57 protein-coding genes and 2 tRNA genes (2 of these 59 running past the window's edge) are annotated in these 54005 nt (G+C 60.4%); 31 read left to right on the top strand and 28 right to left on the bottom strand.

Going from position 1 to position 54005, the window contains the following annotated elements:
- Together ACN0X0_RS03105 and ACN0X0_RS03100 are read left to right on the top strand one after the other, a co-directional pair.
- A protein-coding gene (locus tag ACN0X0_RS03105; protein WP_417277967.1) for an acetyl-CoA carboxylase biotin carboxylase subunit crosses the window boundary here: on the top strand, nt 1-250 show its 3' end. The gene continues 1748 nt to the left of window position 1, outside the view; 250 of the gene's 1998 nt are visible here — the last part of the coding sequence; its start codon lies beyond the left edge, outside the window; the stop codon is at nt 248-250.
- Nucleotides 251-371: 121 nt separating this feature from the next.
- The gene (locus ACN0X0_RS03100; protein WP_417277966.1) at nt 372-1619 is read left to right on the top strand and encodes a type VI secretion protein ImpB; all 1248 of its coding nucleotides are present in this window, start codon (nt 372-374) and stop codon (nt 1617-1619) included.
- A 1-nt stretch (nt 1620) separates the two neighbouring features.
- On the opposite strand, the gene ACN0X0_RS03095 is transcribed toward ACN0X0_RS03100, so the two are convergent.
- Nucleotides 1621-2094, bottom strand: a complete 474-nt coding sequence (locus tag ACN0X0_RS03095; protein WP_417277965.1) for a DUF4174 domain-containing protein — start codon at nt 2092-2094, stop codon at nt 1621-1623.
- Nucleotides 2095-2199: 105 nt separating this feature from the next.
- Here ACN0X0_RS03095 and scpA point away from each other — a divergent pair, with 105 nt between their 5' ends.
- Nucleotides 2200-4323, top strand: a complete 2124-nt coding sequence (scpA, locus tag ACN0X0_RS03090) for a methylmalonyl-CoA mutase (protein WP_417277964.1) — start codon at nt 2200-2202, stop codon at nt 4321-4323.
- A gap of 75 nt (nt 4324-4398) precedes the next feature.
- On the opposite strand, the gene nhaA is transcribed toward scpA, so the two are convergent.
- Entirely contained in the window at nt 4399-5619 is a 1221-nt protein-coding gene (gene nhaA, locus ACN0X0_RS03085) for a Na+/H+ antiporter NhaA (protein ID WP_417277963.1), read from the bottom strand.
- A gap of 91 nt (nt 5620-5710) precedes the next feature.
- On the opposite strand from nhaA, the gene ACN0X0_RS03080 reads away from it, so the two are divergent.
- From ACN0X0_RS03080 to ACN0X0_RS03060, 5 genes are read left to right on the top strand one after another with little or no spacing between them, the layout of a single operon-like run.
- On the top strand, nt 5711-6343 hold the full coding sequence (locus ACN0X0_RS03080; protein ID WP_417277962.1) for a VOC family protein: 633 nt from the start codon (nt 5711-5713) through the stop codon (nt 6341-6343).
- Nucleotides 6340-6843 (top strand): GNAT family N-acetyltransferase, encoded by a 504-nt coding sequence (locus ACN0X0_RS03075; RefSeq protein ID WP_417262807.1) that lies wholly within the window; start codon nt 6340-6342, stop codon nt 6841-6843. Before ACN0X0_RS03080 ends, ACN0X0_RS03075 begins: the two co-directional genes overlap by 4 nt.
- A gap of 52 nt (nt 6844-6895) precedes the next feature.
- A complete protein-coding gene (locus tag ACN0X0_RS03070; protein WP_417277961.1) occupies nt 6896-7579 on the top strand; it encodes a TerB family tellurite resistance protein in 684 nt (227 codons plus the stop codon).
- Complete coding sequence (locus ACN0X0_RS03065) at nt 7579-8637, top strand: endonuclease/exonuclease/phosphatase family protein (RefSeq protein WP_417278222.1); 1059 nt, start codon at nt 7579-7581, stop codon at nt 8635-8637. Before ACN0X0_RS03070 ends, ACN0X0_RS03065 begins: the two co-directional genes overlap by 1 nt.
- A gap of 22 nt (nt 8638-8659) precedes the next feature.
- Entirely contained in the window at nt 8660-8962 is a 303-nt protein-coding gene (locus ACN0X0_RS03060) for an AAA+ family ATPase (protein ID WP_417277960.1), read from the top strand.
- 3 nt (nt 8963-8965) lie between these two features.
- Here the strand turns inward: ACN0X0_RS03060 and ACN0X0_RS03055 are convergent, their stop codons facing one another.
- The 3 genes from ACN0X0_RS03055 to ACN0X0_RS03045 all read right to left on the bottom strand — a co-directional run bounded on the left by ACN0X0_RS03055 (nt 8966) and on the right by ACN0X0_RS03045 (nt 12414).
- Nucleotides 8966-10546, bottom strand: a complete 1581-nt coding sequence (locus tag ACN0X0_RS03055; RefSeq protein ID WP_417277959.1) for a Ppx/GppA family phosphatase — start codon at nt 10544-10546, stop codon at nt 8966-8968.
- 99 nt (nt 10547-10645) lie between these two features.
- A complete protein-coding gene (locus ACN0X0_RS03050; protein WP_417277958.1) occupies nt 10646-11329 on the bottom strand; it encodes a chromosomal replication initiator DnaA in 684 nt (227 codons plus the stop codon).
- A 2-nt stretch (nt 11330-11331) separates the two neighbouring features.
- Nucleotides 11332-12414, bottom strand: a complete 1083-nt coding sequence (locus ACN0X0_RS03045; protein ID WP_417277957.1) for an AI-2E family transporter — start codon at nt 12412-12414, stop codon at nt 11332-11334.
- A 170-nt stretch (nt 12415-12584) separates the two neighbouring features.
- Here ACN0X0_RS03045 and proS point away from each other — a divergent pair, with 170 nt between their 5' ends.
- From proS to ACN0X0_RS03025, 4 genes are all read left to right on the top strand, one after another.
- Nucleotides 12585-13922 (top strand): proline--tRNA ligase, encoded by a 1338-nt coding sequence (proS, locus tag ACN0X0_RS03040; RefSeq protein ID WP_417277956.1) that lies wholly within the window; start codon nt 12585-12587, stop codon nt 13920-13922.
- 141 nt (nt 13923-14063) lie between these two features.
- Nucleotides 14064-14570 (top strand): DUF2937 family protein, encoded by a 507-nt coding sequence (locus ACN0X0_RS03035; RefSeq protein ID WP_417262813.1) that lies wholly within the window; start codon nt 14064-14066, stop codon nt 14568-14570.
- 112 nt (nt 14571-14682) lie between these two features.
- Nucleotides 14683-15978: a lipoprotein-releasing ABC transporter permease subunit gene (locus ACN0X0_RS03030; protein WP_417277955.1), complete on the top strand. Its 1296-nt coding sequence runs from the start codon at nt 14683-14685 to the stop codon at nt 15976-15978.
- Nucleotides 15971-16669, top strand: coding sequence for an ABC transporter ATP-binding protein (locus tag ACN0X0_RS03025; RefSeq protein WP_417277954.1), 699 nt, complete (start codon nt 15971-15973; stop codon nt 16667-16669). Before ACN0X0_RS03030 ends, ACN0X0_RS03025 begins: the two co-directional genes overlap by 8 nt.
- Here ACN0X0_RS03025 and ACN0X0_RS03020 read toward each other — a convergent pair.
- The 4 genes from ACN0X0_RS03020 to parE all read right to left on the bottom strand — a co-directional run bounded on the left by ACN0X0_RS03020 (nt 16666) and on the right by parE (nt 20749).
- Nucleotides 16666-17526, bottom strand: a complete 861-nt coding sequence (locus ACN0X0_RS03020; RefSeq protein ID WP_417277953.1) for a phosphotransferase — start codon at nt 17524-17526, stop codon at nt 16666-16668. The two genes, ACN0X0_RS03025 and ACN0X0_RS03020, sit on opposite strands and share 4 nt — an antisense overlap.
- A 61-nt stretch (nt 17527-17587) precedes the next feature.
- Complete coding sequence (locus ACN0X0_RS03015) at nt 17588-18010, bottom strand: hypothetical protein (RefSeq protein WP_417277952.1); 423 nt, start codon at nt 18008-18010, stop codon at nt 17588-17590.
- A 113-nt stretch (nt 18011-18123) separates the two neighbouring features.
- Nucleotides 18124-18753, bottom strand: coding sequence for a HEPN domain-containing protein (locus ACN0X0_RS03010; protein ID WP_417277951.1), 630 nt, complete (start codon nt 18751-18753; stop codon nt 18124-18126).
- Between the two features lie 40 nt (nt 18754-18793).
- Entirely contained in the window at nt 18794-20749 is a 1956-nt protein-coding gene (gene parE / locus ACN0X0_RS03005) for a DNA topoisomerase IV subunit B (RefSeq protein WP_417277950.1), read from the bottom strand.
- 192 nt (nt 20750-20941) lie between these two features.
- On the opposite strand from parE, the gene ppk2 reads away from it, so the two are divergent.
- Nucleotides 20942-21934 carry a polyphosphate kinase 2 gene (gene ppk2 / locus ACN0X0_RS03000; protein ID WP_417277949.1) on the top strand — a complete coding sequence of 331 codons (993 nt, stop codon included), beginning with the start codon at nt 20942-20944 and terminating at the stop codon, nt 21932-21934.
- A 68-nt stretch (nt 21935-22002) separates the two neighbouring features.
- Here the strand turns inward: ppk2 and queC are convergent, their stop codons facing one another.
- Together queC and ACN0X0_RS02990 are read right to left on the bottom strand one after the other, a co-directional pair.
- Complete coding sequence (queC, locus tag ACN0X0_RS02995) at nt 22003-22695, bottom strand: 7-cyano-7-deazaguanine synthase QueC (RefSeq protein ID WP_417277948.1); 693 nt, start codon at nt 22693-22695, stop codon at nt 22003-22005.
- 82 nt (nt 22696-22777) lie between these two features.
- Nucleotides 22778-23722 carry an isopenicillin N synthase family dioxygenase gene (locus tag ACN0X0_RS02990; protein ID WP_417277947.1) on the bottom strand — a complete coding sequence of 315 codons (945 nt, stop codon included), beginning with the start codon at nt 23720-23722 and terminating at the stop codon, nt 22778-22780.
- 159 nt (nt 23723-23881) lie between these two features.
- Here ACN0X0_RS02990 and ACN0X0_RS02985 point away from each other — a divergent pair, with 159 nt between their 5' ends.
- Entirely contained in the window at nt 23882-24346 is a 465-nt protein-coding gene (locus ACN0X0_RS02985) for a GNAT family N-acetyltransferase (RefSeq protein WP_417277946.1), read from the top strand.
- Between the two features lie 9 nt (nt 24347-24355).
- On the opposite strand, the gene ACN0X0_RS02980 is transcribed toward ACN0X0_RS02985, so the two are convergent.
- Nucleotides 24356-24799 carry a DUF983 domain-containing protein gene (locus ACN0X0_RS02980; RefSeq protein WP_417262825.1) on the bottom strand — a complete coding sequence of 148 codons (444 nt, stop codon included), beginning with the start codon at nt 24797-24799 and terminating at the stop codon, nt 24356-24358.
- Between the two features lie 306 nt (nt 24800-25105).
- Between ACN0X0_RS02980 and ACN0X0_RS02975 the strand changes: the two genes are divergently transcribed.
- From ACN0X0_RS02975 to ACN0X0_RS02960, 4 genes are all read left to right on the top strand, one after another.
- On the top strand, nt 25106-25855 hold the full coding sequence (locus ACN0X0_RS02975; protein ID WP_417277945.1) for an EF-hand domain-containing protein: 750 nt from the start codon (nt 25106-25108) through the stop codon (nt 25853-25855).
- A gap of 91 nt (nt 25856-25946) precedes the next feature.
- Nucleotides 25947-26537: an RNA polymerase sigma factor gene (locus ACN0X0_RS02970; RefSeq protein WP_417278221.1), complete on the top strand. Its 591-nt coding sequence runs from the start codon at nt 25947-25949 to the stop codon at nt 26535-26537.
- The gene (locus ACN0X0_RS02965) at nt 26524-26979 is read left to right on the top strand and encodes a hypothetical protein (RefSeq protein WP_417262827.1); all 456 of its coding nucleotides are present in this window, start codon (nt 26524-26526) and stop codon (nt 26977-26979) included. The genes ACN0X0_RS02970 and ACN0X0_RS02965 overlap by 14 nt, the downstream gene beginning before the upstream one ends.
- A gap of 3 nt (nt 26980-26982) precedes the next feature.
- Complete coding sequence (locus ACN0X0_RS02960) at nt 26983-27567, top strand: periplasmic heavy metal sensor (protein ID WP_417277944.1); 585 nt, start codon at nt 26983-26985, stop codon at nt 27565-27567.
- 49 nt (nt 27568-27616) lie between these two features.
- On the opposite strand, the gene ACN0X0_RS02955 is transcribed toward ACN0X0_RS02960, so the two are convergent.
- Both ACN0X0_RS02955 and ACN0X0_RS02950 read right to left on the bottom strand, forming a co-directional pair.
- On the bottom strand, nt 27617-28114 hold the full coding sequence (locus ACN0X0_RS02955; protein WP_417277943.1) for a hypothetical protein: 498 nt from the start codon (nt 28112-28114) through the stop codon (nt 27617-27619).
- A 79-nt stretch (nt 28115-28193) separates the two neighbouring features.
- Nucleotides 28194-29570, bottom strand: coding sequence for a diguanylate cyclase domain-containing protein (locus ACN0X0_RS02950; RefSeq protein WP_417277942.1), 1377 nt, complete (start codon nt 29568-29570; stop codon nt 28194-28196).
- Between the two features lie 204 nt (nt 29571-29774).
- Here ACN0X0_RS02950 and ACN0X0_RS02945 point away from each other — a divergent pair, with 204 nt between their 5' ends.
- The 5 genes from ACN0X0_RS02945 (at nt 29775) to ACN0X0_RS02925 (ending at nt 32731) form a co-directional block, all read left to right on the top strand.
- A complete protein-coding gene (locus tag ACN0X0_RS02945) occupies nt 29775-30053 on the top strand; it encodes a DUF3572 domain-containing protein (protein WP_417277941.1) in 279 nt (92 codons plus the stop codon).
- A gap of 9 nt (nt 30054-30062) precedes the next feature.
- Nucleotides 30063-30773: an HAD family hydrolase gene (locus ACN0X0_RS02940; protein WP_417277940.1), complete on the top strand. Its 711-nt coding sequence runs from the start codon at nt 30063-30065 to the stop codon at nt 30771-30773.
- Nucleotides 30774-30914: 141 nt separating this feature from the next.
- The gene (locus tag ACN0X0_RS02935; RefSeq protein WP_226549731.1) at nt 30915-31514 is read left to right on the top strand and encodes a heme NO-binding domain-containing protein; all 600 of its coding nucleotides are present in this window, start codon (nt 30915-30917) and stop codon (nt 31512-31514) included.
- Complete coding sequence (locus tag ACN0X0_RS02930) at nt 31511-32548, top strand: diguanylate cyclase domain-containing protein (RefSeq protein ID WP_417277939.1); 1038 nt, start codon at nt 31511-31513, stop codon at nt 32546-32548. Before ACN0X0_RS02935 ends, ACN0X0_RS02930 begins: the two co-directional genes overlap by 4 nt.
- Nucleotides 32549-32656: 108 nt before the next feature.
- Nucleotides 32657-32731: transfer RNA gene (locus ACN0X0_RS02925), tRNA-Glu, on the top strand.
- An 84-nt stretch (nt 32732-32815) separates the two neighbouring features.
- Here ACN0X0_RS02925 and ACN0X0_RS02920 read toward each other — a convergent pair.
- The 5 genes from ACN0X0_RS02920 to ACN0X0_RS02900 are packed head-to-tail and all read right to left on the bottom strand — an operon-like array spanning nt 32816 to nt 37220.
- Nucleotides 32816-33214, bottom strand: coding sequence for a DUF2177 family protein (locus ACN0X0_RS02920; RefSeq protein WP_417277938.1), 399 nt, complete (start codon nt 33212-33214; stop codon nt 32816-32818).
- Nucleotides 33215-33246: 32 nt separating this feature from the next.
- A complete protein-coding gene (locus tag ACN0X0_RS02915; protein ID WP_417277937.1) occupies nt 33247-33987 on the bottom strand; it encodes an SDR family NAD(P)-dependent oxidoreductase in 741 nt (246 codons plus the stop codon).
- The gene (locus tag ACN0X0_RS02910; RefSeq protein ID WP_417277936.1) at nt 33980-35134 is read right to left on the bottom strand and encodes a class I SAM-dependent methyltransferase; all 1155 of its coding nucleotides are present in this window, start codon (nt 35132-35134) and stop codon (nt 33980-33982) included. The genes ACN0X0_RS02915 and ACN0X0_RS02910 overlap by 8 nt, the downstream gene beginning before the upstream one ends.
- A complete protein-coding gene (locus ACN0X0_RS02905; RefSeq protein WP_417277935.1) occupies nt 35134-35898 on the bottom strand; it encodes a DUF1365 domain-containing protein in 765 nt (254 codons plus the stop codon). The genes ACN0X0_RS02910 and ACN0X0_RS02905 overlap by 1 nt, the downstream gene beginning before the upstream one ends.
- A complete protein-coding gene (locus ACN0X0_RS02900) occupies nt 35895-37220 on the bottom strand; it encodes an NAD(P)/FAD-dependent oxidoreductase (protein WP_417277934.1) in 1326 nt (441 codons plus the stop codon). Before ACN0X0_RS02900 ends, ACN0X0_RS02905 begins: the two co-directional genes overlap by 4 nt.
- Nucleotides 37221-37441: 221 nt before the next feature.
- Here ACN0X0_RS02900 and ACN0X0_RS02895 point away from each other — a divergent pair, with 221 nt between their 5' ends.
- Both ACN0X0_RS02895 and ACN0X0_RS02890 read left to right on the top strand, forming a co-directional pair.
- Nucleotides 37442-38035 carry a sigma-70 family RNA polymerase sigma factor gene (locus tag ACN0X0_RS02895; protein WP_417277933.1) on the top strand — a complete coding sequence of 198 codons (594 nt, stop codon included), beginning with the start codon at nt 37442-37444 and terminating at the stop codon, nt 38033-38035.
- The gene (locus ACN0X0_RS02890) at nt 38028-38663 is read left to right on the top strand and encodes a ChrR family anti-sigma-E factor (RefSeq protein ID WP_417277932.1); all 636 of its coding nucleotides are present in this window, start codon (nt 38028-38030) and stop codon (nt 38661-38663) included. Before ACN0X0_RS02895 ends, ACN0X0_RS02890 begins: the two co-directional genes overlap by 8 nt.
- Nucleotides 38664-38766: 103 nt before the next feature.
- Here the strand turns inward: ACN0X0_RS02890 and ACN0X0_RS02885 are convergent.
- The 6 genes from ACN0X0_RS02885 to ACN0X0_RS02860 all read right to left on the bottom strand — a co-directional run bounded on the left by ACN0X0_RS02885 (nt 38767) and on the right by ACN0X0_RS02860 (nt 44304).
- Nucleotides 38767-38841, bottom strand: a tRNA-Glu gene (locus ACN0X0_RS02885).
- Between the two features lie 125 nt (nt 38842-38966).
- Nucleotides 38967-40712 carry a single-stranded-DNA-specific exonuclease RecJ gene (gene recJ, locus ACN0X0_RS02880; RefSeq protein ID WP_417277931.1) on the bottom strand — a complete coding sequence of 582 codons (1746 nt, stop codon included), beginning with the start codon at nt 40710-40712 and terminating at the stop codon, nt 38967-38969.
- Complete coding sequence (locus ACN0X0_RS02875; protein WP_417277930.1) at nt 40705-41253, bottom strand: cysteine hydrolase family protein; 549 nt, start codon at nt 41251-41253, stop codon at nt 40705-40707. Before ACN0X0_RS02875 ends, recJ begins: the two co-directional genes overlap by 8 nt.
- 83 nt (nt 41254-41336) lie before the next feature.
- The gene (gene glpX / locus ACN0X0_RS02870; RefSeq protein WP_226549760.1) at nt 41337-42299 is read right to left on the bottom strand and encodes a class II fructose-bisphosphatase; all 963 of its coding nucleotides are present in this window, start codon (nt 42297-42299) and stop codon (nt 41337-41339) included.
- Nucleotides 42300-42530: 231 nt separating this feature from the next.
- Complete coding sequence (locus tag ACN0X0_RS02865; RefSeq protein WP_417277929.1) at nt 42531-43841, bottom strand: homoserine dehydrogenase; 1311 nt, start codon at nt 43839-43841, stop codon at nt 42531-42533.
- A 124-nt stretch (nt 43842-43965) separates the two neighbouring features.
- A complete protein-coding gene (locus ACN0X0_RS02860; RefSeq protein WP_417277928.1) occupies nt 43966-44304 on the bottom strand; it encodes a hypothetical protein in 339 nt (112 codons plus the stop codon).
- 127 nt (nt 44305-44431) lie between these two features.
- Here ACN0X0_RS02860 and ACN0X0_RS02855 point away from each other — a divergent pair, with 127 nt between their 5' ends.
- Nucleotides 44432-44935, top strand: coding sequence for a hypothetical protein (locus ACN0X0_RS02855; protein WP_417263547.1), 504 nt, complete (start codon nt 44432-44434; stop codon nt 44933-44935).
- Between the two features lie 85 nt (nt 44936-45020).
- Here the strand turns inward: ACN0X0_RS02855 and ACN0X0_RS02850 are convergent, their stop codons facing one another.
- From ACN0X0_RS02850 to ACN0X0_RS02840, 3 genes are read right to left on the bottom strand one after another with little or no spacing between them, the layout of a single operon-like run.
- Nucleotides 45021-45698: a TadE/TadG family type IV pilus assembly protein gene (locus ACN0X0_RS02850; protein WP_417277927.1), complete on the bottom strand. Its 678-nt coding sequence runs from the start codon at nt 45696-45698 to the stop codon at nt 45021-45023.
- Nucleotides 45699-45708: 10 nt separating this feature from the next.
- Nucleotides 45709-46254, bottom strand: coding sequence for a TadE/TadG family type IV pilus assembly protein (locus ACN0X0_RS02845; protein WP_417277926.1), 546 nt, complete (start codon nt 46252-46254; stop codon nt 45709-45711).
- On the bottom strand, nt 46251-47924 hold the full coding sequence (locus ACN0X0_RS02840; RefSeq protein ID WP_417277925.1) for a pilus assembly protein TadG-related protein: 1674 nt from the start codon (nt 47922-47924) through the stop codon (nt 46251-46253). Before ACN0X0_RS02840 ends, ACN0X0_RS02845 begins: the two co-directional genes overlap by 4 nt.
- Nucleotides 47925-48298: 374 nt before the next feature.
- On the opposite strand from ACN0X0_RS02840, the gene dnaG reads away from it, so the two are divergent.
- From dnaG to ACN0X0_RS02815, 5 genes are all read left to right on the top strand, one after another.
- On the top strand, nt 48299-50284 hold the full coding sequence (gene dnaG / locus ACN0X0_RS02835) for a DNA primase (RefSeq protein ID WP_417263551.1): 1986 nt from the start codon (nt 48299-48301) through the stop codon (nt 50282-50284).
- A 312-nt stretch (nt 50285-50596) separates the two neighbouring features.
- On the top strand, nt 50597-52585 hold the full coding sequence (gene rpoD, locus ACN0X0_RS02830) for an RNA polymerase sigma factor RpoD (protein WP_417277924.1): 1989 nt from the start codon (nt 50597-50599) through the stop codon (nt 52583-52585).
- A gap of 48 nt (nt 52586-52633) precedes the next feature.
- A complete protein-coding gene (locus tag ACN0X0_RS02825) occupies nt 52634-53062 on the top strand; it encodes a hypothetical protein (RefSeq protein WP_417277923.1) in 429 nt (142 codons plus the stop codon).
- Nucleotides 53063-53318: 256 nt separating this feature from the next.
- The gene (locus ACN0X0_RS02820) at nt 53319-53621 is read left to right on the top strand and encodes an HlyU family transcriptional regulator (RefSeq protein ID WP_417277922.1); all 303 of its coding nucleotides are present in this window, start codon (nt 53319-53321) and stop codon (nt 53619-53621) included.
- Nucleotides 53614-54005: the start of a Stf0 family sulfotransferase gene (locus ACN0X0_RS02815; protein ID WP_417277921.1), read on the top strand. The gene runs 403 nt beyond the window's last position; only the first 392 of its 795 coding nucleotides appear in the window; the start codon lies at nt 53614-53616; its stop codon lies off the right edge, out of view. The genes ACN0X0_RS02820 and ACN0X0_RS02815 overlap by 8 nt, the downstream gene beginning before the upstream one ends.

The raw sequence follows: 54005 nt of genomic DNA, 5'->3' as shown, positions 1-54005 counted from the left end.
GTCGAAATTCATGATCGAGAAACTGCCGCCGGACACCTCGAAACTTTTGCTCTGCCCGATGCCGGGTCTGATCGTAAAGGTCAATGTCGAAGTGGGCGACGAGATTCAAGAAGGTCAGGCGCTTTGCACCGTCGAAGCGATGAAAATGGAAAACATCCTGCGCGCAGAGCGCAAAGGCGTGGTCTCCAAAATCAACGCTGGCCCCGGTGACAGCCTGGCCGTCGACGAAGTGATCATGGAGTTCGAATAACCCATGACGGCCGGGCGGGCATATGTGAGGGGGAGAGACGCGGAGGCTGGACAAATGTTCTCATTTTGTTCTAGTTTGGGCGTATCTTCCCATTCCCGTCTGCCCCTTTGTCTGCCCGGTCATGTCCCAGCTTTCGCACCTGCGCGTTTCGACGCTTTTCTTCGATATGAACAGCTACTACGCCTCCGTGGCGCAGGCCGAAGAGCCTGCGCTGATGGGGCGTCCCGTGGGTGTTTTGACGACGGATGCGCCGAACGCCGCCTGTATCGCGGCGAGTGCCGAGGCGAAAAGGCGCGGTGTGCGCATGGGCACGCGCCAAGACGAGGCCCGCAGGCTCTGTCCGGGGATCGTCTTTCGTCCGGTGAAACACGACGTCTGCGTCGACTATCACCATGCGATTTTGCAGGCGGTCGAAACGGTTATTCCCGTGCATCGGGTCTGGTCGATCGACGAATGTTCCTGCCTGTTGATGGGCTCGGAACAGGAGCTGCCGCGCGCGTTAGAGATCGGGCGGGCGCTTCAACAGGCGGTGTTGGCGATCAATCCGGCGCTGCGCTGTTCGGTGGGGCTGGCGCCCACGCGGCTTTTGGCAAAAATCGCTGCCGAGCTGGAAAAACCCATGGGGCTCAATTGGTTGGTGCCCGAGGTTTTGCCGGATCGGATCGCGCATCTGGCGCTGGACGACCTGCCGGGTGTGTCCTGGCGGATGAAAGCGCGGCTGGAGGCGGCGGGCATCCACGACGTGACGACGCTCTATGGCATCGCGCCGAAACGCGCCCGCGCGCTTTGGGGCAATGTCACGGGCGAACGGTTTATTCGCGAGTTGCGCGGCGAGACGGTGGTCTGGCCGGAAACCAAACGCGGCATGATCGGGCACGGGCAGGTTTTGACGGGACCGAATGCCACGCCAGAGGGCGCGCGTCTGGTCACACGGCGTCTGTTGGTCAAAGCCGCCGCGCGCCTGCGTCGCGAGGGCTATTTCGCCCGCAGCCTGTCGATCAGCGTCAAGAATGGCGAGAAGATCGAGGGCCGGCGTCGGCATTATCGCGACAGCACGCTTCGCGCGACTCAGGACACGTTTTTTCTTTTGGAGGTCTTGGCCGGGCTCTGGGCCGATCTGCCCCCGACGCCGCGCCCGAAGGCCGTCTCTGTGACGCTGGGCGGGCTGATCAAGGAGGCGCGCGTGATGGACGATCTCTTTGCGCCACAGGCAGACCGCGCGCCGCTTTGTCTGGCCATCGACCGGCTCAACCAGCGCTTTGGTCAGGATACGGTGCGCTACGGCCTCTTGCCGCCGCATCACGTTGCCTACACCGGCGCCAAAATCGCCTTTGGCCGCATTCCCCTGCGCGAGGATTTCGCGGAGTAAGTTACCGCCCGCTTTCCAGCTCTTGCTGTCTGAGCGGTGTTTTGTCGATGGCGCGGGTGATCTCGCGGACGTTCCAAGGTGCGGGTTTGCGGAGCATGACACGGCCGTCCTTGTCCACAATCACCAGCGCAAAGCCACGCGGGCGCAGTGCCGTGCGGATCGGCGAGCGGGCGTCCGGGTCGGTGTCGGTCAGAACCACCACGTCGCGTTCCCAAAGTGCGTCAGGGCGGTTTTCCAGCAAAGCGATCTGGTCGCTGAAAGAGGGGTCCAGCGGGCTGTCGGCAAAGATTACCAGCACACGCGCGGCCCATTTGAAATCGGAAAGCTCGGTGTCGCCCGCCTCTTGGATCAGAGGGGCCGGCGCTTCGGCGACGGTCTCCGGTTCGGGCGGGGTGTCCTGTGCAAAGGCTACAGTCGGCGCCAAGGGTGACGTGAGAAAAAGCGCAATAAGTGCTGTGACATAGAGATGTTTCATCGGTCCTCCCGCGGGTCTCCTTTATATAGGACGATGAGAGGGCCAAACCAAGGTTGAACGTAGCACTTCAAGGTGTTGCGCAAAGAATATGGAGAGGAGCCGGATATGACGGACAGGAAAAAGTGGGAAGAACTTGCCACGAAGGAACTCAGGGGCAAGCCGCTTGAGAGCCTTGAGTGGGACACGCTTGAAGGCATCAAGGTCAAGCCGCTCTATGCCGAGGACGATCTTGCGGGCATGGACCATCTCGGCAACACGCCGGGGATTGAGCCCTTTACGCGCGGTGTGAAGGCGACGATGTATGCGGGCCGTCCCTGGACCATCCGCCAATACGCGGGCTTCTCGACTGCCGAGGAATCGAACGCCTTTTACCGCAAGGCGCTGGCCGCCGGTCAGCAAGGTGTCTCGGTCGCTTTCGATCTGGCAACGCACCGCGGCTACGATTCCGATCACCCGCGCGTGGTGGGCGATGTCGGCAAGGCCGGTGTGGCGATTGACTCCGTTGAAGACATGAAAATCCTCTTCGACGGCATTCCTTTGGACAAGGTCTCCGTCTCGATGACGATGAACGGCGCAGTCATTCCGATCCTCGCAAGTTTCATCGTGACGGGCGAAGAGCAGGGCCATGACCGCGCGCTTCTGGCCGGGACCATTCAGAACGACATTCTGAAAGAGTTCATGGTGCGCAACACCTATATCTACCCGCCGGAACCCTCGATGAAGATCATCGCGGACATCATCGAATTCACCGCCAACGAGATGCCGAAATTCAACTCGATCTCGATCTCCGGCTACCACATGCAGGAAGCGGGTGCGAACCTCGTGCAGGAGCTCGCCTTCACGCTGGCCGATGGGCGCGAATATGTGCGCACCGCGATCAACGCGGGGATGGATGTCGATAAATTCGCGGGCCGCCTGTCGTTCTTCTTCGCGATTGGCATGAACTTCTTTATGGAGGCCGCGAAGCTGCGCGCCGCGCGCTATCTCTGGACCCGCGTGATGGACGAGTTCGAACCGAAGCTCGAAAAGTCCAAGATGCTCCGCACCCACTGCCAGACCTCGGGCGTGAGCTTGCAGGAACAAGACCCCTATAACAACGTCATCCGCACCGCCTATGAGGCGATGTCGGCGGCTCTGGGCGGCACGCAGTCCTTGCACACCAACGCGCTCGACGAGGCCATCGCGCTTCCGACCGAGTTCTCCGCGCGCATCGCCCGGAACACGCAGCTGATCCTTCAGGAAGAAACCGGGATCACCAATGTGGTCGATCCGCTGGCGGGGTCTTACTACGTTGAAAGCCTCACCAAGGAACTGGCCGACAAGGCCTGGGCCCTGATGGAGGAAATCGAAGAGATGGGCGGCATGACCAAGGCCGTCAACTCCGGCATGCCGAAGCTGCGGATCGAAGAGACCGCCGCGAAACGTCAGGCCAATATCGACCGGGGCGAAGAGGTCATCGTCGGCGTCAACAAATACCGCAAGGACAAGGAAGACCCGATCGACATTCTCGACGTGGACAACGTGGCCGTGCGCAACAGCCAGATCGCCCGCCTCGACAAGATCAAAGCCACCCGCGATGCCACCAAGGTCGAGGAAACCCTCGGCGCCTTGGAAGCGGCGGCGAAATCCGGCGAGGGCAACCTCCTGTCGCTGGCGGTCGAGGCCGCCCGTGCGCGTGCAACCGTAGGGGAGATTTCGATGGCCATGGAAAAAGCATTCGGACGTCACCGCGCCGAGGTGAAAACGCTGGCGGGGGTCTACGGCGCCGCTTACGAGGGCGACGAGGGCTTTGCCCAGATCCAGAAAGACGTCGAAACCTTTGCCGAGAAAGCCGGGCGTCGCCCGCGCATGCTCGTCGTCAAGATGGGGCAAGACGGCCACGACCGAGGCGCGAAAGTCATCGCCACCGCCTTTGCCGACATCGGTTTTGACGTGGACGTAGGTCCGCTGTTCCAGACGCCGGAAGAGGCCGCGCAAGACGCCATCGACAACGATGTGCATATCGTCGGCATCTCGTCGCAGGCGGCGGGGCACAAGACGCTCGCGCCGAAGCTGATCGAAGCGCTGAAAGAGCAGGGCGCCGAGGACATCATCGTGATCTGTGGCGGGGTGATCCCGCAGCAGGATTACGAATTCCTCTACAACGCGGGCGTCAAAGCGATCTTTGGGCCAGGGACGAATATCCCGGCGGCGGCGCGTCAGATCCTCGATCTGATCTCGACAGACTGATCTGAGATTTTGATCTGCAATGAAGAAGGGCCGGGGGATTGCCCCTCCGGCCCTTTTGCTTTGTCTGTGAGGCGTTTACTGCGCCGGTTCCTGAACCTCAGGCGCGGTCACTTCAGCCTCTTGCAACGCGGCTTTTTCGTCCTCAGCGGGTGCGAGTTTCAGCACCACAAAGCCGATGATCGCGGAGATCACGGAGCCGGACAGAACGCCGATACGCACTTCGTTCATGTGGAAGGCATCGTCAAAAGACAGCCCGCCGATGAAGAGCGACATTGTGAACCCGATGCCCGCGAGAGCTGCGACGCCGTAGATGTGGAACCAGGTTGCACCAAAGGGTTTCTGTGCGATGCCCATCTTGACCAAAAGCCAGGTCATGCCGAACACGCCGACCTGCTTGCCGACGATGAGGCCCAAGGCGATGCCCAGAGGCAGCGGCGAGAACACGTCTGCAAGGGTGACGCCCGTGAGCACCACGCCCGCGTTGGCGAAGGCAAAGATCGGCACGATCAGAAAGAACACATAGGGCGACAGCGCATGTTCGAGTGAATGCAGCGGAGACTTGCCCCATTTGTCTTTGATCGGGATGAAGAAGGCGGTGATCACACCCGCGAGCGTCGCGTGGACACCGGATTTCAACACCAGAACCCAAAGCACCGTGCCCAAAAGGATGATCGGTGCGATGCGGTGAATGCCCGCACGGTTGAGGTAGAACATGATCGCCAGCGGAATGACCGACAGGAACAGGTAGTCCAGATGCAGATCAGCGGTGTAGAAAAACGCGATGATCAGGATCGCACCCAAGTCATCGAGGATCGCCAGCGTCAGCAAGAAAACTTTGAGCGAAGAGGGCACGCGGTCGCCCACAAGCGCCAGAATACCCAGCGCAAAGGCGATGTCGGTCGCCGCCGGAATGGCCCAGCCGCCATGCGTTTCAGGCGAGGAAATATTAAGCGCGAAATAGACCAGAGCGGGGACAAGCATGCCGCCGACGGCCGCCATGCCCGGCAGAACCACGTCACGCGGGTTCTTGAGCTTGCCTTCCATCAGCTCATGTTTGAGCTCAAGCCCCACGAGGAGGAAGAACACGGCCATCAATCCATCATTGATCCACAAGATCAAAGGCTTGGAGAGGCCGTTTTCGCCGAGCTGAACGGTGAAATACGATGACAGGGCGCCATCGTAATAGGGATAAAGCGAGGAATTGGCCACGAACATGGCAGCAACGGCGGCCACCATGAGCACGATACCGCCTGAAATCTCACTGTCGAAGAACTGTTCCAATTTGCGCAGGAGCATTGTCTTTTTCTGGTCTTTCCTGAAAGTTGATTTAAAGGTGCGTTATATGGAAATGGGGCCTTTTTAAAAGGTTTCAATAAGGACAAGGGCAATGACCTATCAGATTGATCATTTGGTGATTTCCGCAGGCGATCTGGAACAGGGGCGCGATTGGGCAGAGGCTCTTTTGGGGGTTCCCTTCGGGCCGCGTGGAGAACACAAGGATATGGCGACGGAAAACCGTCTGGTGGCGATGACACGCCCGGATGGGGAAAAGGCCTATCTCGAAGTGATCGCGCCCGATCCGAAGGCGCAACGCCCGGATTTTTCACGGTGGTTCGATTTGGACAATTTTGGCGGGACGCCGAAACTCACGAACTGGGTCGTGGCCTGTGCCGATCTGGAAGAAGCCTGGGAGCGTGCTCCAGCCGACGTCGGTCGGATCATGTCGTTTCAACGCGGTGACTATGCCTGGCGGATGATCGTGCCGGAAAGCGGCATTTTGCCCTTTGATAATTGCTTCCCGGCGCTGATCGAATGGCACTCGCACCATCCGGCACCGAAGCTGCTCGACCCGGGGTTGGCCTTTCGCAGGCTGAAGATTTCACACCCCGATGCAGAGGGGCTGCGTGCCGCTCTTGCACCTTTTGTCGAGGCGATGGAGAATGTTCGAATTGTACAAGCCCAAACGCCCGGTCTGACCGCCGAGATTGGCACACCCTCTGGGGAGATTTGGATCGCATGACTGAGAAACCCTACTTGCGCGACGCGACACCTGCCGATGCTGCCGCGCTCAAAGCCATCATGGCGCCGGTCATAGCTGGCTCGACGGCGTCTTTTTCGTCGGAAGAACGCAACGAGACTGCCTGGGCCGAGATGGTCTCCGATCGCCTGAGCCGGGGCCGCGCTTTTTATGTCGCCGAACATCAGGGCGAGGTGGTGGGCTACGCGACCTACGACCAATTCCGTCCCGGCAACAATGGTTACCGCTTTACGATGGAGCACTCGGTTTACCTCAACGACGCGGCGCAGGGCTTTGGTCTTGGGCGGACACTCATGCTGATGGTCGAACAACATGCGCGCGAGGCGGGGCATCATTCGATGATCGCGGCGATTGATGCCGATAACGCGGGGTCCATCGCCTTTCACAAGGCCTTGGGCTACGCCGAGGCCGGGCGCATCCCACAGGCCGGGTTCAAATTCGACCGCTGGCTGGATGTGTTGTTTTTGCAAAAATTCCTTTGAGAACACAGATTTGTCGCGGGACTTGTGACGCCAAAATAGGTAAACTCGCGGCATGTCGATCTGGTCCAAAATCCTCGAGGCGCTCAAGGCGCTGCGTGCGGGCGAAAGCCTGGCCTCTGTGTTCGAGCAGTTCCGCTCGGACCCGGATCGGCGCGTGGGCTTTGCCATCGCGGTGATCGCCCTGGGTGCGAAAATGGCCAAGGCGGACGGTCAGGTGACCCGCGACGAGGTCACGGCATTCCGCGAAGTGTTTCAGATCGCGCCTGAGGACGAGGCCGCCGCCGCCCGTGTGTTCAACCTTGCCCGCCAAGACGTGGCGGGGTTCGAGGATTACGCCAAGAGCGTGAAAAAGATGTATGGCACGGAATGCCGCCCGCTGATGGACATCATGGACGGGCTGTTTCACATCGCCATGGCCGATGGCGAATATCACCCCGGCGAGGACGCGTTTCTGATCCGTGTGGCAGAGATTTTCGACATCGAAGACCGCGCCTTTCGGGTGCTGCGCGCGCGCTACGTGCCCGATGCGGTGCGCGATCCCTATGACGTTCTGGGGGTTGAGCCCTCGGCCTCGCTTGCGGAGATCAAATCGGCCTATCGGGCGCTTGTCCGCGAGACCCACCCCGACCGGATGATCGCGCGCGGCGTGCCTGAAGAGGCGGTGCAACTGGCCTCTGATCGGCTCGTCGAGATCAACGCCGCCTGGGAGGAAATCTCAGCGGAGCGCGCGGCGTGATCCGCATTGCGACCTATAATGTCGAATGGTTCGACAATCTTTTCGACCGCATGGGCCGCCCGCAGGCCGATGACAAATGGTCCGCCCGGCACAATGTGACCCGCGAGATGCAGCTTGAATCCCTTGGCATCGTGTTCAACGCGATGGATGCCGACGCGATCATGGTGATCGAGGCGCCGGACACCAATCGCAAACGCGACACGCGCCGCGCGCTTGAGCAATTCGCCGATTGGGCGGGGCTGCGGGCGATGGCGGTCGAGATCGGCTATATCAACGAGACGCAGCAAGAGATTGCGCTGATGTACGACCCGCTGGTGCTGCGTGCGCGGCATGATCCGGTCGGGGCACCTGCGGACCTGGGCGATGACTTCGAGCCGCCCGCTTTCAATTCGATCTATCGGCTGGACCTGGACACGGACCGGGACCGCGAAGAGGTGCGGTTCTCAAAACCGCCCCTTGAGCTGGCGATGGAGGTGCGTGAGACCGGCTTTGCCTTTCGCATGATTGGTGTGCACGTGAAATCCAAGGCCCCGCATGGCGCGCGCAACCGCGATGACGTGATCCGCATTTCCATCGAGAACCGGCGCAAGCAATTGGCGCAATGCATCTGGCTGCGGGAACGCGTGGAGGGACATCTGAAAGCGGGCGAGCCTTTGATCGTGCTGGGTGATTTCAACGACGGGCCGGGGCTTGATGAATATGAAAAGCTGTTCGGGCGCTCGGGCGTCGAGATCGTCATGGGCCGCGAAGACCCGGATGTGCCGCCCGAAATGCGGCTGTCCGATCCCCATGCGACCGAGGCGCTCACGCGGCGCGGCAATCAGGGGCGAACCTCTGCGCGGTTCTATATCGACGAGGAAAAACGCTATCTCTCGGCGCTTTTGGACTATGTGATGGTCTCGCAGGATTTGAAACAGGGCGCGCGCTGGCGCATCTGGCATCCGTTCGACGATCCGGTCTGTTTCAACACGCCGGAATTGAAAGAGGCGTTGCTCAAGGCGTCGGATCATTTCCCGGTGACGGTCGATCTCGACCTGTCTGAGATGCGGCAGGGGTGAAAACCGGCGGGGGAGGCCTTATATGTTCCGTATGAGACAGACGATCCTGATCCCGATGCTCTTTCTTGCGGCACCTGTGCTGGCCGAGGATACGCCCTCTGATCCTGCGGAGGGATGGAACCTATTGCGCGAAGGCTCGAAACTGTTGCTCGAACATCTCTTCGAGGACATGGGGCCCGCGCTTGAGGAGCTTGAGGGCTATGTCGATGATCTCAATGCCTATGAGGCGCCGGTGATCCTGCCCAATGGCGACATCCTGATCCGGCGCAAACCGGAGGTCACGCCGGAAGAGCCGAGCATCCCCGATGAGGGCATCGATCTCTAAGGGTCAGTAACGGAGGTGACGCACGTCGGTCTTGGCGCCCAGACTATTGGCAAGCGACTGGAAGCGCGCGTTGGTGACTTCACCGAACAGGTCTTCGGCCTCGGGGCGCAAGGACAGGACCAGCTCTTTCTTTTTCGGGAAATAGGCGATTTTGGCTAAATCCGTCGGCACGTCCACGGCGAACATCGCGCCAAAGCGCATCGCCTTGCCCAGCACCTCGGCATCGCGGATTTCCTTGTCCGACAGCATCTCGATCAGATTGGCAAAGGGCGTGTTGTCACGCGAGTTTTTGTAGCGGTGCAGCAGAGCAAGGCCTAAGAAAATCCGTTCCTTATGGGTCAATCCACCCAAGTTGGCCCGCGTCGCATTGTCGAAACAGACCTCGGCGCGGTAGTCGGGATGCGCGCGCCAAGTCACGTCGTGCAACAGACAGGCGGCGCGGATCAGCCGCATCTTTTCATATTGCCGCGCCTTGAAAATCGGCTCGATGAAGGCGTGAAGCTGCTTGCCAAAGCCGGGCAGGCGGGCGTCTTTCATCTCAGAGAAGCGGCAGGCCTCGATCAGCGGATCGCGGGCGCGCACGCTTTGCGGCATTTGCTCGTAAAGCATGCCTTCGCGGATGCCATAGGAGGAGACGCAAATTTCTTTTGGATGAAAGGTCCGCACCAGTTGGCGGAGCACTTCGGAAGCAATCGGCACCAAAGACATCCGGCTCGATGAGGTGCCGGTTTTGGAGCGCAGCTCATCCATATCGCTTTTGCGAATGAATTTGATCGTGTCAGTCACAGAACGGCTCGACATCCGATATTCGTGCAGCACGTGCAGCGGGTAATTGCGCCGCTCCATATCGATCCGGGCAATCGCGCGCCAGGAGCCACCCACAAGGTAGATGCGCGGATGCGCGGTGCCCATGGTCTCGGCCAGCTCTTTCATGATCGGTGCAATGTGATCCTTGAGACCCTGACGTCCGCCTTTGAGGCCCTGAAGCTTGAGCGGCCCCAAGGGCGAGGTCACGCGTTTGCCGACTTCGCCATTGCGGACCATGGCCAGCTCCATCGAAGAACCGCCAATGTCGCAGACCAGGCCATCCGCCTCGGGCCAGCCCAAAAGCACGCCCTGCGCCGAGAGCCGCGCCTCTTCCTCGCCGTCGATGACCCACAGGCTGAGGCCGGTCTCCCGCTCTATTTCCTCCCGAAAAGCGGGACCGTCCTCAGCCTCCCGCACCGCAGCGGTCGCAACCGCCGTCAGTGGGGGAATGCCCATACCTTGTGCCAGTTTCTGAAACCGGCGGATCGCGGACATGGCGCGGACCTTGCCCTCCGGGTTGAGCCGCCCGGTTTCACGCAGGCCAGCACCCAGCCCGCACATGATTTTCTCGTTGTAGAAATAAGCCGGGCTGCGCGCCGCGCCGTCAAACACCACCAAACGCACGGAGTTCGACCCCACGTCAACCACGCCGACCCGCGACAAAGCACGGGCCTCTTCGTCGAGAAACAGGGGGCGGCCAAACACGCCCCAGTCTTGTGTCTCGGCTTCTGCGATTGCGCCTTGGTGTTCCGTCGCATCTTGCGAAAGATCGGTCATGACGGTGCCTATCTCGTTGGTCTTAAACGACAGTGCCAAATGGCTTCGACTTCGTAAATCGCATGGATTTTGGGCAAAATCCAGCGTCTTTTGGGGCGCTTACGTGTCGGCGGGAAATAGGCTCTGGGCCAGACCGCGCGAAATCGGCTTGCCGGCCCGTAGCGCTTCGCGATCGAGTGTCTCGACCATCTGGCGCACGGCACCTGCGGAACGTTCCATGCGTTTCACGAGCCAAGGGATCAGCGCCACAGGGACGGTGATTTGCCGGTCCTCGAATTGTTTGACCAGCATGGCCATGAGCAACATGTCATCGGGCGGATCGATCCGGGTCACCGTCGTGCCCTGCATCCGAGACGCCAGATCGGGCAGGCTAAACGCCCAATGATTGGGGGCGGTGCGCGCCGTGACCAAGAGCCGACCGCCTTCGGCCAAGGTCAGGTTGTGCAGGTGAAATAGTGCGTTTTCCGCCGCTTGCGGATCGGCCAGCTCCGGCATGCGGTCGGCGTCCTCGACCACCACGGAGCGCTGGGTCGCCAGAGCAGGAATATCGGCCTCGCTCAACTCGGCGACAGGGACGATCACGCCCTCATGCTCGGCGGCAAAGACATGCGCCATATGGGTCTTGCCCGACCCGGGAGACCCAATGAGGACCAGTTTGCCCGAGGGCCAAGTGGCCACGGAATCGAGGGTCGCGATGGCCATGGCATTGGAGGGCGCGACGAAAAACGTATCGCGCCCAAGCACCTCGCGGGTGGGAAGATCGAGAATAAGCTGCTCGGCCATGGTCAGACGTCTTCTGCCTCTGGGTCCTCATCGGCGCTGAGGCCACGATAAAGCCGACTGTCGTGATATTGGTGGATGCCAAAGCGCGCCACGACACCGAGGGCGGCGGCCACCGGCACGGCGATCAACATGCCGACAAAGCCGAACAAAGTGCCAAAGGCGGAGAGCGCAAAGATCAGCCACACGGGATGCAGCCCGATGGAGGAACCGACGAGATTCGGGGTCAGGATATTGCCCTCGACGAATTGGCCGATGGCGAAGATCGCGACCACGGCGGCGATCCATTGCCATTCGCCCCAGAACTGGAACAGCGCAAGGCCGATGGACAAAAGCCCGCCGACGATGGCCCCGACATAGGGAATAAAGGTCAAGGCGCCTGCCACAGCCCCCGCGACGAGGCCGAATTTGAGCCCCACAAGCATGAGACCGGCGGCGTAAAACGTGCCGAGGATAAGGCAAACGGTGCCTTGACCGCGGATGAAAGAGGCCAAAGTGCGGTCGATGTCGGAGGCGAGGCGGCGGATGACCGGCGCGTGATCGCGCGGCAAAAGCCCGTCGATCTTGGCAACCATCCGGTCCCAATCCATCAGGAGATAAAAGGTGATCACCGGCACCAGAACCAACAGCATTACGACGTTGAAGAGGCTCATCGCAGAGGCCAGCGCGGTCGAGAGCAACTCTCCGCCCTTGGATTGGATCGTCTCGCCAATCTTGACCAGGGTCTGACGCAGCTGGCTGCCTTCATCGAGGAGGGTGGGGAATTTCTCAGTCAGGAAATTCTGGAGATTGTTGATCAATTCGGGCGCGATATTGACCAGATCCGTCGTCTGATTGATCAGCGTCGGAATGACCAGAAGCGCAATGAGGACAAAAAGCACCGCCGCGACCAAGGTGATCACCACCGTGGCGGCGATGCGGCTAAAGCCCCAGCTCTCCAACTTGTCGGCGACCGGGTCGAGCATATAGGCCACGGCCATACTGAGCACAAAAGGCAGAATGACATTGCCCAAAAGCCACAACAACGCGAGGAACACCGCCGCAGCGACCCCCCAATATTTCATCTGATCGCGGACAGGTAATGCCATGACGCCCCTTTGCCTTTTCTTCCATATCGCGCGTGCTGACATGGGTTTCAAGGGGAAGAGGGCGCAACCGCAGCGCTGATTTGCCAGAGGCCGAAAACTTGCGCAGTCTTGTTTGTGCTCTGGCGATCGCTTAGACCGTTGCAAACACTGATCACTTGAGGGCTCCGCCTATGCGTCTGTCGCGCTATTTTCTTCCGGTTTTGAAAGAAACCCCGTCCGAGGCACAAATCGTGTCGCACCGTCTGATGCTGCGCGCCGGCATGATCCGCCAGCAATCTGCGGGCATCTATTCCTGGCTGCCGCTGGGCTATAAGGTGCTCAAGAACATTGAGCGGATCGTGCATGAAGAACAACAGCGCGCGGGCCACATTCCGGTCTTGATGCCGACGATGCAATCGGCGGACCTGTGGCGTGAAAGCGGTCGCTATGATGCCTATGGCGACGAGATGCTGCGGATCACGGACCGGCATGGTCGCGATATGCTGTTTGGACCGACCAACGAAGAGATGATCACCGACATCTTCCGCGGCTATGTGAAGTCCTACAAAGACCTGCCGCTGACGCTCTATCAAATCCAGTGGAAATTCCGCGACGAAATCCGTCCGCGTTTCGGCGTGATGCGGGGCCGCGAATTCTTTATGAAAGACGGCTACACCTTTGATTTGTCGATGGAAGATTCGCTTCATGCCTACAATCGTCACCTCGTGAGCTACCTGCGCACCTATGAGCGCATGGGGCTTCAGGCGATCCCGATGCGTGCGGACGGTGGCCCGATTGGCGGCGATTACACCCACGAATTCCTCGTACTGGCCGAAACCGGCGAATCCGAGGTCTTTTACGACAGCGAGATCACCGATCTGAAATTCGGCGACCGTGAGATCGACTTCGACAGCGTCGAGCAATGTCAGGCCGTGCTCGAAGAATTCACCTCGCGCTACGCCCGCACCGATGAGACCCACGACGAAGCGATCTTTGCCGAGGTTCCCGAAGAGCGCCGCCGCACCGCGCGCGGCATCGAGGTCGGTCAGATTTTCTACTTCGGCACGAAATATTCCGAATCCATGGGCGCGACCGTCCAAGGCCCGGATGGCAAACCTGTGCCCGTGCACATGGGGTCGCATGGCATTGGCGTGTCGCGTCTCTTGGGCGCCATCATTGAGGCCAGCCATGACGACAAAGGCATCATCTGGCCGGAGGGCGTGACGCCCTTCCACGTCGGCATCGTCAACCTGAAACAGGGCGACGAAGAGGCCGATGCCGCCTGTGAGGCGCTCTATAAGTCCTTCGAAACGCTGGGCCTTGAGGCGCTTTATGATGATCGCAACGAACGTGCGGGCGGCAAATTTGCCACCATGGACCTGATCGGTCTGCCGTGGCGCATCACCGTCGGGCCGCGCGGTCTCAAGAACGGCGTGGTCGAAGTGACCTGCCGCAAGACCGGCGAGAGCGAAGAGATGACGCCGGAGCTGGCGGTCGAGAAAATCGTGAAAATCTACGCGGGCGTGTAATTCACGCCATCGGCGAGTTTTCGCGAGACTTTGAAAAAACGGGGGCGGGGCATTTGTGTCTCGCCCCCGAATCCTTTTAGCCTACTTGCCATAGAATTTCCGCGTCAGACGGAAACCGCAGCAGACGGATGAGAGGCAAATATGTTGAGAGCACTCGCCCTTTCGGGCGGCCTGTTGGGGGCCGCCGTTGTGTCCCAGTTTCCTGAGTTCACCCAGCAATACACACAACGCTTAGGCGGTCAGGTCGAGGCCCTGCAAACGGTCATCGCCGATTTTGACGCCTCCGCCACTCGCGCAGAGATGACCCGCGAAGAGGCGTTGGCCTCGATGGGTGGCTCGGTGTTCCTTGAGAACCGCCGCCGCGACATGCGCAACACCATCGACCGCCACGCGCGCCTGTCGGAGGACCTGTCGGTGCTCAAAGAGGCCACGCCTCTGGAGCGTCTGACCATGCCGCAACGCGTCGCCGACACGGTTCTGGCGCGCGCCACCTATGACGACTTCCGCCCCGCTTTGCCCCTGACGCTTGAGGGCGGAATTTCCGCGCTTGTCGGCTATCTGGGCGGCTGGCTGGCGGTCAGTGGCGTGTTGGCGCTTTTGGCCTGGCCGTTCCGTCGGCGCAAATCGCAGGCCGGTCTCACGTTTTAATCCGCGTTCCTCACGCGGCTTTCATCGCAAGAGGCCGCGTATAGGGCAGGGCAGCGCTTGACCTTTCTGCGGCCAAAGGGTTTGGTCTGGCAAAGTTTTCAGGAGCCTTTTCGTGAACGCGGCCAGAACGACCAAGCCCTTTTCCCGCTTTGAGTGGAAAATCGCATTTGCCTACCTGCGCGCGCGGCGCGACGAGGGAGGCGTTTCCGTGATGACATGGATTTCGCTGATCGGCATCACGCTCGCGGTGGCGGCCCTGATCATCACGCTTGCCGTACGCACCGGATTTCGCGCCGAATTTGTCGATACGATCCTGGGTTCCAACGCCCATGTGACCGTCTATTCCTCGATCTACGTGACCGAAGAGGGCAACACCTCGCGCGCGCTCACCGATTATGACGGCTGGGCCGAAAAACTCCGCGCCGTGCCGGGCGTCACCCGCGCAGCACCTCTGGTGCGTGGTCAGGTCATGGTGTCGTCCCGTGGCACCAATGCGGGCGTCGAGGTCTATGGCATTTCGCCCGAGGACCTGATGACCATCCCGCGTGTTGCCATCGAGCCCGATCAACATTGGGGTGATGTCTCACGGTTCTCGGAAGGCATCGCGATCGGCTCCGGCGTGGCGCGCGATCTGGGTGTCACGGTGGGCGATAAGATCAAGCTGATCTCCCCCGACGGCGCCAAAACCGCCTTTGGCACAAGCCCGCGCGTCTCCTCCTTCGAGGTCGTCTATGTCTTCTCCGCCGGGCGCTATGATATTGATAAGACACGCGCTTACTTGCCTTTCGCCGAGGCGCAGAAGTTCTTTAACCGCGAGGGTGCGGCCGATGAGATCGAGGTCATGATCGAGCATCCCGAAGCGGTCGACGACATGGCGATCCCTCTGCTGCAAGCGGTCGGAGAGCACGGCATGGTCTGGACTTGGCGCGATGCTTCGGGGTCCTTCCTGCGCGCCTTGGATATCGAGGACAACGTGATGTTCGTGATCCTCTCGGTGCTGGTGCTGATCGCCGCGATGAACATCGTGTCGGGCCTCATCATGTTGGTGAAAAACAAGGGCCGCGACATCGGTATCCTGCGCACCATTGGTCTCACAGAGGGCTCCATCCTGCGCATCTTCTTCATCTGCGGGGCCATTACGGGCGTCTTGGGCACTCTTTTGGGCGTCCTCCTCGGGTCGCTGTTTGCGATCTACATCGACCAGGTGCTGAGCTTTGTGAACTGGCTCAATGGCGGTGGGGCTTGGGATCCGTCGATCCGTGGCATCTATGAACTGCCCGCGGAACTGCGTGCTGTCGACATTCTCAAAGCCGTGTCTTTGTCCTTGGGCCTCTCTTTCATCGTGACCATTTTCCCGGCCCGCCGCGCGGCCCGCATGAACCCCGTGGAGGCGCTGCGCTATGAATGATCAAACCGCGCGTGAGATGTTGTCGCTGAAAGGCGTCGCCAAGACCTACAACGCCGGCAAGCCCAACGAAGTGGATGTGCTGCGTGGCATCGATCTGACCGTCTCGCGGGGCGAGATCGTGGGCCTCATCGCGCCGTCTGGCGCCGGGAAATCCACGCTTTTGCACATCGCGGGGCTTTTGGACCTGCCCGACAGCGGATCGGTCAAAATCGCCGGCCAAGACATGACGGGCTTGGGCGACAAGCCCCGCACCGCCATGCGCCGCGCGGGCGTCGGATTTATCTATCAGTTCCACCACCTGCTGCCGGAGTTTACCGCGCTCGATAATGTCATCCTGCCCCAGCTCGCCAATGCCGTGCCGGAGGCCGAGGCCTCGGAGCGCGCGATGGGATTGCTGGAAAAAGTCGGCGTCGGCAAACGCGCCCAGCACCGGCCTTCGGCGCTTTCGGGCGGCGAGCAGCAACGCGTCGCCTTCTGTCGCGCTTTGGCCAACAGGCCGGGGCTGTTGCTGGCGGATGAACCCACCGGAAACCTCGACCCGGAGACCTCCGCTTTGGTGTTTGACGTGTTGATGGGCTTGGTGCGCGACGAGGGGCTTTCTTCGGCGCTGATCGCCACGCACAACCTTGAATTGGCGGCGAAAATGGACCGTGTGGTGCGGCTCGATGCCGGGCAGGTTGTGCCGGTCTAAAGGCTTAAAAACCGCGCGCGTTCATGGGCATAACCGATCCCGCCACTCGCATGGATTTTCTGCGCCAGCGCCAACCCGTAAAACAGGTCGAAACTTTGCCGGGCTTCGTCTTCCGGCAGAAGTGACAACAGCGGTGCGGTGATCGCCTCGGTTAGCCCGGCCTCGCTATGTTCACTCACGCCTCTAGAAAAGCGGGTGATATCCTCGATCAATGGGATGTCGCGGTGGCCCGAGAGGTCAATCGCGGTGGGGCCATCGGGGCTCAGGATCAGGTTTCCGGGCCAATAGTCGCCATGTCCCGCCGCGATGGTCAGGGTCTCGGGCGCATGGGCCAACAGGGTCCGCGTGCGCTCGACCACATCTTGTGCGGGCCCCCCCCCGGCGCAGCTGTCGAGTTTCTTTGTGAAGCGTGCCATGGGAAAGGGGCGTTGCGCGCGGGTGGTGCGCGTGGCCTCGGAGAGCCAGAGCCGCCCGGCCTCAATGACCTCCGCCATCCGCCCCTCGCGCAGATGCTCCAACCCGCTCGGACCCTCGACAAAAGAGATCACGAAGAGCCCGGCTTTCGGGGCGATATGCAGCACGTCGGGGACATGCGCCGGCCTGCCTTCGAGTGCCTCGGCGAGCTGTTTGAGCGCGCCGGTCTGGCCACTCACCGCACGGGCTTTCTGCGCGTGCCAGATCAACTTTACAATCGCTGGGCGACCGTCCCATGTGAGCCGAAACACGGCGCGTTGGTGATAGGTTTGAAAGGCCTCGATCCCGCTTGCCCGCGCGCCCAAGTGGGGCCGCTCTTCGAAGAGGTCCAAAAGCCGCCGATGCGCGGCCACCAGATCGAGCGTGTCAAAAGAGCGGGCCATGGCGGGACTATGGCGAGCGCGGGGGAGGGCGTCAATCTGCCCCGCGATCCGCCGCGTCGGATCAGTTGTTGACGATGTTGTTATAAATCCCCATCGCGGTGATGACGATGGCCGCGTCGCGGGCGATTTTATAGATCGTATCGCCGGAAATGGCGTAGCGGTCGCGGCCCGGATCGGGCAGGCCATAGCGCCCGTAATCGCGCAGAATGGTGTAGCCGTCGGGCAGGCGGTCGCCTTTGGCGAAGCCTTTGTTTTGGGCGCAATTCTTGGCTATGCCGGGGGGCAGGGAGGTGCGCTTGCCCTCACGGATTTGCTTTTCAATCCCGGGCGGAAGATCGCAGCCCGCCGGGATGTGCACCCGCACGTGACCTGCGTTGCCATTGCCATGCCCGTTGCCGTGCTTGACCTTGTTCGGATTGGCAAAGGCCGGGCTCGCCGCCAAAAGCGTGAGAGCGAAGAGGGTTGTGGTTTTCAAGCGGGTCATATGCGCCTCTGAATTTGTTTTCAGAGAGTATAACGCGGGGGCCGAGGGAAGGGTTCCCCTGAGGTCTGGGATGGGCGGAAGGGTGCCGAGGGGGTGGAAATTTGCACTAAGGTTTAGTCTGTCGCGGAGACCAGTGCCGGAAGATCGGAGTGTTTGATCCATTCATTGATGATCTGTTCCGCTGTCTCCACGAACAGTTTTACTTCGCCAATCCTTGCTTCAATGTCGTCAATGTTTATGGCTCGGGGTTTACCATGCGAATTGAGATGGGCGGAGTGGACGATGGCATTTCTAATATCAACGAGCTTGTCAATTCGGGTGCCGAGATTTGTTCTCGCCGCTTTCTTGTGGACGCGGCCAGAGAGGCCTTTGAGGTCAATTGCCGCGAAGAGATTGTCTATAGCCTTGGTGCGATTGGTGGTTTTTTCTGAAAGTGATTTCGTGATCAGCGATCTTACGCGGCGAAAAGGTCGCTTCATGACAGCGATTTCCAAGGCAACTTTTGTATTCAGGCCACCTCTTTCCAACATTTCAAGTAAAGATTTGTTCGGCTCATTTTTGCTTAGATAGCTCGCTAAAACATCGCTAAATTTAGAGGTGAAGTAGTGGTCATACGCGGCAACGGCGAGCACTGCAGCAGCTCTCGAAATGTCATCGCAATGATCTTCATTTGTCTTTGCTAGTTCCACAAGCAAAGTTGATCTTGTGATGGAGCTCTCGAAATAATTGTATGGCTTAGACATTTTCTATCCCCTTCTCGAAAGTAATACTTTCGAGAACTCCCTACACATCCAATTCCTCAACAAACCGCGCATTCTCCTGAATATACTGGAACCGCAACTCTGGCTTTTTGCCCATCAAACGCTCCACCAGATCGGCGGTTTCGCCCGGTTCGTCTTCGTCAATCGTCACCCGGATCAGCTTGCGCGTGGCCGGGTCCATCGTCGTCTCTTTCAAATCCTTGGCGTCCATTTCGCCAAGACCTTTAAACCGAGAGACGTCGATTTTGCCTTTGCCGCCAAGGCCTTTCTCCAACCACATGTCGCGCTCTGCCTCATCCAAACAGTAGACGCGCTTGGCGCCCTGCGTCAGGCGGTAGAGCGGCGGGCAGGCGAGGTAGAGGTGGCCTTGATCGATGAGGGGGCGCATCTGGGTGTAGAAGAAGGTCATCAAGAGGGACGCGATATGCGCGCCGTCGACGTCCGCGTCGGTCATGATGATCACGCGTTCGTAGCGCAAGTCATCGACGTTAAACCGCGTGCCCATGCCGACGCCAAGGGCTTCGCAGAGGTCCGAGATTTCTTGGTTCGACGTGAGCTTGTTCGACGCCGCGCCCAGCACGTTCAGGATTTTACCTTTCAAGGGCAGCAAAGCCTGCGTTTCGCGTTTGCGGGCACCTTTGGCGGAACCACCCGCAGAGTCGCCCTCGACGATGAACAGCTCGGTGTTCGAGCGGTCTTTCGAGGTACAGTCGGTGAGTTTGCCCGGAAGGCGCAGTTTCTTGGTCGCGGATTTGCGCTGGGTCTCTTTTTCCTGACGGCGGCGCATGCGTTCTTCGGCGCGGAGCACCAGAAAATCGAGGATGGATCCGGCGGATTTCGTGTCGGCGGCCAGCCAGTTGTCGAAGTGATCGCGCACCGAGTTTTCGACCAGACGCGCGGCTTCGGTGGTGGCCAGACGGTCCTTGGTCTGACCGACAAACTCAGGGTCGGAGATAAAGCAGGAGACGAGGGCACAGCCGCCGGTCAGGAGGTCATCGCGGGTGATGTCCTTGGCCTTGCGGTTGCCGACCAGCTCGCCGTAGGCCTTCACGCCCTTGAGGATCGCGGCCCAAAAGCCCGCCTCATGGGTGCCGCCCTCAGGCGTCGGCACGGTGTTACAATAGGACTGGAGGAAGCCATCGCGGGACGGCGTCCAGTTGATCGCCCATTCGACCTTGCCCGGCACGCCAAACCGGGGCCCGAATTCGACCGTGCCCGCAAAGGGGCGTTCGGAATAGGTGGAGGCGGTGCCCAGCGTCTCGGACAGATAATCCGCCAGGCCGCCGGGGAAGTGAAAGGTGGCCTCAGTGGGCGTCTCGCCATCGTCGATCTCTGACTTCCAGCGGATTTCAACGCCGGAAAAGAGATAGGCTTTGGAGCGCGCCAGCGTGAAGAGGCGTTTGGGCTTGAAACGATGCGAGCCGAAGATTTGTTCATCGGCATGGAATTTCACCGAGGTGCCGCGCCGGTTGGGAGCGGCGCCGATCTTTTCGACCGAGCCTTGCGGGATGCCACGGGAAAAGCTTTGCTCGAACAGCTCTTTGTTCTTGGCGACCTGCACGACCATCAGATCGGACAAAGCGTTCACCACCGAAGAGCCAACACCGTGCAACCCGCCGGATGTCTGGTACGCCTTGCCGGAGAACTTGCCGCCCGCGTGAAGCGTACAGAGAATGACTTCGAGCGCGGATTTGCCGGGAAACTTCGGGTGCGGGTCAATCGGGATGCCGCGCCCGTTGTCGGTGACGGTGATGGAATAATCCGCGTGCAGGATCAATTCGATCCGGTTGGCATGGCCCGCGACCGCTTCGTCCATAGAGTTGTCGAGAATCTCGGCCACGAGGTGATGCAGCGCGCGCTCGTCCGTGCCGCCGATATACATGCCGGGGCGTTTGCGCACGGGCTCAAGCCCCTCCAGCACCTCGATGGAAGATGCATCATACTCGTCAGGGCCACTGGCCAGCAGGTCGTCGGACATATTGCGCTCGATTCTCGGACTGTTCTCGTTTGGTCAAGGATTAGACCATTCGGGCGGCAAAGGCGCAAGCGATAGAGGGGGCGGCAGATAAACCTTGCCTCAGATCAAGGAAACGCAAAGGGTTTTCATGTAACAGGGAGGTGACAAGCGCAGAGTTTGCCTCGCGTTGCCCACCGATGGAGATATGCCCGCATGACGACGCCTTTGAAACCTGCCGCCAATACCCCCGCTGTTGCCGCACCCGTGGCGGACACTGCGCCTGCGCCGGTTGCGTCCTCTGAGGCGGCGGTGCATGGCGGGCCGAAAAGCTTTCCTACCGTGAACCCTGACAAGATCCGTGCAGCTTTCGAGAGTGGCAAATACCCCTATCGCAAAAAGATGACCCGCATGGAATATGAGCGCACCAAAGTGGCGCTTCAGGCGGAGCTGTTGAAAGCGCAGCTTTGGGCGCAAAAGACCGGCGACAAATTCGTTTTGCTCTTTGAGGGCCGCGATGCAGCGGGCAAGGGCGGCACGATCAAGCGCTTTATGGAGCATTTGAACCCGCGACATGCGCGTGTCGTGGCGCTCAACAAACCGACCGACGAGGAGCGCGGGCAGTGGTTCTTTCAGCGCTATGTCGAACACCTGCCGACCAGCGGCGAATTCGTGCTCTATGACCGGTCCTGGTACAACCGCGCGGGCGTCGAGCGGGTGATGGGGTTCTGTAGTCCCAACGATTATCTGGAATTCATGCGCCAGACGCCGGAATTCGAACGGATGCTGACGCGTTCGGGCATCAAACTGTATAAATACTGGTTCTCGGTGACCCAGGCCGAACAGCAACGCCGGTTCAAGGCGCGCGAAACCGATCCTCTGAAACAGTGGAAGCTGTCGCCCATCGACAAGGCCTCTCTGGACAAATGGGACGATTATACCGAGGCGAAAGAGGCGATGTTCTTTTATACGGACACGGCGGATGCGCCCTGGACGATCATCAAATCGAACGACAAGAAACGCGCCCGGATCGAATGTATGAAGCATTTCCTGATGACGCTCGACTATCCCGACAAGGACGAAGAGCTGATCGGCGAGCCCGATCCGCTGATCGTCGGTCACGCGGGCCATGTGGTGCACAGGGCCGAACATATTCTCGGCACGGCGCTCCACCCGGAGGCGCGGCGCGGCAAGAACGGCAAGGTGTGAGGCTCTCTTCGCAAGACGTTTGCGAGGTGGTGGGAAGCCCCGTCTTTGAGGCGGGGCTTTTCGGCTTTTTAGGTGCGTGAGGTGGCCGCTTTCCAGAACTCGGGGTCGTCGTAGCTGGTTGGGTCCGCGACGCCCGCAAGGTGAAAGGCCTCGCGTCGCTCGACACAGGTGCCACAGCGCCCACAGTGCTGCGCGCCGCCTTTGTAGCAGGACCAGGTGTCGGCGAAAGGCGTGCCAGCGGCGGCGCCTGCGGTGACGATATCGGCCTTGCTTTGATGCACGAACGGCGTCGAGAGGTGGACGTCGGCATAGCCGTCGAGGGCGGCCTTTTGCATCGCCTCGAAGGCCTCGGTGAAGGCGGGTCGACAGTCCGGGTAGATGAAATGATCGCCGCCATGGACAGCGGTGGCGACCGCCTCATCCCCCGCAGCGGCAGCAATCCCGAAGGCGATGGTCAACATGATGGCATTGCGATTGGGCACGACGGTGATTTTCATCGTCTCCTCGGCGTAATGCCCGTCTGGCACGTCGATGTCATCGGTGAGCGCCGAGCCGGTGAGCGCGGCCCCGATTGTGTGCATGTCGATGATCTGATGCGGGACTTTGAGGCGTTCGGCGGCAAGCGCCGCGAACTCCATTTCCTTGGCGTGGCGTTGGCCGTAATCGAAAGAGACCAGACGCGAGAGACTGCCAGAGGCGGCCAGCACATAGGCGAGCGACACGGAATCCAATCCGCCGGAGCAGATGACGAGGGTTTTCATGGGTTTTGTCCTTGTTTTGTAACCGGGTAGGCTGCGACCGGTGGTTCTGTTGTGCGTGTTTGGGCGCCTGCGCGCAAGGCGCTTAGCCGTTGGCGGCGGCGAATTTGCTCATCAAGTAGGGGCCTGAGGTCACCGTCTCGGAGGCAGGGCCCGACAGAGGTTTGACCTCCGCATGCCAGTTCGGCTGATGGAAATAGGCAATCGACATGCGCCGACGGGTGGCCCAATTGGGCGGCGTGACAACCCGGTGCAGCGTCGAGGTCCAGCGTCCTCCAGTCCAGAGCGTCATGAGATCGCCGATGTTGATCACAAAGGCGCCGTCAATCGGCGGCACACCTTTCCACTCATTTTCTGGCGTCAAAATCTCCAACCCCTCGGAGCCGGGCTCGGGCAAGAGGATCGTCAGCGAGCCATAGTCGGTGTGGGCACCGGCGCGGAGTTGTTTCTCCTCGGGGGCTTTGTCTTGTGCCGGGTAATTCAGCGCCCGCATGCCGGAGATCGGCGTGGTGATATAGGGCGCGAAATGATCGTCAGGCAGAGTCAACGCGACGGCAAAGACCTCCATGATCCGGGCGGCTAGCGCCTCCATCTCGGCGTAATATCCGCGCCAGGCCTCCTTGAAGCCGGGCAGGGCCGGGAAGGGCGTGGGGGCATAGCAAAAGGCCAAGGCGTCCGGGTCGGTCTCGCCCGGCGGGATCGCGGCGGGGCCACCGTTGAAGCTTTCCTTGAGATCGGGCGGCGTGTCTTCGCCGCGTGATTTGGCCAAGGCCTCAGTGCCCGGGCCGAGATAGCCATAGGGGCCGCCGGGAGGCGGGGCGACGGCGTGTTTTTCCTCGGGCGATTGCTCGAAAAAGGCGCGGGCCTGCGACCAAAGCGCGTCGATCACCTCTTGCGGCACACCGTGGCCGGTGACGGCGAGAAAGCCGGTTTCCCGGCAGATGCGATCCACTTCGGCACCGATGGCCGCGCGCCCCTCGGCATCGGCGGATTGGAAGTCGGAGAGATCGAGAAGCGGAAAATCGGTCATGTGGAGGGCTTTCTTTTAAGTGCAGACCGATCTGAAAAGCCCGGGCCTCGACTGTCAATCTTGTGTCCCGCACAGGGCCGTTGCAGGCCCTATATTTGTGCAGCTCTGGCCCCATGCTCTGGTCTTGTCACGGGCCCGCGCGCATGGATGAGTGAGCGCATGACGGAAGATGTGGACATCCTCTTGCGCCGGGCCGAGGGCCAGGACGCCGCCGCGATCACCGATCTGGTGGCTGCGGCCTTCGCGTCATACACGCCCCTGATCGGCAAACCGCCCGCGCCCGCGCTCTATGACTATGCGCCGCTGATCGAGACGGGGCGTGTGCGTGTGGCGGTTTTCGGCGCGCAGATCCTTGGCGTGATCTATACCTATGCGGAGGACGACGGTGGCGTCATGCTCGATGTGCTGGCGGTCTCAGAGGCGGCGCGGGGGCGGGGGATCGCCATGCGGCTCATTCTGGAGGCCGAAGCCCGTGCCCGCAGAGACGGCGCGGCGGTGATGCGGGTCTATACCAATGCGGTGATGTCGGGGCCTCAGCGGCTCTATCCCAAACTTGGCTACACCGAGACCCATCGTGGCAAAAGCGATGGCTACGACCGGATTCATTACGAGAAACGGCTTTAGCTGGCGTCCTTAAGTCTCGTCGCCGCCAAAGCCATGCATCCGCTTGGCCCATTGAAATGCGACGATCATGCCTTTGAACCGTGGCAACAAATAAAGCGACAGCAAGACCGTGCCGGTGGCAAAAATTGCAATGAGCGTCAGAGGGTCGGGGCGGAATTCGATGAAAACCCAGCCCAAAAGCGGCGCCATCAGGTGGCCGACGATCAAAATGGTCAAATAGGCCGGGCCGTCGTCCGCCCGGTGGTGATGCAAAGCCTCGCCGCAGACAGGACATTCATCGCGCACCTTGAGATAGCTTTTCAGCATTGGCCCCCCGCCACAGGCCGGACAGCGGCGTTTCCAGCCGCGCAACAAGGCCGGGCGCAGCTCGCGCAGGCCATCGCCAGCGGGATTGTCAGCGGGGCTGAACCTGGCGGCGGTCTCGTTTGGCAAATGTGTCTGTGTCTCTGTCATATGCGATGCGCCTCTTTCGTGCGGGAGATGGCGTAATACGTTTCGTCCTTTTTGTAGGGGGCGCAAATTGTCCTTGCGGCGCGATGTCGCGCAGCTGTCAGCCCTGACGGGCCTCTCCTCCTCCATTGGCACACCATGGCCAAGGATCACGGCTCTGTGAAGGGATTTCTTTGAGGGCCTGCGACGGAACCCCCGATCTGGCGCGTTTAGAGTGCATAGAAAGCGCGGGAGGAGCGGTCACAGACCGACGTCACAGACCAGTGTCACAGACCGGCCGCGCCAAACAGACCAGAAAGAGGGAATACTATGAAACGTAAAACGCTGATCTCCGCTGTCGCTCTTGTTGCGGTTCTGGGAGGCACCTTTGGCGCCTATGCTGCGGGCTATGGATCGCAGGGCTTGGGGCCGCAGGAGCGCGGCATGAGAGGCCAGATGCAACAGATGGGCGGCGGCATGTCGCCGTTCGGGCCGAATTTCGATTTTGCGACGGTGGATGCCGATGAAAACGGCAAGATCACCCAAGACGAGATCGACGCCTTCCGCGCTGCGCAATTTGCCGAGGTGGACGCCAACGGCGATGGCACAGTGGATGCGGACGAGCTGTTTGCGCATCAGGAAGCCCAACGTGTCGCCCGGATGCAGGCCCGCGCTGCCGCGATGATCGAGAACCGTGACAGCGATGGCGACGGGCTTTTGAGTGCCGAAGAGATGCAAAGCCCGCGCGCGGGCCAGATGTTCAGCCGGTTGGATCGCGATGGTGACGGGGCCGTGAGCGAAGAAGAGCTGAGCCTGATCACGCGTCAGGGCATGGGCCGGATGGAGGGCCGCCAAGGACTGCAGCAGGGTCAGAAATTTGCGCGCATGGGCGGTCATCACGGTCAATATCACGATCAGATGATGCAGGGGGCGAACCATGGGTGCATGATGATGCAAGGTCACATGCGTGGACAGATGCAAGGGCAGGGGCAAGGGATGGGCTATGGCCCGATGTCCGGCCCGCAAGCGCCCGCTCAACAAGTCCCGGCACCGGACGCTCCGGCGACGGACGGCAACTGAGCCTGAAACCGGTCGGGGGCGCGTGTGCCCCTGACCCTCACTTCAGGACATGATGGACCTGCTTGCCCGACTGAGATACGCAGACCCGGTGATGACCATGCCCTTCGACGCCCTCAATGACGTGTCTGACGAAGCTTTGCTGATTTCCTTCGGCAATGGCGACAGGGAGGCTGCCCGCGCCCTGACGATGCGTCTTACGCCAAAGGTGCTTGGCTATTCCGCGCGATTGCTCAAAGATCGCGCGGAGGCCGAAGATGTGGCCCAGGAGGCCATGCTCCGGCTCTGGAAAATCGCGCCAGACTGGCGTCAGGGCGAGGCACAGGTGAGCACATGGCTCTACCGCGTGGTGACCAATCTGTGCACCGACCGGTTGCGCAAGAAACGCGGGAAGGGGCTCGACGAGATCGCCGAGCCGGAAGACGAACGGCCCTCTCAGGACGCGGTGCTGATGCAGCGTCAGAGGGTGGATGCCTTGCAGGCGGCGCTGGACACCTTGCCGGATCGCCAACGCGAGGCGGTGGTGCTGCGCCACATCGAAGGCTTGGGCAATCCCGAGATTGCCGAAGTTCTGGACATCAGCGTCGAGGCGGTGGAAAGCCTGACCGCCCGAGGCAAACGTGCGCTGGCCAAGGCTCTGGCCTCTCAGCGCGAGATATTGGGGTTCGAAAATGACGGATCGTAACGACACACGGAACGAGTTGACGGAGATGTCACTGGACGCGCTTTTTAAAGAGGCGCGGGAAGCTGCGCCTTTGCCGTCTGGCGATCTCATGGCGCGGGTTCTGGCCGACGCCGAAGACGTGATCGCGACCCGCGAGGCCGAAGAAGCCGCCCGGATCAATGCGTTGCGCCCGAAACAGCGCCATCCGATTGTGGCGGCGATGGTCGCGGCGCTTGGCGGTTGGCGGGCGGTTGCGGGGCTGGCGACGGCGGGTGTCGCGGGGCTGGCCATCGGGCTCGGCGCGCCGATGACCGTCACCACACTTGCGACCGGCAGCTATGCGGACAGTGCCGCGAGCTATGAGACCACGAGCTATAGCGCCACGACCTATGCGACCGGCGAAAGCGGAAATGCGCTCGACGATCTGGTGCCGAGCTTTTACGATCTGGCGTCTGAGGGGTAATCCATGAGCGATAAAATGACACAACCCGGCCCGTCCGGAGATGCCGCCAAGAAAAAGGGCATCCGCTGGAGCCGCATCGTGCTTGTGGGCTCGCTGGCGTTGAACATCGCGGTGTTGGGGGTTGTCGGCGGGGCCTTGTTGCGCTGGGACGCGGGGATGGATCGGGCCAAGGCGCTTCAGGCGCGTGATTTCGGCTTTGGGCCTTTTGTGGGCGCCTTTGACACGCAGGAGCGCCGGGCTTTGGGCCGGGCGTTCAGACGGTCCGCGGGGGATCCGCAAACCGCACGCAGCCAAGTGCGCGAGATGTTCGAAACCATGGTGACGACGCTCAAGACCGAGCCCTTCGACGCGGCGGCCTTCGAGGAGCTGCTTTTGCGCCAGCAAAAGAATTTCTCGGACCGGCAGGAGATCGGTGCGCGGTTGGTGGTCGATCAGATCGAGGCGATGAGTGCCGAGGAGCGCATGGCCTATGCGGATCGGCTGGTCGAGGCGCTCAAACGCCCGCCACAACGTCCGCGCGATGGTGGGCCGGGTGGTCCGCACGGCAATGGGCGTGGAGATGGCCCGCCGCGCCAAGGTGAAGACTGAGAAAGTCTCGCCTTTTCAGTGAGGTGCGCGGCGTTTATTCTGTGGTGCGTTAGCCGACGGGGTGATCCGCAAGGAAGCCCGAACAGGTGACTTCGCTCGCATCCTCAAGGAGTGTCCATTCCGATTTGATGGCGTAGCTGACCTTGTCCGGTCCGAAGGTTGCCAGATACCAATCGGACAGGCGCTCGGCGGTTTCTGACGTGCCAAGTGACAGATGCTGTCCGGGCGACGTGCCCGGACCACGGTAATAGAACTCCGGATGCGCTTTGTGCAGCGCCGGGTCTTCTTCATAGGCGCAGATGCTGACAAAGGGCATCCCGGCCACAGTGAGCCCGCCTTGCAGTTTCCAGCAACTGAGGCTGTCATAGCCGATGTTGACTTCAGGGATGATTTTCTCCGCCTCGGCAAGCTCCGTCAAAATGGCGAGGGACTGAGGCGGCGCGTCACAGGACAATTCCTCAAGGATCATGCGCTCCAGAGGGGAGAGGGCCAAGCTGGCAGTGGGGAGACCCACCGCCAGAAGAAGAGCTGTGAAACCTGCGTGCATGAATGACCTACTGACCTTTGGGCGTTACATCGCGTGACTGGAGCATGGCAGGTTCAGGGTTTCAAGGGGGCGCGGTCTTTCACGCGGCGTGGGAGCCCAGGGTCACCTGATTGCGCCCCTCGGCCTTGGCGGCATAGAGCGCGCGGTCGGCGATCTCCAAAAGCGTGTCGATGTCATGCTGCCCCGCACCGCCCATGGCCAGGCCGATGGAGGCGGAGACCGTCACCGGTGTGCCATCGGGAGCAACGGCGGCAGGCCGGGCGCAGATCGTGGCGCGCAGACGTTCCGCCACAGCGCGGGCTTCCATCAGCGTCGTCATCGGCATACAGACCAAAAACTCCTCGCCACCGAACCGCGCCAGCAAATCCATGCTGCGCAAACTGTCACTCAAGCGTTTCGCCACATCGATCAGCACGGCGTCGCCGGTGGCATGGCCATAGGTGTCGTTGACCGTTTTGAACTTGTCGATGTCCAGAAGCATCACCGCGAAATGTTGGTGATTGTCGCGCGCGTCGCGGGCGAGTTTTGCCAGATGCGGCATGGCGTAATGACGATTGTAGAGCCCGGTCAGCTTATCGCGGGTGGCCATACGCAGCCCTTCGTCGAGCGTCATCTTCAACAGATCTGCCTCTTTCTTGCGCCGCATCTGGGTGCGCAGGCGCAGGGCCATTTCTTCCGGGTCGGCGCCGCGGGTGATCAGGTCATTGGCGCCGAGATCGAGCGCCATGAGAGCCTCGCGCCGATCCTGCGGACCATGTACGACGACGATCCCGGCACTGCGGGTCGTCTCACGCGCGCGCAGATCGGAGATCAGCCGCAACCCCTCACTCGACCCGCCTGCCTGAGCGGAAATCACGTAAAGATCGGCCACCTTGCCGTGGTAAATCGATTCCAACAGATGATCGGCCCGCTCGATGGCGATCTCGTCATGCACCATGCCCTTGAGCCCCGCACGCCAGGTCATCGCCTCCTCGGAGGTGGAGCCGATGAGGGCGATTTTGCCGGGAGTGGCGTAGTGGCTCGCGGCTTCGGAAAAGCCCAAAGCATGCGCGGTTTCATTGCGGCGGCGCAGCTCTTCGGAGGTGGCAGAGGCGCGCATGAGGGCACGCACCCGCGCGGTCAGGGTCAATTCGTCGAGCGGTTTCGACAGGAATTCATCGGCGCCGGCTTTGAGGGCTGCGATCTTGGCTTCGGGCTTTTGCGCGGGTGTGATGATCGCAACGGGAATATGCGCGGTGAGCGGATCGGCCTTGAGGGTCGCACAGGCGTCATAGCCGCTCATGTCGCCGAGATCGCCGTCAAGGATGATGAGGTTCGGCCGCGTTTCGCGCGCGAGCTTGAGGGCCTCCTGCCCGGTCGGAGCCTGTGTCACATCGTAGAAGGCCGAAGACAGTTTGACCTTCAGGATGATCCGATTGGTCGGCACATTGTCAGCGATGAGAATCCTGCCTGCCATATCTTTTGCGCGTCCTCTGTAACGGGTCTGCCGGGCTCTTTTGGCCTCGGGGGCGGAGACGCAGCCTGTGACTGCGATGTCCGTCTTGCTGAACCACTGGGTCTCTTTTGTTGCGGCCTGTTGTATTTCTGGTGTTGCCTATGGTTAAGAATGTCGGTGACAAAGGTTAAGAAACCGTTTCCAAAACCCAGGGGTTATCCACAGATGCAGCAAGAATCCGCCGAGGTGATCGGCCTGAAAGTTCTGGCCTGGCTCGCCGCAGAAGAGGAAATTTTCCCAGTTTTTCTGGGGGCTAGCGGCATTACTGCAGAGGAATTGATCGCGCGCGCCTCGGAGGTTGAGATCCTGAGCGCGGTTCTCGATTTCTTAACCATGGATGACGAATGGGTGAAGGCCTGTTGCCAGGCCACGGGCCTCGATCCGCATGAGCCGATGCGGGCGCGTCAGGCGCTTCCGGGTGGTGCGCAAATTCACTGGACCTGAGGCCTTTCGATGATGCGCAAGATAGAGGCGATCCTGTTCGACAAGGACGGCACGCTGATGGATTTCCAAAGCAGTTGGGGGCCTTGGGGCGCGGCCATGATCGAGCGTCGCTGTGGGGCCGACCGGCAAAAACAGGTGGCACTGGCCGAGGCACTTGGCATCGATCTTGCCGCAAAGCGGTTCTTGCCGCAAAGCGCCGTGATCGCGGGCACGCCCGACGAGGTTGTCACGCTGTTGCAGCCGTTTTTCCCGACCAACAGCGCGGCGGACATCACCGGCTGGCTGGAACCCGACGCGGAGAATTTTGCGCCTGTGCCTGTGCCGGGCGTCATGGAGTGCTGCGCTGAGTTGCGCGCGCAGGGGCTGGGTATGGCCATCGTCACCAATGATTTCGAAGCGGCGGCGCAGGATCATCTGGCCCAGATGGGATTGGGCGCGCTCTTTGATGTGGTGATCGGCTATGACAGTGGCTATGGCGGCAAACCTGCGCCGGGGCCCTGTCTGGGGGCTGCGGAACGGCTTGGGGTGGCGCCCGAGACCTGTGTCATGGTGGGGGACAGCCTGCACGATTTGGAGGCGGCGCAGCGTGCCGGGATGATCCCGGTTGCGGTGCTCACGGGCGTGGCGCAGGCCTCCGAGCTTGCGGATCATGCTGCGGTGGTTTTGGACAGTGTCGCCGATCTGCCAGCGTGGCTGTCCGACGGTAACATCGGGGGCTGACATTCGCAGCTTTCCGAGCCGGTTTTCGAGATAATGCGAACAATTTTAAGAGTTTATCCAAGCCGCTTGGGTGGCAATTGGTAATTTCTTAAGAGTGGCCCGATACACCTCCCGCATGTGAATGTGGGAGGCATGGCGACCATGCATGGTATGATTAACCGGGCGATCCAATGCTTTATGCGCGATACCTATGGTGCGGACACCTGGGAAAAAGTCGCGGAACAGGCGGATCTCGGGTTCGACAATTTCGAGGCGATGCTCAGCTATCCGGACCAGATCACTCTGGATGTTCTGGGCCGTGCCGCGCGGCAATTGCACAAACCTGTGGAAACCTTTCTTGAGGACCTCGGCACCTATCTTGTCTCTCATCCAAATGTTGAGGCGATCCGACGTCTCCTGCGGTTCGGTGGCGAAAACTTCACGGAATTTCTATTTTCTCTCAATGAATTGGAAGGGCGCGCACAATTGGCGCTGCCGGATCTCGAGGTGCCGACACTTAAGGTCGAATATGCCGAAGACGGACGTTTCCGGCTCAGTTGTTCCAGTTCGATGCCGGGATTCGGCTATGCCATGGTGGGCGTGATGCGCGCGATGGCGGATGATTACGGTGCCTTGGTGTTTCTCGAACATCAGGGCTGGATGGATTCGGGCGAGGAAATCATCACCATCAACCTGTTAGAAGCGGCTTATACCGAAGGGCGCAGTTTCGAACTCTCCGAGCGGATCGGAGGTGAGCTATGAGTGTTGTTCGGCCTGTCACATTCGATGCGGCGCCTTTCCTGTCCTTCATGCCGATGAGCCTGATTTTCGCGGATTCGGGTGTGATCCTGTCGATCGGGCCGACCCTGGCGAAACTGCGTCCGGCTGAGGAGTTGATTGGCAAAGATGTGACGGAGGTCTTCTCCGTGCGCGACAACGGGCGCGGGCAGGGGAACTGTCCGGTTCCTTTGGACACGAAACTCTATTTGAAATTCCGCACGGGGGTGACCACGCGCCTCAAAGGCATGGCGGCTTCGATTCCTGGCACCGGCGTCAACATTCTGAACCTGTCGTTTGGCATTTCCATCGTCGATGCGGTGGCGGATTATCGTCTCACCGCCGGAGATTTTGCGCATACCGATCTGGCCATTGAGATGCTCTATCTGGTCGAAGCCAAATCTGCCGTGATGGAAGAAACCAAACAGCTGAACGCGCGACTTCAAGGCGCCAAGGTTGCCGCCGAAGAACAGGCCTTCACTGACACTTTGACGGGGCTCAAAAATCGCCGCGCCATGGATCACGTGCTCAAGCGGATGCTGCGGACCCGTGTGCCCTTCGCCCTCATGCATCTTGATCTGGATTACTTCAAATCCGTCAACGATACGCTGGGGCATGCTGCCGGCGATACCGTGCTTCAGGAAGTGGCCCGGATACTCTTGGCAGAAACCAGATCGGACGATTTGGTTGCTCGCGTGGGCGGTGATGAATTCATCCTGATCTATAACCGTTTCACGGATCACACCCGCCTGATGCAAACCGCGAAACGCATCATTTCGCGTCTCGAAGTGCCAGTGCCTTATCTGGACACTTTCTGCAAAATTTCCGGCTCCATCGGCATCACCACAACAGACTATTACAAAGCGCCGACGGCCGATGGCATGATTCATGACGCAGATCTCGCGCTTTATAGTTCGAAATACGAAGGCCGCGCGCAAGCCACCCTGTTTGATCCGGCCGAGCATCACGACACCCATGTCGAGGCCGCTCCACAGGGCACATCGCAAGACAAAAGATGAGCTGGCTTGCGGTTGTTTTAGCCTGCGTTCGGGAAAATAGCGGTCCTGTTCAGAATCCCTCTTGCGCCCCCCGCCGGGATTTCATAGATACGCGCTCACACCAAGCGCGGTCCGTTCGTCTATCGGTTAGGACGCCAGGTTTTCAACCTGGAAAGAGGGGTTCGATTCCCCTACGGACTGCCACTTCTCCCCCTTAGATTTATATGTGACGTCAGGATTATCCTGTATTGCCTCGCATGGATGCATGGCGTTCATGTTGTTGCGATTTCAACTGAAATGGCGCGCAATCAGGACACCGACCCAGGCCGACATTCCGGTCAACATCCCACCCCAGATCGTATCGGTCAAAACCTGTTGCAGCGACCAATCCTTGAGCGTGGCGTAATTGGTGAATTCATAGGTGCCATAGGCCAAAAGCCCCAACAGCACACCGCCGATCAGCGCCGCGACAGGGTCATTGTCCTTGAGCGCGGGCCAGGAGACGAACCACAACACACCCGCGACATAACCGAGATAGAACAGTGCCGCAGGGCCCAGTCGGAAGGGGTCGGCGAAGAGATGGCCGATGTGGCGTTCGAACACCGGTTTGATCAACAGGCGCAGCCCGATGGCGTCCACGACGAAAAAGATCAGGGCGGTGGAAACATAGAGGCTCGCGAGTTTCATGACGTGCTCCTTGGTGGCGTCTGTTGCGATGGTTATTGAACGAGGCGGCGGGTCAGTGGCAGGGAGGCCCAATAGGGCAAGGCGCGCATCAGTTTGAGGACGAGCGTCAGTCGACGTGGGAAATGCACTTCGAAACGCCGCTCATTCAGCCCTTTTACGATGAGCTCCGCGGCGCGCTCGGGCGGTATCACGGCGGGCATCTCGAAATTGTTTTGCGCTGTCAGCCGCGTGTCGACAAACCCCGGACTGATCAGGCGCACATCGATCTGACCGCTTAATTCCGCGCGCAGGCTTTCGACCAGATTGATCACCCCGGCCTTGGTGGCGGAGTAAATCTGACCCTGCGGCAGTCCGATATAGCCCGCGACGGACCCGCAGAGCGCCAATTGCCCGCCAGCCCGCAACAACGGCGGGGCGATCTGGGCGATGTGGAAGGTGCCCATGAGATTGACCGTGACAAGCTGGGCCGCGCGCTCCGGGTCCAAGTCTTTGATCTTGCCGGGATCATAGAGCGCGGCGAGATGGATGATACGGTCGAGCGGGCCCATGGCGGCGATCTTTTCCGCCGCCACCTCAAGGCTCCGCCGATCACTCACATCCAGCGCCACCGCGCGATGTGCGGCCCCGAGCCGGTCGGCCAAGGCGGTCAACTTGTCCTCGGAGCGCGCCGAGAGAATAAGATGCGCGCCCGTCGCCGCATAGGCCTCGGCCAGCTTTTCGCCAATGCCGTCGGAGGCGCCGATGATCCATATGCGTTCAGGGGCGTCAGGCATGGCGCAGCTCCACCTGCACGACATCGGTCTGACCCGCCGCAAAGGAGGCGGCGCAAATGCCGAGGTAGAACCGCCAACTGCGCAGGAACGCCTCGCCATAGCCGAGACGTTTCACCCGCGCGGTCTGCGCCGACAAACGCTGATCCCAGAGCGCGCAGGTGCGGGCGTAATCTTCACCAAAGGCAAAGTGATCCGTGACCTTGAGGCCAGCCCTCGCGGCCTGATCAAAGATCACCCGGTCGCTGAGCAACATGCCGCCCGGAAACGTATGTTGGCGAATGTAATCGGCGCTTTTGCGATAGGTTTCGAAATAGCTGTTTGGCACGGTGATGGCCTGCACCATGGCGCGCCCGCCCTCATTGAGCCGTGCTTTGAGGGTCGCGAAATAGGTCGGCCAATAGGTTTCGCCCACGGCTTCGATCATCTCAATGGAGACGATATGGTCAAAGCGGCCTTGGGTTTTGCGGTAGTCCTGAAGGCGAATTTCGGCACGTCCATCGAGGCGCGCGTCGGCATAGCCTTTTTGGCTAGGAGAAATCGTCAGCCCCGTCACATGGTGCCCGGCTTCTGCCGCGCGTTCGGCAAACCCGCCCCAGCCGCAGCCGATCTCCAGCACGCGCTCGCCCTTTAAATGGTTGAGAATGCGGTCGTATTTCTGCGCTTGAGCCGTCGCCAAATCGGTCTGATCGCCCGCAAACAGCGCCGAGGAATAGGTCATGCTGTCGTCGAGCCAGAGCTGATAGAATTCGTTGCCGACGTCGTAATGCGCGCGAATATTCCTGGCCGCGCCGCGCGGGGTATTGGCGCGCATCAGACGGTTCACGACCCGGTATTTCAGCGTGTTCCAAAAGCCTGCATAGGCATAACCGCGAAACTGGTAGAGGTTGCGAAGCGCGATTTCGGTCAGATCCTGCACCGAACTCGTATCCCAAAGCCCCGCAACATAGGTTTCGCCCAAACCGATATCGCCGCGCGCGGCAATCGCGGTCACCACCGACCAGTCGTAAATTTGCATTTCGGCGGCGGGGGTGCCGCGGCCAAAATCAAAAATCTCTCCCTCGGGCGTATGGAGCCGCAAACTGCCCACATTGATCTGGGCGCAGGTGTCTAAGAAGTCGCGTTTCACGCGGTTGGTAAGGAACAACATCAGCTGACCTCCTGTTCGGGCGGTGTTGGGCGGGTGCGGTAGGTCGCCCCTTTGAGTTTCAGGCGCAGGGCTTGCCAATAGATCAGAATGATCGTGCGCAGCGCGCCCAGCGGGCGGCGGAGCGCAGCTTTGACAAAGCCCAGATTGGTCATCGGCTGACGCGGGCCGGAGAGTGTCGCAATGACGCCCTCCTCGCCGTTGCGATGCAGAATGCGGATGGCGATTTGATCGCCCAGAACGCCAAAACCGAATTCGTAACCGCCCTTGATCTCTTGAAAGGGCGAAACGTGTAGGGCTTTGGGTTTTTCCAGACGCGTTTTCACCGTGATCGGGGCGAAATTGCCGTCGTTGCAAAAATAGGAGTGCCGGTCGCCGAAAGGCGTCGAGACCTCTGCGATCACAGCGATCAGGCCGGTGCCGCGATATATCAGCCAAAAGCTCACCGGGTTGAACACATAGGCAAGAAAACGCGGCTGAGTCAGAAGGTAGAGTTTGAGGTCGGGGTCGGTGAGCCCATGATCGGCCATGACTTCGCGCGCCCAGACCGCGCCGCGCCCCTGTTTGAGCGGACCGCCGTGGTCGATGTCATGGACGGAAAACAGGTTGAACCGATTGCGCGAAAACAAAAGAGGCGTCGGTTGATCCACCTCTGGTTCAATCAGCACATAATCCACGCCGTAACGAAACCCATGGCTCACGGCGCCTCTGCGTTTGTGCATCGTCACCGCTGGGATGTGATGCGGTATGCTTTTCCCGGTGGTCATGCGACGGAGCGCTCCAGATCGCGGTTCATGCGGCTTTCCATCAGGCGTTTGATCCGCACCGCACTGGCAAAGCCGTCCTCGTGAAAGCCGTGCCGCGTGTAGGCGCCCGCAAACCAGGTGTTGTTCTCGCCCTGCATCTCGGCCAAGCGGTTTTGCGCGGCCAAAGCCGGACCGTCGAAGACCGGATGCCGAAACGTCGTCTGGTCGTAAATCATCTCATCGCGCACTGGCTGGGCGGGGTTCAAAGAGACAAAGAGCGGATCGCTCTCCGGGATATTTTGCAGCTTGTTCATCCAATAGGTGACGCCGATCGCGGTTTCCGTTTTCGTCGTGTCGGCCTTGTAAACCCAGCTCGACCAGACCTTTTTGCGCATCGGCATCTGCGTGGTGTCACGGTGCAGGATCACCTCATTGTCTTGGAACCGCATGGCCGAAAGTGTCGCTTGTTCCGCCTGCGTCGGACGGTCCAGAAGCCGCAGGGCCTGATCGGAATGGCAGGCGAAAATCACATGATCGAAGGGCTCCAAAGGCCCCGCCGCACTGTGCACCAAGCTTTGCGTCCCGAACCGGGTGACGCCCTGAACCGGCGTGCCGGGACGAAGCGCCACACCCTGCCCACGCAGGTGATGCTCAAGGCGCGTGACATAGGACTGGCTGCCGCCCTCGACGGTCCACCATTGGTGCTGGCCCGAGGTGCTCAAAAGCGCATGGTTGCGGAAGAACTGCACCAGAGCGCGGGCCGGAAAGGCGCGGATTTGATCCGGCGGTGTCGACCAGATCGCACCTGACAAGGGCGTCAGGTAAAAGCGTTGAAACCATTCCCCCAAGCGCAGCTCATCCATCAACGCGCCGATGGTCAGCGTCTCGTCTTTGGCAAGCTCTTCCGCGCGGGCATTAAAGCGCAGAATATCGCGGATCATACGGGCAAAGCCGGGCCGCGCGAGGTTGCGCTTTTGGGCGGTCAGCGCCGTGAGGTCATTGAGGCCATATTCGATCCGGCCTTGGTCAATGCTGGCGCCAAAGCTCATATCGCTTTTGATCACCGGCACGTCGAGGTCCATGAACATGCGTGTCAGATGCGGGTAATTGGCGTAGTTGAAGACGATAAACCCGGTGTCGACCGGCTGATCGCCGTTCAGGCCGGCCATCACGGTGCGGGCATGACCGCCCAGACGCGGCGCGGCCTCGAACAGCGTCACCGCATGGGTCGGTGCCAAAAGGTAGGCCGCAGCCAGACCCGAGATGCCGCCGCCGATGATGGCAACACGCGCAGCACCTGGATCGGAACGCTGAGGCTCGAAAGGAAGGGCATCGAATGACATCGGGGACTCCGCTCTGGTTTGCCGCTTGTTTTAAAGGGATTACGGGCGCCCGAAAAAAATAGATCAAAAAATAGATCGAAAATGATCCGACTTTCTTTTGCGCCCGTAAAAAGACTATGTTGGTTGCAAGCACAGATTATCCCGCGACATCTCGCAGGGGCCACCAGCGCCCACCTCCGTCGATCACGTCGGGCGGGTGCGAGGAAAGGGCGCGCAAGACCATGACACATGTGACCTCGCCCGATCCCGACACCGCTGATACGGCGGCGTTCTCACAGGAAACGCTTTGGATGCTCGCCGTGCGCGATCAGCGGGACAAGGCGGCTTTTTCGGCACTTTTCGATCATTTCGCGCCCCGGCTCAAAGGATTTATCATGCGCTCCGGCATGGGCGGCGGGCAAGCCGAGGAAGTCGTGCAAGAGGTCATGCTGACGGTCTGGCGGAAGGCGGATCTGTTCGATCCGGGCCGTGCGCAGGTGTCCGGTTGGATTTACCAAATTGCGCGAAATCGACAGATCGATGTGATCCGAAAGGAAAACCGCCCCGTACCCGAAGAGCTTTATGAGGATCAGGGCAGCGTGCCTGACGCCAGTCAGGTGGTGGGCTTAGAACAGGAAGCCACTGAATTGCGACAGGCGCTCGGTCGGTTGAAGCCGGACCAGCGCGAGATGATAGAAAAGGCCTATCTGGGCGAATTGACCCATCAGGAGATCAAATCGCAGACCGGCCTGCCGCTTGGCACAATCAAATCCCGCATTCGTCTGGGGTTGGAGAGATTGCGCCATGAATTGAAGGACATGCGGACAGATGACTGAGATCACGCATCATATCCCCGACGCCTTGATGGCGGCCTACACGACCGGGTCCTTGCCGGAGCCCTACGCCTTGGTTGTGGCGACGCATTTGTCGATGTGTCTGGAGTGCCGCGCAAGCTACGAGGCGCATCAGGCGCTGGGTGGCGCGGTGCTTGAGACTGCTGACGCGGCGGCTGTGTCCGAGGCGTTGAAATCCGATGTATTGGCGCTTTTGGACGCGCCCGTGGCGGATGAGCCGGTTCACAAACGTTCCGGCGTTTACCCCGGACCGATCATGGCGGCCTTGAAAGGTCGTGCGCCCAAGTGGAAATCGCTGGGCCTCGGTGTGCGCCAATGCATCCTGTCGGGCAATGCCGAAGGCTCCGTGCGGCTATTGTATATTCCACCGGGGCAGGCCGTGCCGGATCACGGGCACAACGGTTTGGAAATGACGCTGGTGCTACAAGGCAGTTTCAGCGACGAAACCGGTTGGTTCGGTGTCGGCGATGTCGAATTGGCCGATCAGGAGCTGGAGCACACACCGATTGCCGATGCAGGCCCACCCTGTATCTGCCTCGCGGCCACCGATGCGCCTTTGCGCTTCAATTCCTTCGTGCCGCGGCTTCTTCAACCGATTTTCCGCATTTGAACCGCCACGGGCGGTTCAAAGCCTGTGTATCGAATGGGCGCATTTGCGTGCAGAAGCGCAGCATATGCTGTGCCTTCATAGCGTCGATTTTCGGGGAGAAAAGTGGCAGTCCGTAGGGGAATCGAACCCCTCTTTCCAGGTTGAAAACCTGGCGTCCTAACCGATAGACGAACGGACCGCGCTTGGTGTGAGCGCGTATCTATGAAATCCCGGCGGGGGGCGCAAGAGGTATTTTGTCTTTCGCGTGCGTTTTTTGAAAAACTGATGACAGTGGGCGATGTCGCATTGGGAATGCGCCGAGGTTTACGCCTCGGCCGCATCCTCGAGACGCAGTTGCACCGATTGTCGCCCGCCCCAGGTGTTGATCTCCAGACGTCCCGCCAGATGGAAGCGCGCACCGCCGTGGCGTTCGAGCGCGGGGCCGAGCGGGCCGTCGAAAGCGCCAAAGCTGATCGCATCGATGCGCGGGCCGACACCGGCGGAAAAGGTCACTTTGAGATGGCTTTCACCGACGCGGCGGGCGAAGTGAATGGCGCAGTCGGGGAAAGCAAAGCGTGGGGCAGGGGCCGAAGCGCCATAGGGGCCGGCGGCCTCCAGTTGTGCGATCAGCTCGGGCGTGGCGGCGGCGGGCATCAAAAGCCCGTCGAGTTTCAAATCCGACGGCCCGAGATCGCCCGCGCCCTGTTTGCCCAATAGCTCGGCCAGCCGTTCCATCGCGGGCTCTAATTGATCGCGCATCACGGTCAGACCCGCCGCCATTTTATGCCCGCCGCCTTTGACCAAAAGCCCCTCGGCGGCCAGCCGCTGGATCGAGGCACCGAGATCGACGCCTGAGACAGACCGCCCGGACCCTTTGCCGACGCCGTCTTCGTCGAAACCGATCACAACGGCGGGGCGATTGGTGGATTCTTTCAGGCGCGAGGCGACGATGCCCACGACGCCCGGATGCCAACCATCGCCAGCGGCCCACACGAGAGGGGCCTCCAGCCCGCGCAGTTCGGCCTGCACCAGCGCCTCGGCGCGCACGGCGTTCTCCACCTCGCGACGTTCGGTGTTGAGCGCATCAAGCCGTTCAGCGAGCGCCTGCGCCTCATGCGGGTCTTCGGTGGACAACAGCCGCGCGCCGAGATCGGCCGCACCGATCCGCCCGCCGGCGTTGATCCGGGGGCCGAGCATGAAGCCCAGTGAATAAGAGGTTGGCGCCGAATCCATGCGGGAGACATCGGCCAGCGCGCGCAACCCAATGCGCTCGCGTCGGGCCATCACTTTTAGTCCCTGCCGCACCAGCGCACGGTTCACGCCGATCAGGGGCGCGACGTCGGCGACGGTGGCGAGAGCGACGAGATCGAGCATCGCCATGAGATCAGGGCCTTTGGCGCCCTCGGCCCGCATCTGACGCCCCGCTTCGACGAGCATGAGAAACACCACGGAGGCGGCGCAGAGATGCGCCAGATCGCCGCTCTCATCCTGGCGGTTCGGGTTCACCACGGCGACACAATCGGGCAGGGTCTCGCCGCCCAAATGGTGATCCAGTACCACCACATCCGCGCCTTTGGCAGCGGCGATGGCGTCATGGGAGAGTGTGCCGCAATCGACACAGATGATCAGGTCGTGATCCCGGGCCAGCGCCTCCATCGCGGGCTCATTCGGCCCATAACCCTCGTCGATCCGGTCGGGAATATAGAGCGTCGCGGGGCGCCCCAACTGCTTGAGCCATGTGATCAAAAGCGCAGCCGAGGTGCCGCCATCGACATCGTAATCGGCGAAAACGGCGACTTTCTCATTGGATTTGACCGCTTTGAGAAACCGCGTGGCCGCCACGCCCATGTCTTTGAGCGTCAAAGGATCGGGCAGCAACTCTTTGAGTTTTGGGTCGAGAAATCCCGCGACCTCTTCGGGCGTCACACCGCGACGGGCGAGCGTTTGACAGAGCGGCAGGGGGAGGGCGGTTTGCTGCGCCAGAGCCTCGGCCTGACGGTCGCGCTCGACCGAAGGGCCGACCCAGCGGCGGCCTGTGAGGGAGGCGGAGACATTGAGAAAATCAGCCATGGTTCACAATATCGCTGACGCTGCGGGCAGATGCAAATTCGCCGTGCAGGTGGCTGACGGCAGAGGTGTGAATCTCTTCGGCGGACATCTTGGGCAAGTCGGCCCAGGAGGTGTCGGCGTTGCTCTCAAACGCGGCGCAGGCATCATGCGCCAGCGTCACGGCAAATTCGAGGTTGGCGGCCATGCGCGCGGTGGTCGAGACGCAATGCGGCGTGGTGAGCCCGCAGATCACCAGATCGGTGCATCCTGTCTGACGCAAATGCGCCTCAAGGCCGGTGCCGATAAAGGCGGAATTGACGGATTTTTCGAAAATGAGCTCACCGGCAAGAGGCGTCACTTCGGCTTTGAAGGTCAGACCCTCTCCTGACAGGGGCGAGCCCGTTTCGCGTGAGGCATGGCGAATGTGGATCACCTCCCAATTCTGTGTGCGGGCATGGGTCAAAAGGCGTCCGGCGTTGACCTCTGCGTCAGGGGCGTTGCGGCGCCCCCAGCTCGGGTCGTCGAACCCGGTTTGAATGTCGATGAGAATGAGTGCGCGCATAAAAAAATCCCTTCGCGGGCCATTTGCCAGCGAAGGGAGAACAATGTCCAGACCTGGGACGGCTTTGACCGTCCCAAGCGCGTTTACTTGATCGGGTTGCGATAGGTCATGTGACGCACAGAGCCGGTTTTCGAGCGCATCAGGATGGTTTCCGTGGTCAGGAAGCCCGGCTCGCGTTTGATCCCCGGCACGATGGAGCCGTCGGTCACGCCGGTGGCGGCGAAGATCACATCGGAGGTCACCAGCTCGTCGCGGGAATAGATTTTGTCGAGATCGGTGATGCCCGCTTTGGCGGCGCGACCACGCTCGTCATCGTTGCGGAACAACAGCTTGCCCCACATCTGACCACCCATGCATTTCAATGCGGAAGCCGCCAGAACGCCCTCAGGCGCGCCGCCGGAGCCCATATACATGTCGATGCCGGTTTTCGGCTCGGCGCAGTGGATCACACCGGCGACATCGCCATCGGTGATCAAGCGGATCGCAGCACCCGTGGCGCGCAGCTCGGCGATCATGTCCTCATGACGCGGACGTTCGAGCACACAGAGCGTGATCTCTTTCGGCGTGACACCTTTGGCTTTCGCGAGCGCCTCGACGCGTTCGGTCGGGGTCATGTCGAGCGAGACGACGTCTTTCGGATAGCCCGGCCCGATCGCCAGTTTTTCCATGTAAACGTCGGGGGCGTGCAACAACGTGCCGCGCGGCGCCATGGCGATCACGGTCAGCGCATTCGGCATGTCTTTCGCGGTCAGCGTGGTGCCTTCGAGCGGGTCGAGCGCGATGTCCACCGCCGGGCCATTGCCGGTACCGACGTTTTCGCCGATGTAGAGCATCGGAGCCTCGTCGCGTTCGCCTTCGCCGATCACCACGACGCCCTGGATGTCCAGAGAGTTGAGCTGTTCGCGCATGGCGTTCACAGCGGCCTGGTCCGCGGCTTTCTCGTCACCGTGGCCGACGTAATCGGCGGAGGCGATGGCGGCCTGTTCGGCCACACGGGCGAGGCCAAGGGAAAGCATGCGGTCATAAAAAGCGGGGGCTTGCGACATAGTGTAGGGGTCCTTTTGAGACGGACAGGAAGTTCTGTTCTTCTTCATGACCACATGTTCCCAATCGGAGCAAGGGCGCTGGGTCCCTCTGGGCGCTAACATTTCGATGTTTGCGCCAACACGCTGATCTGGATGAAATTTTTACAACAATTGCGTCTCAATTGCATGGCAATTGAATAGGCCAAAGTCCGAGGGTTTCAGAAGCGAGGTCGGGGCCCGAGGCCCCAGACGTCAAACGTTTTCGATGCGGATCGCGACAGGGTCGGTCGCCAGCACGGAGGTGGCTTTCATCCCCGCCAAAGCGGCATCGAGAGAGCTGCGCGAGGTGGCATCGGTGACGATGAGCACGGGTGCGATCTCCGGGTTGGCGTCTTGGCCGTATTGGCGCATCCGGTCGATGGAAACGCCCGCGTCGCCCAAAGCGGCGGCGATCTTCGCCAAGGCGCCGGGTTTGTCCAAAAGCGACATGCGCAAATAATAAGGCGCAGGCGTCGCGGCGACAGCCGGGGTGGATTTGTCCAGTGTAGTCGCCGGGGCACCAAAGGTCGGCACACGGATGCCGCGCGCGATGTCCAAGACGTCGGACATGACGGCGGAGGCGGTGGGGCCTTCGCCCGCGCCTGCACCACGCAGTACGATCTGACCCACTTCGTCGCCTTCGAGCACGACCATATTGGTGGCGTTCTCAAGCTGGCCGAGCGGAGAGAGCGCAGGCACGAGGCAAGGCGTCATGCGTTGTTCAAGGCCACGACCGGTCATCTGGGCCACACCCAAAAGCTTGATGCGATAGCCCATATCGGCGGCGTGGCGGATGTCCTCGATGGTGATCCGCTCGATGCCTTCGAGGACCATATTGTCAAAATCGACCTGCGTGCCAAAGCCGATGGCGGCCAGAAGCGCCAGTTTATGGCCTGCGTCGATGCCGCCCACGTCCAGTGTCGGATCGGCCTCCAGATAGCCAAGAGCCTTTGCCGCCTCAAAGACCTCATCGTAGCTCAGGCCCTCGTTCTCCATCCGGGTCAGGATGTAGTTGCAGGTGCCGTTCATCACGCCCGCGATGCGCTCGATGCGGTTGCCCGCCAAGCCCTCGGTCAGCGATTTGATCACCGGGATGCCGCCGGCAACAGCGGCCTCAAACCGCAGCACGGCGCCCTTGGCTTCGGCCTTTTCCGCAAGCATCTGGCCGTGGTGAGCCAGCATCGCCTTGTTGGCGGTGACGACATCCTTGCCAACCGCCAGAGCCGCTTCGGTCGCGGCCTTGGCCGGACCATCGGAGCCGCCCATCAGCTCGACGAAGAGGTCCACATCGTCACGCAGCGCCAAAGCGACGGGATCGTCTTCCCAGGCGTAGGACGAAATATCGACGCCGCGATCCTTGTCTTTCGAGCGGGCAGAGACGGCGGTGATCACCACGGGGCGACCGGTGCGTTGCGCCAAGAGATTGGCCTTGCGCTGGACGATCTTGATCACGCCGACGCCAACGGTGCCAAGGCCTGCAATGCCGAGACGCAGGGGGGCTTGGGAGGACGTAGGTTTGGGCATGAGAAGCTCCGGCTGGGTGAGAAAACTGACCGTTCTGATAGCCGCGAACGGGGGCATATGCAACTCATGTTGGACAGGGGCGTTGCGGCCTGTGCGCCTGATCTCGTGTGAGTGGCTGAGGAGATTACTGAGTGGCGTCAAGACGCGCGATGGAGGTCAAAAGCAGGCTACGCTCGGAAGTGCTCAGAACCGGCGTTTGCGACAGGCGGCGGGCACGAGACCTGAGTGCCGCAGCGCGGGCCTCAAGGCTTTGCGCCTGCATTTGGCTGTCTGCCGCCGCTGTCTCATCGGTCGCGCCTTGTGCCAACGCTGTGGTGTCCAACAGGCTGGGCCAGGCGAGATTTGGGTCCACGGGGGCCACACGCCCCGACAGGTCGGGGCGGTCCGTACAAGCCGACAGACCGAGGATCAGAGCGATCAGGCCAGTTGTCAGCAGCGAAGGCATGGCACGGATATGCGGCATGAGAGATTCCTAAATCAGTGCCCCCGTTCTAGCCCGCGCGGCGCATGTGGACAATCCGCCTTTGCCTTTCCCTTTTCCGCGAGCCGGGCTAAAGCCTTTTGAGCAGAGGACCGCCAGGAGAGAGCCCGTGACCGATCTGAAGACGACCGATCTAAATGTGACGCCATCAATGATGCGGCGCGTGACCGCCGTTGGCATGTTGGTGGTGCTGGGCGTGTTGCTCTTGCGGGTGGCTCTTGGGCCGGAGGGGCTTGGCGGAGGCTGGCTCGCAATGCTTTTGGTGATGGCCGCGGGCGTGTTGTGGGTGGCCTTTCGCCTGTGGCAGGCCACGGCGTTGCGGCTGGTTCTGACCGAAGACGCGCTGGTCGAAGAGGCGGCGGATGGCTCGCGGGGCCGTGTGCTCTGCCGGTTGGACGAGATCGCGCGGGTCGAGCGGGGCACCTTTGCCTTCAAACCTTCGAACGGCTTTGTCATCCGGCTGAACGCCCCCGCCGCCCGAGTCTGGGCGCCGGGGCTGTGGTGGCGGTTCGGCAAACGTCTGGGCGTTGGCGGGGTGACACCTGCGGGGCAGGGCAAGGCCATGGCCGATGTGATCGCGGCCCGGATCGGTGGTCTCGGTCGGATCGACTGACCGGATGAAGAGGTGCCCCTCTTAACACAGAGACAGGTACTTATGAGGCTGGCATTCCTGCGGTTTCAGATGCGGTAAGGATGCTTTAGTGCCACCAATTCCAGCCGGAGGTGTTTGTCCCCGTTGAATTGCCCGAGGCGTCGACATCGCTGTCATCGGAATCCTGGTGTTCGGTATCGTTGATTTCCGTCGAGCCGTCATCAAACACCACCTGCGAGGCGAAACGCGGTTTCGTGGTGACGATATCGGCGAATTCCATCTCGGTCAGTCCAATCCGGAACAAAGGCATCCAAGGGCGCAGGGTTTCGACCACAACGACCTCTTCGCCGTCGGCCATGAGCGGCAGGCGGGGTTCAAGGACACTGACGCCTTCCCCGCTCAGGGCGCTGTAGTCGCCGATGCCGTAGGACCAGACCATTTCGTAATATTCGTTCTCATCCTCGTCGATCACGAATTGCACGGCGGAGACGCGCATGGAGATGTCGCCCTCGTTGTTGAGGAACTTGTAGAGCTCTCCCAACCCGTCGAGGAAGTTCGCATCAATCGTATCGGTCTGACGCGATATATAATCCGAGATCGTGTAATTCGCCTTGTTCGCCTGTGTCTTGGCCTCGAAGGCGAGAAAGAATGTGTAGATGAACATGATCAAAAAGATCAGGAACGGGGCCATGAACATGGCCTCCAAGGACATCGAGCCGGCCTCGTCGCGATGAAAGGCCTTGGTCAGTTTGCGCAGGAGCTGTCTGGGATTCATATGTGTCATGATCGGCCCCTTAACTGTTCGGCTCGTTGACGAAACCGGCGGTTGAGACCAGCGCATAGCCCGAGCCTTCGGTGCGCTGCATGGCGGCGCCCAGCCAGGTGGTCGGGAAAATCGGGTCGACATTGACGCAGGCCCGCACCAGCATCAGCTCGTTTTCGCCGCCGTCTGTAAAGGTGGTGTTCGGCGTCACGTTCTGAGAGCGGTCGATACAGGCCGCGATGGCATCGGGACGCACAAAGTTGCGGGCATCGACGGGTTCCAGCGCGATGTGGATGTTTTCGTCGCATTTGCGCACGTAACGGGCATATTCGCAGGTCGCGGATTTGAGTCGCGTGAGCGTCACGGTGGGCATGTTGCCCAAACGCACATCGCGTACGGCCAGATCGAGCCCGCGGTCCAGCATGGCGCCGGTCACGGAGTAATAGCCGATCTCATAGCCGCCCATCATCAGGAATATGAAGGCCGGAAACACAAACACGAATTCCACCGTGGCGACGCCGTCCTCGTCTTTGGCGTGACGGCGGCTGAGGCGGCGAAGCTTGGACAGAATGCTCATTGAACCAACCTCAGCTCGGTGATCTTCGTGGCAATGGCAGAGAAGGCCTCGGCAATCTCCATCCCCTCCACATCGTAATAATGTGCGTCCGAAGAGGCGCAGCTGCGCATGACGTTTTGTCCGGCAGTCGGGGCCTCGAACCCGATGGCAAAGATGATGATCCCGGCTTCTTTCGCGGTGGAGCAAATGTCCAACAGGCGGTTGTCCTTGGTGTTGGTGCCGTAGCTTTTGCGCGTCGCGTCGCGCCAGTCGTAGTAGACGTTGCTGTTGTTCGCCGCGAGGTAGCGGGCGTAGGCGTGGTTGTAGACGGTCATCTTGGACCAGACTTCCGACCAAGTCATTTCCCAGATGTTGCCGGAGCCTAAGCTGTAGGGCAGGCTGCTTGAGATGCTGTTGTTCTGGATTTTTGTATAATATGTCGTGTTCCAGCAATTATAGTAATTGCAGGATCTTCGATCTGCGCTGACATAGACATAGCCGTTCTTGTCCTTGTAGACGCCGGTGTGTTCATCGTCGTCGCGGTAGGGATCGGGCATGAAATATTGGCTGGTGTGCGAGCCGTCTGTCATCACCACGATGAATTTCTGGGCCTCGGACGGATCGGCCGGATGTTCAGAGCCCGAGACCGATTGTGCCGAAGTGTCCAAAAGGGCGACGCCCCATTTCATCCCCAGATCGATCGATGTGTTGCCGTAGGCGGAAAGCGCCGAGATGTAATTCTTGATCTGGGTCTGGTTGTTGGAAAAGGGCAGGATCTCACGCGAGCTGGCCGACGCACAAGTTGGGTCCTGCAAGGCCATGTCCAGATCGTTCCAGTTGTTGTTGAACGCGTCGAAATCCATGGTCTGGTCGTAGTAACGGATCGTGCCCTCGGCATCCGCATATTGCAGCGCCAGCATCGAAAAATCGTCTTCCACGAAGTTGATGCAGTGAGATTTGTTATGGGGATTCGAGATGTTGAGCTTGGACAGAATGCCCTGACCCGCATTCACCTGCGTGGCATAGGGAACCACGGAAAAGGACACTTCGTCGCTGCCGGCGCTGGCAAAGACGGTGTCGGTAAAGTCACGCGCGGCGGATTTGAGGTTGGTCAGACGGCTGTAGTTGTTCATCGAGCCGGAGACGTCGAGCACCATCGACACCTCAAGCCCCGACAGACCCTGTTCCGCCATGCTGTGGCTGGCAAGTTCGAGCTCGTTGATGGCGGCGAATTTCATGAAATAGGTGGGCAGCGAAGCCTCCACCGAGGCGCTGACTTGACGACCGTCGCCCAGAGGCACGATCTTGATATCGTCCTCTTTGAGATATTGGCTCAGGCCCGCCTTGGCGAAATAGTCGATGATGACGTCTTTGGGGGCGTTGGTGTTTTCAAGGTTGGTTGCGGCAAGAACCGCGCGGTCGAGGGTGTTCTGCAACTCTGTGCGCAACGCTTCGTGACGCACGATGTCGATGCCGATCCCGGCCAGCAGCAGGATGATCACAAAGGTGAACATGCCAAAAATCGTGAAGGAGCCATGCTCGTCGCGCGCAAAATCCCGGCGCAAACGCCACATGTCCGCCAGCGCCTTCAGGCGCCCGGAGTTTACAAGATGTTCGGACGCGGGGGTTATCCCTCGGCCCGATTTTAACAGATGAAGTCCCGCTTCGCGGCTTTCAACCTTACCCAACATGACACCGTCTCTTTATGCGAGTGGTGCCCCCAATTCCCCAGTATGTGCTTTGATGTGGCCGGGTTTTCCCGTGCATACACGCCTCACACGGGGCTAAGTTTGATCCGCTCTTTACCAGCCGTAAAGTTCAGAAACGCCTGGCCTTGAAATGGTCACATTCGTGGCTTTGATCCCGCCTAAACCGGCGTGATTGATCGGGCTGGACGCAGGAGGCGAAAACGGCGTCTTGGTTTTGCCGCGATTGGCCTTTATTGCGCCGCAGTTCGGCCATGATCCCGCCGCAATGCGATTCGAGGTGCCCGTTTCATCTTGAAGAGGGTGCGCCCTGTCTCGGCTCTGGACCTTGTGCCGATTTTCGGAGAATACTTGCCCTCATGTCATTACCCCCGGGATTCTTGGATGAGCTGCGCAACCGCCTGTCGCTGACCGATGTGGTCGGCCGCAAGGTCATGTGGGATGCGCGCAAATCGAACCCCGGCAAGGGCGACATGTGGGCGCCGTGCCCGTTCCACCACGAAAAATCCGCCTCCTTCCACGTCAACGACAAGGACGGCTATTATTATTGCTTCGGCTGCCACGCCAAAGGCGATGCGATTACCTTCGTGCGCGAGACCGAGAATGTCGGCTTCATGGAGGCCATCGAGATTCTCGCACAAGAGGCCGGGATGCCGGTGCCAAAAGGCGATCCGAAAGCGCAGGAGAAATCCGACAAGCGCGCGGAGCTGGCCAAGGTCAACGAGGCCGCGAACCGGTTTTTCCGGCTGAACCTCTCGCAACAGGGCGGCGCGCAGGCGCGGGCCTATCTCGACAAACGCGGCATGCGGCCAGAGACGCGTGAACGCTTCGAGATCGGCTTTGCGCCCTCGGGCAATGCGTTGCTCCGTGCGCTGAAAGAGCAGGGCATTTCCACCGAGCTGGCCATCGAGGCGGGTGTGGTCGCCAAACCCGACGACGGGCGCGACGCTTATGATTTCTTCCGCGACCGGATCACCTTCCCGATCCGCGACGCGCGCGGGCGGCTGATTTCCTTTGGCGGTCGTGCCATGGACCCGAACGCGCGGGCGAAATATCTCAATGGCCCAGAGCGGCTTTTGTTCGACAAAGGCGCTGCGCTCTACAATCATAAGGACGCGCGGGCGGGCTGTGGTCAGGGCCAGACACTGGTGGTGGCCGAGGGCTATATGGACGTGATCGCCATGGCTGAGGCAGGCTTTGAAGCCACCGTGGCGCCTCTAGGCACCGCCATCACCGACCGGCAGTTGCAGCTCATGTGGCGGATGTCCGACGAGCCGGTGATCGCGCTCGATGGCGACAAGGCGGGGCTTCGTGCCGCGTTTCGGATGATTGATTTGGCGATGCCTTTGCTGCAATCCGGCAAGGGGCTGCGCTTTGCCATTCTGCCTGAGGGGCAGGACCCCGACGAGTTGATCAAGGCCAAGGGCCGCGAGGCCATGCAAGAGGTGCTCGACGGCGCTTTGCCGATGGTCGCGCTTTTGTGGCGGCGCGAGACCGAGGGCAAGGTTTTCGACAGCCCCGAACGCCGTGCCGCGTTGGACAAAAGCCTGCGCGATGCGATCCGGCCCATCGCCGATGCGTCGATCAAAGGCCATTATGGCGAGATCCTCAAAGATATGCGCTTCGAGCTGTTTCGTGGCAAAAGTCGCGACAGCGCACCGTCCGGGGGCGGCGGCGAGCGTCGGCCCTGGACACCCGCCGCGAAGGGCAAATTCGGAGGGCGGTTCAAAGGTCCCGCCGTGCCGACCGAAGGTCTCAAAGCCTCGCTCATCGTCTCTGGCGACGAAGCGCAGGCCGATCTGATGCGCGAAGCTGTGGTGCTCGCCGTGCTCCTGTGCAACCCCGGCATGGCGCTTGAATTTCTGTCACAACTCGAATCTCTCCAGCCCCGCACCGAAGAGCACGCAGCACTCCTCCATGCGCTCTTGATCCACGCCGATGTCGAAGAGGCGGCGGAGTTGCGCGAGAAAGTTGCGATGGATGTCGGTCGCGGCCCCCTTGACCGATTGCTGTCGCATCCCCATGTGCAGATCACGCCCCCTGTGCGGCGGCCCGATCGCGAGATCGCGCAGATGTGCCTCACGGAAGAGCTGGCCAAACTCAAGGCCCGGCGCGGCTATAAAACCGAGCTGGACGAGGGGTTGGCCGATCTCTTGGCGGCAGAAGACGAGAAAGTGACTTGGCGGCTCAGACAGGCCGCCGAGGCCCGCAATCGGGCAACAAAGGCGGAGGCCGAAGATAAAACCGAATTCGACACAGCCGAGAACGGCCTTGAGTTGTCGCGTGATGAACGCGATGCATTTCGCGCCCTGTTGGACCGGATTGCGCCCGGTCGGCAGAAATAGCTCGCGTGCGACAATGCCGGGGACAATACCTGAGACAAAGTGCGCTCAGGAAACGGGCAGAGGCCCGGTTTGACCTGTGTCGGGACGGCACTAGCTCAGTATGCGATGCGTAAAAGCAACGTGCGTGGGCCACTGGTGCAAGCTTGGTTAAGGAAATATGGGTATTCGGGTGGCGAATCGCCGATTCGCATGACATGATTCGTGAAATCAGCCGGACAGAGACGATGTCCGCAGCGATTCGGGCAAAATCGCACCATTTGGTCTTCGGGGGGGAACCCGTAAAGACCACAGGATTGATGAGGGGAGAGCCGCATGGCCGCTAAGGACAATGACGACGCCAAGACCGAGGATCAGGATCAGGACGTGATGCTCGACGTGAGCCAGGCCGCGGTCAAAAAGATGATCGGCGAGGCGCGTGAAAAGGGCTACATCACTTACGATCAGCTCAATAAGGTGCTTCCCCCGGAACAGGTGAGCTCGGAACAGATCGAAGACGTGATGTCGATGCTCTCCGAGATGGGCATCAACATCATCGAAGACGAAGAGGTCGAAGACGAGGACGAGAACGCCAAGGGTGGCGAACTTGTCACCGCGAACACCTCGCGCGAGGTGGCCGTTGCCGCGTCTGAGACCGAAAAACTCGACCGCACGGACGACCCGGTGCGGATGTACCTGCGCGAGATGGGCTCTGTCGAATTGCTGTCGCGCGAAGGCGAGATCGCGATTGCGAAACGCATCGAGGCCGGCCGCAACACGATGATCGCCGGGCTCTGCGAAAGCCCGCTGACCTTCCAGGCGATCACCATCTGGCACGACGAACTTCTGTCCGAGGACATTCTCCTGCGCGACGTCATCGACCTTGAGGCCACCTTTGGCGGCGGTGTCGACGGCGATGAGGAGGCGAATGTCGTCGAGGGCCTGAATGTCGGCGGCGGTGGCGCCGAGGCCAAGGAAAAAGAACAGGAATACGACGCCGACGGCAATCCGATCTCCACGGATGACGACGACGACGATGAGGACGAACAGGCCAACATGTCGCTTGCGGCCATGGAAGCGGCGCTGAAGCCTCAGGTTCTCGAAACGCTCGCCCGGATTTCCGAGGATTTCGCCCATCTCTCCGAGATGCAGGATCTGCGGATGTCCGCCACGCTCAACGAGGATGGCTCTTTCTCCGCGGACGAAGAGGCGCAATATCAACAGCTTCGCTCCGAGATCGTGGTGCTGGTGAACTCGCTGCATCTCCACAACAACCGGATCGAAGCGCTGATCGACCAGCTTTACGGCATCAACAAGCGCATCATGACCATCGACTCGAGCATGGTGAAACTCGCCGATCAGGCGCGGATCAACCGTCGCGAATTCATCGAGGAATATCGTGGTGCGGAGCTTGACCCGAACTGGCTTGATCGGATGGCCGAAAAAGCGGGCCGGGGCTGGCAGATGTTCATCGAGCGTCACACCGACAAGGTCGAAGAACTGCGTGGCGAAATGGCCATGGTCGGTCAGTACGTCGGCGTCGACATCTCCGAATTCCGCCGCATCGTGCAACAGGTGCAAAAGGGCGAAAAAGAGGCCCGTCAGGCCAAGAAGGAAATGGTCGAGGCCAACTTACGTCTCGTGATTTCCATTGCCAAGAAATACACCAACCGCGGTCTGCAATTCCTTGATCTCATTCAGGAAGGCAACATCGGTCTGATGAAGGCGGTCGATAAATTCGAATACCGTCGCGGCTATAAATTCTCGACCTACGCCACATGGTGGATTCGTCAGGCGATCACGCGGTCTATCGCGGATCAGGCCCGGACAATTCGGATTCCTGTGCACATGATCGAGACGATCAACAAGCTGGTGCGGACCGGCCGTCAGATGCTGCACGAAATCGGTCGCGAACCGACGCCGGAAGAATTGGCCGAAAAGCTTCAAATGCCGCTCGAAAAGGTCCGCAAGGTGATGAAAATCGCCAAGGAACCGATCTCTCTCGAAACGCCGATCGGCGACGAGGAAGACAGCCAATTGGGCGATTTCATCGAGGACAAGAACGCGGTTCTGCCCCTCGATGCGGCCATCCAGGAGAACCTCAAAGAGACCACCACCCGCGTGCTGGCCTCGCTCACGCCGCGTGAAGAGCGCGTGCTGCGGATGCGGTTTGGCATCGGCATGAACACCGACCACACGCTCGAAGAGGTGGGCCAACAGTTCTCCGTGACGCGGGAACGTATCCGTCAGATCGAGGCGAAGGCGTTGCGGAAGCTGAAGCACCCAAGCCGGTCGCGGAAGCTGCGGTCGTTCTTGGATCAGTAAAGTTAGAGGCGCCTCCCGAAAGGGGGGCGTTTTTGTTTGGGGCTAGATATGTACCTTGAAATTATTGGCTTAGCCGTCTCGATCTTGGGCTTGATCGCTGTGCTCTGGCAGCTTGGGGTTGTTGGCAAGCAGCTCAAACTCCAGAACTATTCTGAGTATACGCGTCGGTACGCTGAAGTCGTTTATCGGCTGCCTGAAATTATAAATGACAACGAAAAATTTGAAATTTCTGCTCTAAATGACAATGAGCGTGAAGACTTCATGCGCAATCAGAGAGCTTACTTCGACCTCTGCTTCGAAGAGTGGAATCTGCATAATCGTGGATTGATCGACGCAGAGTCGTGGCGAATTTGGAGTGGTGGGATTGAGACTGCTTTGAAGAGAAAGGCTTTCATACAGGCTTGGGAAATCATCAAGGACACTACAGAATACGGGCCTGATTTTGAAAAGTGGGTTGATAGCAAAGTTTTAAGGTAACTTGTGCAGTTGGGATTGGCGCGTAACAAGGCCGTAGGCCGCCGCGCATCGGTCATGCTGAAAGCATGCCTCCGGCATGACCCGTCCGGCGGTCTGGCGATTTTGTGAGCGCGGCGCTTGGATCAAAAGTCCGACGGATTTGGCGGGGATAAAGCACGCCGTTCAAGCCTTTGATCGCCATCCCCCGGTCAGGCGATGCGCGGCTTGCACTTGGGCGCCAAGGGCTTCAAAATACCTTTTCAAACAGGAGGCCCAAATGTCCATTTTCTCCAAACTCTTCGGCGGCAAATCTGGTGGTTCATCCGGGGCGCAGAGCGCGTCGAAAGAAGACGCAAAGCCTGAGCTTTACGGCGATGAGTTCCGCATTTTTCCGGAGCCGATCAAGGAAGCGAACGGTTACCGCGTTGCCGCTCGGATCGAAAAGGACATCGACGGCGAGACCAAGACCCACCACATGATCCGCGCCGACACCATGGGCGGCGAAGACGACGCGCGGATGGCCAGCCTGCACAAGGCGCAGATGTTTATCGACCAGATGGGGGCGCGCATCTTTGACTGACACGGCTCAAAACGCGTCCGTCAACGAGGCCTTCGCCTATCCCGACCAGTTCTCGACCGAGATGGACTTGCCGCTCTTCGAGGGCGCGCCAAAGACCTATCTGATCGCCTCGACGCCTCGCTGCGGCAGCCATTATCTGGGCCATGCGCTGACTGCGATGGGCGGTTTTGGCGTACCGCTCGAATATCTCAACAAGGGCAATTTTAGCGGTTGGAAAGCCCGGTTTGGCAACCACCGCCTGCCGGGGCTTTTGTGCGACATCATCCGTCACCGCACAAGCCCCAACGGGCGGTTCGGGATCAAGGCGCATTGGAGCCAATTCAGCCCCCACATCGGCACCGACAGGCTCGCCCCGCTCGGCACCATTGAGCGCGTGATCCACAT

Origin of the sequence: Celeribacter sp. (assembly GCF_048270365.1) — a bacterium.
Taxonomy (GTDB): Bacteria; Pseudomonadota; Alphaproteobacteria; order Rhodobacterales; family Rhodobacteraceae; genus Celeribacter.
The sequence above is the reverse complement of the archived record's forward strand: the minus strand, read 5'-3'. Positions and strand labels throughout refer to the sequence as shown.

What these genes read in the sequence shown, in the direction of transcription:
- ACN0X0_RS02845 (WP_417277926.1), bottom strand. Translation starts at nt 46,254, where the DNA reads ATGAGCATTCTGTCCAAGCTTCGCCGCCTCAGCCGCCGTCACGCCAAA.
- ACN0X0_RS02840 (WP_417277925.1), bottom strand. Translation starts at nt 47,924, where the DNA reads ATGTTGGGTAAGGTTGAAAGCCGCGAAGCGGGACTTCATCTGTTAAAA.
- ppk2 (WP_417277949.1), top strand. Translation starts at nt 20,942, where the DNA reads ATGACGACGCCTTTGAAACCTGCCGCCAATACCCCCGCTGTTGCCGCA.
- ACN0X0_RS03035 (WP_417262813.1), top strand. Translation starts at nt 14,064, where the DNA reads ATGTTGAGAGCACTCGCCCTTTCGGGCGGCCTGTTGGGGGCCGCCGTT.
- ACN0X0_RS02905 (WP_417277935.1), bottom strand. Translation starts at nt 35,898, where the DNA reads ATGACCACCGGGAAAAGCATACCGCATCACATCCCAGCGGTGACGATG.
- ACN0X0_RS03025 (WP_417277954.1), top strand. Translation starts at nt 15,971, where the DNA reads ATGAATGATCAAACCGCGCGTGAGATGTTGTCGCTGAAAGGCGTCGCC.
- ACN0X0_RS03050 (WP_417277958.1), bottom strand. Translation starts at nt 11,329, where the DNA reads ATGGCCGAGCAGCTTATTCTCGATCTTCCCACCCGCGAGGTGCTTGGG.
- queC (WP_417277948.1), bottom strand. Translation starts at nt 22,695, where the DNA reads ATGAAAACCCTCGTCATCTGCTCCGGCGGATTGGATTCCGTGTCGCTC.
- ACN0X0_RS02825 (WP_417277923.1), top strand. Translation starts at nt 52,634, where the DNA reads ATGTACCTTGAAATTATTGGCTTAGCCGTCTCGATCTTGGGCTTGATC.
- ACN0X0_RS02930 (WP_417277939.1), top strand. Translation starts at nt 31,511, where the DNA reads ATGAGTGTTGTTCGGCCTGTCACATTCGATGCGGCGCCTTTCCTGTCC.
- glpX (WP_226549760.1), bottom strand. Translation starts at nt 42,299, where the DNA reads ATGTCGCAAGCCCCCGCTTTTTATGACCGCATGCTTTCCCTTGGCCTC.
- ACN0X0_RS03070 (WP_417277961.1), top strand. Translation starts at nt 6,896, where the DNA reads ATGTCGATCTGGTCCAAAATCCTCGAGGCGCTCAAGGCGCTGCGTGCG.
- ACN0X0_RS02920 (WP_417277938.1), bottom strand. Translation starts at nt 33,214, where the DNA reads ATGAAACTCGCGAGCCTCTATGTTTCCACCGCCCTGATCTTTTTCGTC.
- ACN0X0_RS02895 (WP_417277933.1), top strand. Translation starts at nt 37,442, where the DNA reads ATGACACATGTGACCTCGCCCGATCCCGACACCGCTGATACGGCGGCG.
- ACN0X0_RS02900 (WP_417277934.1), bottom strand. Translation starts at nt 37,220, where the DNA reads ATGTCATTCGATGCCCTTCCTTTCGAGCCTCAGCGTTCCGATCCAGGT.
- ACN0X0_RS02860 (WP_417277928.1), bottom strand. Translation starts at nt 44,304, where the DNA reads ATGCCGCATATCCGTGCCATGCCTTCGCTGCTGACAACTGGCCTGATC.
- rpoD (WP_417277924.1), top strand. Translation starts at nt 50,597, where the DNA reads ATGGCCGCTAAGGACAATGACGACGCCAAGACCGAGGATCAGGATCAG.
- ACN0X0_RS03075 (WP_417262807.1), top strand. Translation starts at nt 6,340, where the DNA reads ATGACTGAGAAACCCTACTTGCGCGACGCGACACCTGCCGATGCTGCC.
- ACN0X0_RS03015 (WP_417277952.1), bottom strand. Translation starts at nt 18,010, where the DNA reads ATGACCCGCTTGAAAACCACAACCCTCTTCGCTCTCACGCTTTTGGCG.
- nhaA (WP_417277963.1), bottom strand. Translation starts at nt 5,619, where the DNA reads ATGCTCCTGCGCAAATTGGAACAGTTCTTCGACAGTGAGATTTCAGGC.
- ACN0X0_RS02935 (WP_226549731.1), top strand. Translation starts at nt 30,915, where the DNA reads ATGCATGGTATGATTAACCGGGCGATCCAATGCTTTATGCGCGATACC.
- ACN0X0_RS02865 (WP_417277929.1), bottom strand. Translation starts at nt 43,841, where the DNA reads ATGCCCAAACCTACGTCCTCCCAAGCCCCCCTGCGTCTCGGCATTGCA.
- ACN0X0_RS02940 (WP_417277940.1), top strand. Translation starts at nt 30,063, where the DNA reads ATGATGCGCAAGATAGAGGCGATCCTGTTCGACAAGGACGGCACGCTG.
- ACN0X0_RS02990 (WP_417277947.1), bottom strand. Translation starts at nt 23,722, where the DNA reads ATGACCGATTTTCCGCTTCTCGATCTCTCCGACTTCCAATCCGCCGAT.
- ACN0X0_RS02850 (WP_417277927.1), bottom strand. Translation starts at nt 45,698, where the DNA reads ATGACACATATGAATCCCAGACAGCTCCTGCGCAAACTGACCAAGGCC.
- ACN0X0_RS03095 (WP_417277965.1), bottom strand. Translation starts at nt 2,094, where the DNA reads ATGAAACATCTCTATGTCACAGCACTTATTGCGCTTTTTCTCACGTCA.
- ACN0X0_RS02820 (WP_417277922.1), top strand. Translation starts at nt 53,319, where the DNA reads ATGTCCATTTTCTCCAAACTCTTCGGCGGCAAATCTGGTGGTTCATCC.
- ACN0X0_RS02875 (WP_417277930.1), bottom strand. Translation starts at nt 41,253, where the DNA reads ATGCGCGCACTCATTCTCATCGACATTCAAACCGGGTTCGACGACCCG.
- parE (WP_417277950.1), bottom strand. Translation starts at nt 20,749, where the DNA reads ATGTCCGACGACCTGCTGGCCAGTGGCCCTGACGAGTATGATGCATCT.
- ACN0X0_RS02960 (WP_417277944.1), top strand. Translation starts at nt 26,983, where the DNA reads ATGAGCGATAAAATGACACAACCCGGCCCGTCCGGAGATGCCGCCAAG.
- ACN0X0_RS03060 (WP_417277960.1), top strand. Translation starts at nt 8,660, where the DNA reads ATGTTCCGTATGAGACAGACGATCCTGATCCCGATGCTCTTTCTTGCG.
- proS (WP_417277956.1), top strand. Translation starts at nt 12,585, where the DNA reads ATGCGTCTGTCGCGCTATTTTCTTCCGGTTTTGAAAGAAACCCCGTCC.
- ACN0X0_RS03055 (WP_417277959.1), bottom strand. Translation starts at nt 10,546, where the DNA reads ATGACCGATCTTTCGCAAGATGCGACGGAACACCAAGGCGCAATCGCA.
- ACN0X0_RS02915 (WP_417277937.1), bottom strand. Translation starts at nt 33,987, where the DNA reads ATGCCTGACGCCCCTGAACGCATATGGATCATCGGCGCCTCCGACGGC.
- ACN0X0_RS02970 (WP_417278221.1), top strand. Translation starts at nt 25,947, where the DNA reads ATGACCATGCCCTTCGACGCCCTCAATGACGTGTCTGACGAAGCTTTG.
- recJ (WP_417277931.1), bottom strand. Translation starts at nt 40,712, where the DNA reads ATGGCTGATTTTCTCAATGTCTCCGCCTCCCTCACAGGCCGCCGCTGG.
- ACN0X0_RS02955 (WP_417277943.1), bottom strand. Translation starts at nt 28,114, where the DNA reads ATGCACGCAGGTTTCACAGCTCTTCTTCTGGCGGTGGGTCTCCCCACT.
- ACN0X0_RS02965 (WP_417262827.1), top strand. Translation starts at nt 26,524, where the DNA reads ATGACGGATCGTAACGACACACGGAACGAGTTGACGGAGATGTCACTG.
- ACN0X0_RS02910 (WP_417277936.1), bottom strand. Translation starts at nt 35,134, where the DNA reads ATGTTGTTCCTTACCAACCGCGTGAAACGCGACTTCTTAGACACCTGC.
- ACN0X0_RS03010 (WP_417277951.1), bottom strand. Translation starts at nt 18,753, where the DNA reads ATGTCTAAGCCATACAATTATTTCGAGAGCTCCATCACAAGATCAACT.
- ACN0X0_RS02975 (WP_417277945.1), top strand. Translation starts at nt 25,106, where the DNA reads ATGAAACGTAAAACGCTGATCTCCGCTGTCGCTCTTGTTGCGGTTCTG.
- ACN0X0_RS02985 (WP_417277946.1), top strand. Translation starts at nt 23,882, where the DNA reads ATGACGGAAGATGTGGACATCCTCTTGCGCCGGGCCGAGGGCCAGGAC.
- ACN0X0_RS02980 (WP_417262825.1), bottom strand. Translation starts at nt 24,799, where the DNA reads ATGACAGAGACACAGACACATTTGCCAAACGAGACCGCCGCCAGGTTC.
- ACN0X0_RS03020 (WP_417277953.1), bottom strand. Translation starts at nt 17,526, where the DNA reads ATGGCCCGCTCTTTTGACACGCTCGATCTGGTGGCCGCGCATCGGCGG.
- ACN0X0_RS02890 (WP_417277932.1), top strand. Translation starts at nt 38,028, where the DNA reads ATGACTGAGATCACGCATCATATCCCCGACGCCTTGATGGCGGCCTAC.
- ACN0X0_RS03045 (WP_417277957.1), bottom strand. Translation starts at nt 12,414, where the DNA reads ATGGCATTACCTGTCCGCGATCAGATGAAATATTGGGGGGTCGCTGCG.
- ACN0X0_RS03100 (WP_417277966.1), top strand. Translation starts at nt 372, where the DNA reads ATGTCCCAGCTTTCGCACCTGCGCGTTTCGACGCTTTTCTTCGATATG.
- scpA (WP_417277964.1), top strand. Translation starts at nt 2,200, where the DNA reads ATGACGGACAGGAAAAAGTGGGAAGAACTTGCCACGAAGGAACTCAGG.
- ACN0X0_RS02945 (WP_417277941.1), top strand. Translation starts at nt 29,775, where the DNA reads ATGCAGCAAGAATCCGCCGAGGTGATCGGCCTGAAAGTTCTGGCCTGG.
- ACN0X0_RS03080 (WP_417277962.1), top strand. Translation starts at nt 5,711, where the DNA reads ATGACCTATCAGATTGATCATTTGGTGATTTCCGCAGGCGATCTGGAA.
- ACN0X0_RS02950 (WP_417277942.1), bottom strand. Translation starts at nt 29,570, where the DNA reads ATGGCAGGCAGGATTCTCATCGCTGACAATGTGCCGACCAATCGGATC.
- dnaG (WP_417263551.1), top strand. Translation starts at nt 48,299, where the DNA reads ATGTCATTACCCCCGGGATTCTTGGATGAGCTGCGCAACCGCCTGTCG.